Here is a 57,671-nt window from a genome sequence, read left to right as displayed (position 1 = left end):
TGTCGGTGGCGCCGTATGCGCATAGTGGTGACTGGCGGTGCTCGCTTCCACCGTTTCCTGTCTCTTCATTGGAGCCGAAGAGTTCGCCAAGCGATTTGTACAGACTGAGGCGCGGGTCAAATTTTATCACGGCCATATCGTCTAATTGCAGGCGTATGTGACTTTTCATGACGATTGGACCTGTGAGCCACACACCGTGGGGGACTCTGAGTGTGCCTCCGCCTCGTTCAGAGAGGCTGGCTATTGCTTTAGCAAAGGCGTCGGTACATAGTGTAAGTCCGTCGCCTTTGGCTCCGAAGTCTGTTATCGACACGCTGAGTGCCGGTATTTCCGGTTCTTCAACCGTTATGTTCACCGGTCCAGACCGGTATGTTTTAATGTTGCCTGCCATGGCATTCCCGTTAGCTGTAGCGATTGCCGTTGTCATAAGGGCGGCAATGCAGATGTCTCTGATGTTCATTTTCTAATCCGTGTTTTTAAATTGTTTGCTATGATTAGAATACGTTTCAGCCTGGTGCTTTCCCTTATTTTATATACATATTGGCAACTGGCCTGATGTTGTGTCGTTATTATATCCTGCTATAAGTTGATTTCCATGTCGCCGTCAAATCTGATTCGTTCGCGGTACATGCTTGTCACGTCGATAGTGGCATGGCCGTCGTCGGTTACCTCGATGTGATAGTGTATACGGTCATCTTCATTTCTTGTATCGAAGTCGATGCGTGTGATGTTCTTTTTGGTGCGTTCCTGTCTGTAGTTCATTGTCTGACTTTGGAAATCGAGCGGACTGCCTATACCGAATGTTGTGCGGTAGGCACGTCCGAAGTATGGCAGATACGACACGACGTTGTTGCCGTCCACTTTCAGCTCATATATGCCTGTGAGTGAAATCATACGTCCTCGTGCGGTGTAGGCTGTTTGCACGTTGATTGTATAGTTGCGGACGGCTGTGGTGTCAGCCATCCATACGGATTTGCCTGATGTTGTCACTGATACATCCTCTGCCGTCTTTTCCGCAGTTTCGTTATTTTGCCCTGTCGTATATCCTACAGTACTGTCTACGGTGGTGCACGACGCCATTATTATGGCCGCAACTATCATCATTACGGCTGTCATGGCCATCAATATAGTGATAGGCCCCATCATTTTTCTTTTTTCTATTTTTCTTGTCTCGTTCATGTTTACCTCCTTTCAGTTATTGTTTGTCTCCTTTCCGTATGTCGTCTACGTTTTTAATTCTGTTTTATTTTGCATTTTTCCGGAATGCCAAAGTTGTTAAATGGTATTCTTATCCACCATGTTTGATAAAAACGGCATTCTCTTCTGCAAATATAGTTATTACATTCCTCAATATATGTGTCAGGATTGAGTAATTAGTATAAATTCTTATTTTTTGTGTTCTTGAAAACGCTTTTTATGGTTGATAAATGCTTATTTTGAATATGGATATCAAAAACTTTGCAGAAGTTGCCAGTAACACAAGAAAAATCGTAACTTTGTATTTGGTAACCATTGAGTTCTATATAGACTTTTTGTTTACCGCAAAGTAACCGAGAAGTTCGTGATTATCGGAATTCCATAATGCTGTTTTGTCGAACTCACATATGGATGGATTCGCCTTTCCGTAGCTTCTTTTGAGTATGTATATTTATGGCCAGCATTAATGTTAGATATGGCGAATATTTATTTTGAACTGTTGCAAATAGCTATAGGGGAGAGGAAGATGTTGTCACGGTCTTTATCCGACAACGATTGGCAACGGATGTTCATCTTCTGCAAACGGCAGGCGTTGTTGGGAGTCTGCTTTTCCGGTGTAGAGAAATTGTATGGTTTGGGGGAGTCTTGTCCATTGGATTTATGGATGAAATGGTATGGGTATGCCGTTAGGATAGAAACACTGAACCAAAAGTTGAATATGCAATGTCGTGAACTGACTGCACAGATTGAAAACGATGGTTTCGGGTGTTGTGTACTTAAAGGACAAGGCAATCTGCTGAATTATTCTGAGAATATAAGATATAGACGTAATCCCGGTGATATAGACTTGTGGGTGAGTTCTCGTTTTATGAGAGATGCAGGGACGGAGGCTGGCATGTGTTCTGAAAATTCCATTAAAGGTATGGTGGTAGAAAACGATGCAAAATCTGTATCATGCTATGGTTGTAGAGACGTGATTCGATATGTCAGAAACCAGTACCGTCAGTCGGCTGCAGGTAAGAGGGTGAAGATTTGTTACCATCACATAGAGGCCCCATCTGTTGACGGGACGCATATAGAGGTGCACTATAGGCCTGCGTTTATGTATTCTCCGTTAAGAAATATCCGTTTGCAGCGTTGGTTTGCATTCAACATGGATGAATGCGTGAAGAATAGGACATGTATGGGCTTTTCCGTTCCTACAGCATCGGTTAATGTGGTGTATCATATGTGCCATCTGTTTTCGCATTATTTTGAGACAGGATTGGGATTGCGCCAACTGATGGACTATTACTTTGTGTTGATGGCATGGCATAATGACTGCATGGATAGTAATAATACTCAGTTTAATGAACTGTTGGCTGAGGGAATAGGCAAGAACTGCATGTCAAAGGAAGAAGTGATGCATACGCTGAAATCTTTTGGCGTGGCAAAATTTGCGGCTGCTGTGATGTGGGTGCTGCATGAAGTTTTTGCAATGTCTTCTCGCTATTATATATGTGAGCCGAACGAGAAGGAGGGGCGGAGGTTACTGGATGAAATAATGCGAGGTGGCAACTTCGGACAATACGATATGCGTTGTATGGCATTGAAAAATGGCGGCACAATAAAACATGGTATATGGAAACTGAAGCGTATTGCAGGATTGGTGCGCGGCTATCCCGAACATGCTCTATGTGAACCGTTTTTCAGGGTATGGCACTTGGGGTGGAGGATGATTCATTGATCCGCTCTGTTTCTATTGGTTGTATAATGGATGCAAACAGTAAAGTCAAGTATTCGCAGCCCCCCAAAAAAAAGATAGGGCATCCCAAAATCCAATGCCTCTGAATCTCATTTTGCAGTTACAAAAAAGAGGATTGAAAAATCAATCCTCTTTTTCTTTTGGTCGGGATGAGGCGACTCGAACGCCCGACCCCTACGTCCCGAACGTAGTGCGCTACCAACTGCGCTACATCCCGATTTCCTAAAAGCGAGTGCAAAGTTACGGCTTTTTTTTGAAACTAATGCAAATTTTTAGAGAAAAATTTGCAGATTCCATAAAAAACACCTACCTTTGCACTCGCAAATAGCAAAAGTGCAGTTGGTGCCATAGCTCAGTTGGTAGAGCAAAGGACTGAAAATCCTTGTGTCCCCGGTTCGATTCCTGGTGGCACCACATTAAAAAATCGTGAATAATCTAAGAATAGATTATTCGCGATTTTTTCGTTTAGAGTTTTGACTCTTTTTGCAGTTGCCCATTTTATAAAATGATGGATATCCGATTGGACTGTCATATCCATAATGTTCTGTCTTTCTGTTCATTTATGGCTGGGCTTTGTTTATGGATCATGCAAAATAACATTTTGCTGCTTTCCGACGCCAATAGGGCCACTGGAAAGGGATTGGCACCATTGCCATATAGGTAAAAAGATCATGCTGTTATAGATTTACGATTTCCATAACATGGTTTCAAAGCGTCGGGATGGATTTGCTACGTGGTTTCTGTCTCTTCATTACCGGATGTTCTGATGCCCAGCATATTTTCCATTATGGCCAGGTCGCTCTTTACTTCACCCTGCAGCAGATAGGCCTCCTTGCGTTTCACGAGGTTGTCGTATATGTCGCGGGCTTTCGGCTCGTCATGGTCCATGAAGAGTGCTATGGCGCATAGTATCCGTTCTTTTGACGACATCACCTTGCGATAGGCGCTGATGTATTTCTTCAGTTCGTCACTGTATAGTTGTATAGCCTTTTCGGTGTTTCCGGTAATCAGTGACAGGAAGACGAGTTCGCATGCGATTTCGTCGGCATATAGTTTGATAATCTCGCTTTTGTGTGAGTATAGCTCTTCGAAAGCCGACAGGGCCTCGTGCCATTTCATCTCGTCGACCAGCCGCGAGGCATTGGCGATAGGGATGGCCACTTCCATCGGATTGGAATAGTCTGTATCGTTGTCTTCGCCAAACAGCTCCTTTGGCATGTCTTTGGGGCGTACACCTTCTTGTAGCAAGGCGTTCAGCCGCAGTTGCAGGGCCAATGCCCGCTTACCTTTAGTGTTGTTGTGCAGTGCGAGGATATTGTGACCGTCGTTGCCTATTCCGTTGATTTTCATCGGAATGGTATTTGTGAGAATGATGAATATGTCTGTAATGATGAATATCACTGCAAACTCTTTGACGAATGGGTGTGACGGCAGCCACAGTGCGGGCAAGACGGCAAAGAGTGCCAACAAGTTGGCTATGATGCCTCCGGCATTGTATAACATCGTGGGCATCTTGGTTTCGGACATGTCGGGAGGTGTTAGCAGACATTGGCCGCCGGTTCCGGCTACGCTGAAACGCTTTATGCGTATTCTGTTGTTGTGCTTAATGAACGTGATATTGAATATCCGGAATGATACAAATCTGTAGCCTGTAAGCAGTCCGCAGACAAGGTGGCCGGCCTCGTGCAGCAGAATTAGAATCGGGATGGAGACAATAAAACAGAGCACCCCGACCGATGCAGATACAATGGCATCGGTGATGTCGATTCTTGTGAGTTTTCCGATGAATTCCTGAATGGTGGTATCGGTGAATAGAACTATGGCTGCAGTGGATATAGTCATGCCGATAATGCCGCCGAGCAAAAGGCTTGAGAGGATTTTGATTGCTTTTTTCAGTATTGACATATGTTTGTGTTTGGGGCTATACGCAAAATGCACGTATCGGAAAGTGGGAGATGTGTCGGTGGGGTGTGGTATATTGTGTCTGGTGATGACAGTAAGACAAAAGGGTATGCGGTAAGTCAAGTTTACCGCATACCCTTTCTATACAGTCTCTGCAAGAGATTCCATAAGGATAACATTCTTCTGTCGGATTACAGTTTCTGCTGTACTTCGATCTCAGTGAATGTCTCGATGATGTCACCCTCCAGAATATCGTTGAAGTTGACAAGGCTGATACCACACTCGAATCCTGTGGGCACCTCTTTCACATCGTCCTTGTAACGTTTTAGTGCGCTGATGTCGGCTGTGTGTACAACTATTCCGTCGCGCACCACGCGGGCACGGTCGCTGCGGTGTACCTTGCCTTCGGTGACAATCGCACCGGCAACAGTTCCCACTTTGGATATCTTGAATACCTGTCTGACCTCAACCTGACCGGTGACAACCTCTTTCTTTATCTTTTCAAGCATGCCCTCCATGGCAGACTTGATGTCTTCGATGGCGTCGTAGATGATGGAGTAAGTATTGATTTCCACGCCTTCGTTGTCGGCCAGTTTGCGTGCCGATGCCGACGGACGCACCTGGAAGCCCACGATTAGAGCGTCTGAAGCATATGCCAGTTGCACGTCGTTCTCTGAAATCTGTCCCACGGCCTTGTGTATCACGTTCACCTTTATCTTCTCTGTGGAGAGCTTGATGAACGAGTCGCTCAGAGCCTCGACAGAACCGTCGGTGTCTCCCTTGACGATGAGGTTGAGCTCCTTGAATGAGCCGAGGGCTATGCGGTGGCTGATGTCGGCCAGTGTGAGGCGTGTCTGTGTGCGCAGACCTTGCTCGCGTTGCAGACGCTCGCGTTTGCCTGCTATCTCCTTGGCTTCCTGCTCAGTCTCCATTACATGGAATGAGTCACCTGCCGTAGGTGCTCCGTTCAGACCGAGTATTATCGCGGGTTCAGCCGGAGCAGCCTTATCTATGCGCTGGTTACGTTCGTTGAACATGGCTTTGATACGGCCGTAGCTTGTTCCTGCCACAACGTAGTCACCCTGTTTGAGCGTACCGTTGCTCACGAGCACGGTCGACACGTATCCGCGGCCCTTGTCGAGCGAAGACTCGATGATGGAGCCCGAAGCGCGGCGGTTCGGATTGGCTTTCAGTTCAAGCATTTCCGCTTCAAGAAGCACTTTTTCCAACAGTTCGTCCACACCGATACCTTTCTTGGCAGAGATTTCCTGACACTGATACTTGCCGCCCCATTCTTCTACGAGCAGATTCATCTGTGACAGGTCCTCACGTATCTTGTCGGGGTTTGCACCGGGCTTGTCTATCTTGTTGATGGCAAATACCATCGGTACGTTGGCAGCCTGTGCGTGGGCTATGGCCTCACGTGTGGTCGGCATGACACTGTCGTCGGCCGCGATGATGATGATTGCGATGTCGGTAACCTGTGCACCACGGGCACGCATGGCCGTGAATGCCTCGTGGCCTGGAGTGTCGAGGAACGTTATCTGGCGTCCGTCCTGCAGTGTCACATTGTATGCACCGATGTGCTGGGTGATTCCACCTGCCTCTCCGGCAATGACATTTGTATTGCGTATGTGGTCGAGCAGTGATGTCTTGCCATGGTCGACGTGTCCCATCACGGTCACGATGGGGGCGCGTGGCAGCAGGTCGCTTTCGTCGTCGGCCTCCTCGTTGATAGCCTCGCTGACTTCGGCACTTACATATTCTGTCTTGAAACCGAATTCATCGGCTACTATATTTACGGTTTCCGCATCGAGACGCTGATTGATCGATACCATTATGCCGAGGTTCATGCACGTGCCTATGACTTTGTTTACAGGTACGTTCATCATTGTTGCAAGTTCGCTCACGGTTACAAATTCCGTAAGTTTCAGAGTCTTGCTTTCTGCCTGCTCTTCGCGCATCTCTTCGTTCAGGCGTTCCTGGACGGCTTCACGCTTCTCGCGACGATATTTGGCGCCTTTCTTGTTTTGGGTAGCCTTGTTTGTGAGTCTTGCAAGCGTTTCCTTAACCTGGCGTGCCACGTCTTCTTCGTTCACTTCCAGTGGCTTGGCCGGCTGGTTGCGGTTCTTGCGGTTTTTGCGGTTGTTCTGGCGGTCTCCGGCATGATTGTTGTTGCCCTGCGGGCCTGCATTTCCTGTTCCCGGCTTGCCGTTTTTGTTCTTCTTGTTCTGTGTGGCCTGTCCGCTTGTCTGCTTTGCGGCAGCCTCGATGTCCACACGTTCCTTTCCTATGCGTACACGCTTTTTGCGCTCAGCTCCGCCGCGTTGCTGTGCGGCTTTCTCCTCTCGTTCTTTGCGGCGCTCCTCTTTCGATTTCTTCTTCGGACGAGTGCTTTGGTTGAGTGCGTCAAGGTCTATTTTTCCCAACACGTTCACTTTGGGAGCCATCTTTGCCTCACTCTTAAGGGTGAATATCTTCGGCTCGCTGCTTGCCTGTTGTTTCTCTGTACCGCTCTCTTCTGCAGGTTTGGGTTTTGTGGATTCTGCTTTTGTTTCAACAGACGTTTTGGGCTGTTCTGCTGTTTGCTGTTGTTTTGCCTCTGTGGATTTGGGTTGGGATTTTTTCTCGTTCTGTTGCTTGGCCTCAGGCTTTCTCGCTTCTGCAGCTTTAGGCTGAGGCTGTTCTGCTACAGGTTTATCCTCCTTTCGTGATTTTTCTTGTGTTTGCACGGTGGAGTTTGTTGCAGATGCCTCTGCTGTCTTTGCCTTTTGCAGATCTGTGGTTTCGGCTTTTTTTTCTTCTACCTTGATGTCGGCAGACTGTTTCTTAGGTTCTGTAGTTTCCGTATTGGATGATTTTGAGGTCTTCTTTCCCATATTGTCAAGATCAATCTTTCCCAATGGCTTGAACAGCGGACGCTGCTCGAGCAACTCCTCTGCCTTGGTGACCTTCTTGTCGGCTCTCTTGTCTTTGGTCTTTTTGGCGAATATTTTTTCAGCCTCGCTCTTCACGTCCTTGTCACCTTTGAATTTTTGTACGAGCGCACGATACTGCTCGTCGGTGATTTTGGTGTTCATGTTGGCGTCGTCTTTTATTTCGCCAAGATTTTTCTCGTTTTTCAGGAATTCGACTGCCGTCTGAAGTCCTATATTCAATTCTGTTAATACTTTATTTAATCTGATGGCCATACTTTATTATTTTAAAGGTAAAAAAGTAAAAAAGGTAAGACGGCGGCGATTGTCTGTGTGAGTTTTTCGCGTCTGCCTTTTAGCTTTATACTTATTTTACCGTGTTAGTCTGATAGCGTTGTTTTCTTACCTTCTTTACTTTTTTACCTTTTTACCTTTATTCAAACTCGGCTCTGAGCACTCCGAGTACATAGTCGACCGTCTCCTCTTCGAGATCGGCTTTCTCTATGAGCATTTCGCGCGGAGCATTGAGCACGGCCTTGGCCGTATCGAGCCCCATTGCTTTGATGGCGTCTATGATCCATTGGTCGATTTCATCGGAGAACTCGTCCAGATAGATGTCCTCATCGGCTTCGGTGTCGCTAACCACGCGGAATACGTCGATAGTAAACTCGGTGAGCATGGATGCCAGTTTGATGTTCATTCCGCTACGGCCGATGGCAAGCGATACCTGGTCGGGTTGCAGATATACTTCGGCTTTACGGTTCTCCGTATCGAGCGTAATGCTCGAAACCACGGCCGGACTGAGGGCGCGCTGTATGAAGAGCTGGGTGTTGCTTGAATAATTGATGACATCGATGTTCTCGTTGCATAGTTCGCGTACAATACCATGCACTCGGCTTCCTTTCACACCCACACAGGCACCTACCGGGTCTATGCGCTCGTCATAGCTCTCTACTGCCACTTTAGCTCTCTCTCCCGGCATACGTGCCACGCGACGGATGGTGATGAGTCCGTCGTTGATTTCAGGTACCTCGGCCTCAAGCAGGCGTTCCAGGAATTGGGGGCTGGTACGGCTCAGGATGATGCGCGGGTTGTTGTTTTCGTTGTCTACGCGCAACACGATGGCCCTGACCGTTTCGCCCTTGTGGTATGAATCTGACGGTATCTGTTCGCTCTTGGGCAGATGTAGTTCGTTGCCTTCGTCATCGATGAGTAGTACTTCGCGTTTCCACATCTGATATACTTCGCCGCTGACGATGTTTCCAACTTTGTCTTTGTACTTGTTGTACAGTGAATCGTGTTCCAGCTCAAGGATTTTTGATGCCAATGTCTGGCGCAGGTTAAGGATGGCGCGACGACCGAACTTGCTGAAATTGACTTCCTCGCTTACTTCTTCGCCTACCTCATAGTCGGGTTCGATCTTTTGTGCGTCGGTCAGGGAAATCTGTTTGTTTTCATCCTGAACTTCACCGTCGGCCACTACCATGCGGTTGCGGTGTATCTCAAAGTCGCCCTTGTCGGGGTTCACTATCACGTCAAAGTTCTCATCGCTTCCGAACAACTTGGAAATCACGTTACGGAAACTCTCCTCCAGAACGCTCACCAGCGTGGTGCGGTCGATGTTTTTCGTCTCTTTGAACTCCTGGAAGGTCTCAATCATGCTTGGTCCCTTCTCATCTTTCTTTGTTGCCATAGCTCTTTACTTGAAACTTAATAGGTGTTTTGTATATTTTACATTGTTCATATCTAAAGTGTAGTCAACGTCGGCTATCACGGGGCGTTTTTTGCCTTCCACCTTTTGTTTCTCCTTTACCGTCACCACAAAGCTGCTGCCTTCTACCGAGCGGAGTATGCCTTGCATTTTTCTGCCTTCGTCCGTTAGTACTTCAATTTCTTTGCCGATGTGGTTCTCGTACTGCTTGGCCACCTTGAACGGCTGGCCTATTCCGGCCGAACCGACTTCGAGCTCATATTCGCCGATCTCGTCGCCGATACGTTCCTGTATCAGCCGGCTCAGTTCCGCACAGTCTTCTATCCACACTCCGTCGGCATGGTCAATCTCGACGATGATGCGGTTGTCGGGAGTGATGCAGACATCGACAAGGAAATATTCGCCTTTCTGAAGCCATTCCTCAACGATGGTCTTAACTACGTTACTGTCTATCATACGTGTTGTTAGGGATTATTAAAATGAAAATGAGGAGCTTTCGAAAAGCCCCTCATTCCACTGAACGCTGCAAAGATACGAAAAATATTGTTAATGGGCAAATGTTATTCAAAAAATATGCATAAAAATATCCGTATTCATTACTTTATTGCTCCATATTGTCCATTCTGTTACAATAAAATGGACGTAAGACCTCCATGTGAAACTGATGTCAGTAACCTACCCGGTAATGTCAACTGTCAATTATGGAAAAGTCTCCAATCGTCCGTTTCTCACTATCGAAATTGATGGCTACCTTTACAATCGGTAATCCGCATAGTGCGAAGCGCGACGGATAGTCCTTCAGGTCAATTTGATGCATGGCGGCTGTGGACGACCGGTTGAGCTTGAGTTCTATTATATATAAGGTGGTGGCTGTGCGCAGTACCATGTCTACGCGGCCGCGCGGTGTGCGCACCTCCACGTCGACATAATGGCCCAACAGACTGAATATGATATATAGCATCTGCTGGTAGTGGCCCTCGTAGTCGGTGTTGTCGCAGTAAGGCACGGTGAGCAGGAACTCCTGTAGCATGCGCAAAGCCTCGTTCATGTTGTCGCGGCGTATGGCCGCAGACATCTCGGCCATTGTGGTGAGTCCGATTTCTGTATTCTCGTTGAGGTAATTCGGCAGCAAGCTCTGCATCAGCCCCACGCGTATCTCACGGTTGGGAATATCGAGCGTGTACAGGTCGGAATCCTCATCATAGTCTTTTATGGTTATGTATCCACTTTGGTAAAGTAACGGAGTTATGCTCGTCATGTGCTCGGTGGGAGCGTCGAAACTTGATGCAAGCGCCTTGGAATTACCAATGCGCGACGGTGCCACATTGAACTTGCGCAGCATCTCTATTAGGTATGTGGGCGTTCCGCTGCCGAACCAGTAATCTTTGAATTTCATGTCGGCCATGGCGTTCATCAGACTGAAAGGATTGTAGATGTCGGGCGACGGCCATGTGAAATGATAGCCGTCGTAACGTTCTTTCAGTTTTGCCATAACCTCGTCGTGAGTGATGCCGAGCTTTTGGCCGACATTGTCTATATGTCCGCTCATCTGAGTGCGTATCTCGTCTTCCGTTATGCCGCAGATGGCGGCAAACGGCTCGTCCATACTTATATTCTTGATATTGTTCAACTCGCTGAATATGCTGAGCTGCGAGAATTTTGTGATGCCGGTGAGGAAGACGAATCTCAGATATGGGTCGCAAGCCTTTAGCGGCGAGTAGAAGTTGCGCATCACGTTACGCAGAACCGGCAGATCGCCGTCTTCGTGCATCACGTCGAGCAGTGGTGCGTCGTACTCGTCGATAAGCACTACAACCTGACGTCCGGTCTGTTCGTAGGCACGCTCAATCAGTGAAGTCAACCGGTCGTTAGGCGTTACGGCCTCGTTGAAGATGCCATACTTTTCTTCGTATCGGCCGAGCTGGAAGCGCAGCATGGCCTCTAATGTCTCCTTGTCTACATGCTTTGCACGGCTCATGTCGAAGTGCAGCACGGGATATTCGTTCCACTCCGTCTCCAACTGCTCGATGGCGAGGCCTTTGAACAGTTCGCGGCACCCCTCGAAATAGCTGCGGAAGGTGGACATAAGCAGCGACTTGCCGAAACGGCGCGGGCGGCTCAGAAAGTAATATTTGGCTTCCGAGTGTGCTAGATTGTATATATACTCAGTCTTGTCTATATACAACAGATTCCTGTTGATTATCTCAGAAAATGTCTGTATGCCTACCGGGCATCGTTTCAGTTGCTGCTCCATAGTCGTTGTATGTTATGTCGTGAATGCCTTGGGGTTATTTGCTCTTTGCGGGTGTCAGCACTTTGGCGTATTCCTTGGGGTCGTTGAGCAGCCGTTCGGCCTCTTTCAGTTGCTTGTCGTCATTGAGGGCCGCTTCTACTGCTCCGGCCTGATAGTAGTATGCAGAGATGATGTCCTGCTCGAGCATCTGGCGGATTATGTCCTTGTTGCGCTCCAGGTCGCGCGCCACATCGTGTTTGAGCTTTGTCTTGAGCGCTTCAAACTCGGCGCTCGCGTCGTCATAGTATCCTTCGAAGCGTGCCAGTTTGACAAGTTCTTCCAGTTTTTTTCCGCTCATGGGGTCGTAGGTGAAACCGCTCTTTTGCACGCGTTGTTTGAAGTCGTCGAACTCAGCGTCGGTGAGATGGAATTCTGAGGCCGGTGCGATGGTGGGGTGGGCGGCTATATAGTCGATCACGTAGTCCAACATCACCTCGGTGGAGTCTATCCGGTCAAGGTATATGGCAATGTTTGGCAGCGTGTCTGCTGCAATCTCCATGTCAGGTTTGATGCCTCCGCCGTCGCGCACCTCACGTCCGGCGCGTGTATGGAACACGTGTGTCAGGCTGTCGGCAATGCGTTCGCGGTAGCCTCCGTCCGAGTGTTTATAGTTGATGGCCTGTATGCAGCGTCCGCTCGGTATGTAGTATTTGGCGGTGGTCATTTTCAGGTTGGCGTTGTAGGGCAGTTCTATCATGGGTGACTGTACCAGTCCTTTGCCGTAGGTGCGTGTGCCCATCACTACGCCGCGGTCGAGGTCCTGCAACGAGCCGGCCGTGATTTCGCTTGCACTGGCTGTCTCTCCGTTTACCAGCACCACGATTGGCATTACCGTGTCTACCGGTTCCAGACGTGTCTTGTATTTATGGTCAGACTGGCGTAGTTTGCCTCGTGTCTCTACGAGCGTCAGTCCGCGCGGCACCCACATGTTTATTATGTCGACAGCCTCCTGAAGCGAGCCGCCGCCATTGCCGCGCAGATCGAGCACAAGTCCCTTGGCTCCCTGTTTCTTCAAGTCTATGAATGCGCGGCGCATCTCGCGGGCACATCCTTCGGGAAAACCGTTGAGATTGATGTATCCGATGCGGCCCGGTCTCATGCCGTAGTAAGGTATCTCGGGCAGTTTGATGCTTTTGCGCGTTATCTTGATGTCCATGGTCTTGTCTGTCGACGGGCGCTTGATTTTCAGTATGAAACTAGTGCCGGCATCTCCGCGCAGACAGCTGCTTACGTGGCTTACGTTCTTGTCGGTCATTACAGAGTCGTCTATGCTAAGGATGATGTCGCCCTTACGCAGTCCGGCTTCGGCGGCGGGCATGCCCTCATACGGCTCGTCCACTATCACGCGCTTCAGTTTCTGGTTGTATCGTATGAGCGCCCCCATACCGGCATATTTTCCTGTAAGCATCATCTTGAGGTCTTTGGTGTTTTCCTCGGGATAGTATTCGGTGTAGGGGTCGAGGCTGCGTAGCATGGCATTGATGCCGGTGCCTATCACTTCGGCGGCATTGAGAGTATCGACGTACATAAGGTCGAGATTCTTATATATATTGTTGAATATATCCAGATTCTTTGCCACTTCGAAGTTGTGGTCCTTGGATTTCTTTCCGCTCTCCTGAGCTCCCACCGTCAGCATGGTCATGCAGGCGAGCGCTATTGTCATTATTCGTTTTCTCATATAAAAACTGTTTGTTGTGTGAAACTGTTGTCGGTTATGAGTGCAAAGTTACTACAAAAAAGTGAAATGCGGAAAGATATAGTGATAGAATTGAGTTACAAGGGTTTTGGTTGAAGTGGCGATAATCCGTGAAGCCATTACAATCCCTGCCGAAGCCAAATCCTGACGCCGCTACGTTACTTGTTCGTAACCATGCCCGAAAATGCGACAAACGGGTACGAATAGCGAAACAAGGCTCTAAGGAATAGTGAGTTATCCATAACTCATGCGAAAAATCAGGTTACGGAAAAAGATTGCGCCGTTCCTCCCCGTTTTGCGTACCAACACCGGACTCTTCACCAACTAATTTTGAAACCCAAAAATTAAGGACAATGAAGAGTACATTTTCAGTAATCTACTACCTCAAGCGTCAGGTAGTGAAAAAGGACGGGACAGTTCCCGTCATGGGACGCATCACGGTGGACGGCAGCCAGACACAGTTCAGCTGCAAACTGACTGTCGATCCGAAACTGTGGGACACCAAAGGTGGACGTGTCACGGGCAGAAGCACGGCGGCACTCGAAACGAACCGTATGCTTGACAAGATGCGGGTACGCATCAACAGGCATTATCAGGAAATCATGGAGCGTGACAACTTCGTCACGGCGGAGAAGGTGAAGAACGCCTTTCTCGGACTGGAACACCGCTACCACACGCTGATGCAGGTGTTCCGCCAGCACAACGAGGACTACGAGAAGCAGGTGGAGGCAGGCATGAAAGCCAAAGGCACGCTGCTGAAGTACCGCACCGTTTACAAGCACATGCAAGAGTTCCTCGACATCCGCTACCATGTGAAGGACATCGCCCTAAAAGAGCTTACCCCGGCTTTCATCTCCGACTTCGAGATGTTCCTGCGCACGGACAAGCACTGCTGCACCAATACCGTGTGGCTGTACGTCTGCCCGTTACGGACGATGGTATTCATCGCCATCAACAACGAGTGGCTGACGCGCGACCCGTTCCGCGAGTATGAAATCAAGAAGGAGGAAACAACACGCAGTTTCCTGACCAAAGATGAGATCCGCCTGCTGATGGAGGGGAAACTGAAAAACGCCAAACAGGAATTGTACCGCGACCTCTACCTGTTCTGCGCCTTCACGGGGCTGTCGTTCGCGGATATGCGCAACCTTACGGAAGAGAATATCCGCACCTACTTCGACGAACACGAGTGGATAAACATCAACCGCCAGAAAACGGGCGTGGTGTCCAACATCCGCCTGCTCGACATCGCCAACCGCATAATCGGCAAATACCGGGGACTGTGCGGGGACGGCAGGATATTTCCCGTTCCGCATTATAACACGTGCCTTGCCGGTATCCGTGCCGTCGCCAAGCGTTGCGGCATCACCAAGCATATCACGTGGCATCAGAGCCGCCACACGGCAGCCACGACGATATTCCTCTCCAACGGTGTTCCCATCGAAACGGTCAGCTCCATGCTCGGACACAAGAGCATAAAGACGACGCAGATTTACGCAAAGATAACCAAAGAGAAGCTCAATCAGGACATGGAGAACCTTGCCGCAAGATTGAACGGCGTCGAGGAATTTGCAGGTTGCACCATCTAAAAAGAAAAGCCATGAAACGTGACACAATCATCATCGAGGACAAGGCAGTCAGCGTAACCGGTAACGACGTGTGGATGACCGCCACCGAAATAGCCGGATTGTTCCATACGACCGTCCCGGCAGTGAACGCCGCCATCAGAGCCGTCCGCAAGTCGGACGTGCTGAACGACTACGAGGTGTGCCGCTACATGCAGCTTGAAAACGGGCTGCACGCGGACGTGTACGCCCTTGAAATCATCATCCCGGTCGCTTTCAGGGTGAATACCTACAACACCCACCTGTTCCGCACATGGCTGGTGGGAAAGGCACTCTCACAAGAGAAACGGCAGACATACGTGATGTTCATACAGAACGGAAAAGCCGGGTATTGCTGATTGCACATACCCCATAAGACAAGTAAACGGGTAGCACCACAAAAGGTGTCACCCGTTTACTTTTTCATGAAACCGCCTCACTCCAGCGGCTTGCGGTAGTTCGCTTCCAGTACCCCGCGCAGCCCCGTTTCCGGGTAAAGCACCTTCCCTCCCAAAAGTATGAAGGGCAACACGCGGTTGTTGCGGTATTCCTGCAAGGTGCGCCGGCTCACACGGAGCAGTTCCGACACCTCGCCGTCCGTCAGGTAACGTTCCCCGTCCAGCGGAGGACGGTAGCTTTCCAGAAATGCGGACAGCCATTTCGAGCCTTTGCGCATATCCTGCACCACAGAGGCTATCGGCTCGTCTTCCATCGTAAAAACATCGTTGTTCTCGTTCATCATAACTTCGGATTCAGTGGGTGAATAAATCAAATCATCTGCCGTGCGGATAGAGCGTGCCGACAAGCGGTATCAGCCGCTTCACCTCCTCTGGCTTGTAATAGAACCTGCGGTTTATCTGCGAGTAGCCGATAAGCCGCCTGTCACGCAGCGTCTGCAACGTGCGCGGGCTTATTCTCAACTGCCCGCAGACCTCCTCGCCCGTGAGCCATCTTTCCATGCGCCCCGTGTCGCTTTTGCGCCTCAGGGCGGCGACCTTCTCCGAGAGTGCGCCGAATGCCGCCACCATCATCTCGAAAGTCTTTTTCTCGATAGATACTATTTCCATATTCATGTCATTTAGAGTTTGCCGCAAAGGTAACGAAACGGCATACAAGACGTATCGTTTTCCGCTGAAAGGCTGCCTGTTGCGCCGTTTGACCGGGTTACGGAGCCATCTTCCGCAAAAATCTTACGTGAGTCACGTAGTGAGTTGTTAAAGCCCCTTTTGTTTATTGCCGAATTTTGTCGCAGAAACAAAAAGAAAGGACTGAACATGAAAGTGATAACAATGGAAAGTTCCGCCTACAAGGAGATGATGGCGCAGATTGCGAACATCGCAGGGTACATCCGCGAGGCAAGGGACGAGAAGAAACGGAAGCGGGAAACCGAAGACAAGCTGCTTGACACGGCACAGGCGGCGAAGATGCTCAACGTGAGCAAGCGCACCATGCAGCGTATGCGCACCGACCACCGTATCGAGTATGTGGTGGTACGCGGAAGCTGCCGCTACCGCCTTTCCGAGATACTGCGGCTATTGGAGGACAACACAGTAAGGAACGAGGAAGGGACAATAGACACCCTGTTCCACAACCACACGCTGCGCACGGGCGGCAAACCAAAAGGAAGGAGGACATAGGTCATGGAACTGCTCACACGAAACAACTTCGAGGGCTGGATGCAGAAGCTGATGGAACGGCTCGACCGTCAGGACGAACTGCTGCTGGCGATGAAGGCTGAGGGGAAACAGCCCACTATCACGGAAAGCATCCGCCTTTTCGACAATCAGGATTTGTGCATGTTGCTCCAGATAAGCAAACGCACCCTCCAACGCTACCGCAGCGTAGGCGCATTGCCCTACAAGACGCTGGGCAAGAAGACCTATTACAGCGAGGAGGACGTGCTGACATTCCTTTCCAACCATATCAAGGACTTCAAAAAGGAAGATATAGCCTTCTACAAGGCTCGTATCCATAATTTCTTTCATAAATAACCCATTAAAACATTTTTCAGATGGCAAAGAAAAAAGACGAAAAGGACGTGCTGGTAGTCCGTGACGAGAAGACAGGCGAGATCAGCGTGGTAGCCGGGCTGAACGCGGACGGCACACCCAAGCGCACCCCCGCAAAAGCGGAGAACGCGCAGAGTTTCCTGCAATTCGACCGACATGGCGACGTGCTGGACAACTTCTTCAAGAACTTCTTCCGGCAGTGCAAGGAACCCAGCCGCTTCGGTTTCTACCGCATTGCGGCAGACCAAGCTGAAAATCTCTTAGAGGTGATGAAGCAACTGCTGAAAGACCCCGAAGCGAACAAGGAGCTGCTCGCCCCTCACAAGGTGGACACCTCCGACTATGAGAAGAAGGTGCAGGAAGAGATGGCAGCACAACAGACAGAGAAACAAGAACCTCAAAAACAGGAGAACATGGAACAACGGAAAGAACAGCAACAGGACAAATCCGAACAGATGCAGGGCAAACGTGGCTACCAGCCCATCGACGAGAGTAAAATCAACTGGCAGGAGCTGGAGGACAGATGGGGCGTAAAGCGGGACAACCTTGAAAAGTCCGGCGACCTTACGAAGATGCTCAACTATGGCAAGTCCGACTTGGTAAAGGTCAAACCGACCTTCGGCGGCGAATCATTCGAGCTGGACGCCCGCCTCTCCTTCAAGAAGGACGGTGAGGGAAACATCAGCCTCGTGCCGCACTTCATCCGCAAGGAGCAGAAGCTGGATGAGTACAAGGAACACAAATTCTCCGACAATGACCGGAAGAACCTCCGCGAAACGGGCAATCTCGGTAGGGTCGTGGACATTGTGGACAGGGAAACGGGCGAGATCATCCCCTCCTACATCAGCATCGACCGCAAGACGAATGAAATCACGGACATTCCGGCAAGCAGGGTGCGCATCCCGGAGCGCATCGGCAAGACGGAAATCACCACGCAGGAGCGGGACATGCTCCGCGCCGGACTGCCCGTACGCGACAAGCTCATCGAGCGCAACGACGGCAGAAAGTTCGTCACCACCCTGCAAGTGAACGTGGAGCAGCGCGGCGTGGAGTTCGTGCCGGGAACCGGCAAGTCGCCCCGTACCGCACAGACACAGGAAACCAAAGGCGACACATCGAAAAGTCAGGCGCAGGGCGGGGAAAATGCCGCACAGACCAAGAAGGAGCAACGCCGCAACACGTGGACGAACGAGGACGGCAGCATCCGCCCCATCAGCAAATGGAGCGGCGTGAGCTTCACCGACCAGCAGAAAGCCGACTATGTGGCGGGTAAAGCCGTGAAGCTGGAGAACGTGACCGACAAGCAGGGCTTCCATGCCACGATGTATATCAAGTTCAACCCGGAGAAGGGACGCCCGTACCGCTACGACACGAACCCTGACAATGCACAGCAGGTTGCTCCGTCCAACGAGAGCCGCACGCAGGTGGCGGTGAACAACGATGGCAAGACCAACGAGGCTACAAAGAATCTGAGAGAGCCGTTGCAGAAAGGTCAGACCAACCCGAAGGACGCCCGCCAGCAACAGCAGCAGGAGAAGCCGCAGAAGAAAACGGGCAAGGGCATGAAAATGTAATCCCGTGTCCGCCACTGAATCCAAAATAAAATCCAAAGTATCAACAAAAAAGAAGAAGACATGAAGACAATCATTGCAGAAAAGCCCTCCGTGGCACGTGAAATCGCCCGCATCGTGGGCGCGACAAAGAGAGAGGAAGGATATTTCGAGGGAGGCGGTTATGCCGTGACATGGGCATTCGGACACCTCGTTCAGCTTGCCATGCCCGACGGCTACGGCGTGCGCGGATTTGTCCGTGACAACCTCCCGATTATTCCCGACACATTCACGCTCGTCCCCCGTCAGGTCAGGACGGAGAAAGGTTACAAGCCCGACAGCGGCGTGGTGTCGCAGATAAAAGTCATCAAAAGACTGTTCGACACAAGCGAACATATCATCGTGGCGACCGATGCCGGACGCGAGGGAGAGCTTATCTTCCGCTACCTCTACCACTATACGGGTTGCACCACTCCTTTCGTGCGCCTGTGGATCAGCTCTCTCACCGACAAAGCTATCCGCGAGGGACTGCGGAAACTCGAAGACGGCAGCAAATACGACAACCTCTACCTCGCCGCCAAAGCGCGGAGCGAATCCGACTGGCTCGTGGGCATCAACGGCACACAGGCGTTATCCATCGCCGCCGGACACGGCACGTATTCCGTGGGGCGGGTGCAGACACCAACGTTGGCTATGGTATGTGAACGCTACTGGGAGAACCGCCGCTTTACGTCCGAAGCATTCTGGCAGCTCCATATCGCAACGGACGGTTGCGACGGCGAAGTCGTGAAATTCTCATCCTCCGAGAAATGGAAAGAGAAAGAACCGGCGATGGAACTATATAATAAGGTAAAGGCGGCAGGTTGCGCCACTGTCACGAAAGCCGAGCGCAAGGAGAAGACGGAGGAAACTCCCTTGCTCTACGACCTGACCACGCTCCAGAAAGAAGCCAACGCCAAGCACGGCTTCACGGCGGAACAGACGCTTGAAATCGCGCAGAAACTCTACGAAAAGAAGTTGATAACCTATCCGAGAACGGGAAGCCGCTACATCCCCGAAGACGTGTTTGCCGAAATTCCCAAACTGCTCGCTTTCATCGGCACACAGCCCGAATGGAAAGACAAGGTGCGGGCAAAAGCCGCCCCGACACGCCGCAGCGTGGACGACGGCAAGGTGACAGACCACCATGCCCTGCTCGTCACGGGTGAGAAACCGCTCTTCCTCTCCAAAGAGGACAATACCATCTATCAGATGATTGCCGGGCGCATGGTCGAGGCATTCTCTGAGAAATGCGTCAAGGATGTGACCACTGTCACGGCGGAATGTGCCGGAGTGGAGTTTACCGTAAAAGGCAGCGTCGTGAAGCAAACCGGATGGCGTGCCGTCTATGGCGAGGAAAAAGAGGAAATTACCATCCCCGGCTGGCAGGAAGGCGACACGCTGACACCGAAAGGCACGTCCATTACCGAAGGAAAGACCAAACCCAAGCCGCTGCATACCGAAGCCACCCTGCTCTCGGCAATGGAAACGGCGGGCAAGGAAATTGAGGACGACGCACTGCGGCAGGCGATGAAGGACTGTGGCATCGGTACTCCCGCCACACGCGCCTCCATCATCGAAACGCTTTTCAAGCGCGGTTACATGGAACGCTGCAAGAAGTCGCTTGTTCCCACCGAAAAAGGACTTGCCCTCAATTCCGTCGTCAAGACGATGCGCATCGCCGATGTTGCCATGACGGGCGAATGGGAAAAGGAGCTGGCGCGTATCGAGCGCGGGGAACTGTCCGACGACACCTTCCGCAAGGAGATAGAGGCGTACACACGTGAGATAACCTCCGAACTGATCTCGTGCGACAAGCTCTTCGGCAGCCGTGACTCCGGCTGCGCGTGTCCCAAGTGTGGCACGGGCAGGATGCGGTTCTACGGCAAGGTGGTACGCTGCGACAACACGGAGTGCGGACTGCCCGTGTTCCGGCTGAAAGCGGGACGCACCCTGTCCGACGATGAAATCAAAGACCTGCTCACCGAAGGGCATACCAAGCTGCTCAAAGGGTTCAAGAGCAAACAGGGCAAGAGTTTCGATGCTGTTGTCGCCTTTGACGGGGAATATAACACGACTTTTGTGTTCCCGGAGGCTAAAAAGGACAAGAAATTTTCAGGACGGAAGAAATAGTATTAACTTTGCCACTTGTTCAGAGTAATGAATTGTTCTTCGATACCGGATTACACTCATACTTTGGATTTAGTGGTGGCACTCGGAGGGATACCGAGTGCCTTTTTCTTCCTTTTTCCAACCGATTATCCCGTTAATTATCAATCCGCTAAATCCAAAGTAATGAACAACAAGAAGAAAAACGAGGGTCAGACCGACTTTTCCTATTACGGTCTGTACCTGCTGGACTATCTCCGCACGAACAAGTTTGAACAGGCTGACGACACCGCTTTCATACGGGAACGGGCCGACCGTGCCGCCGAAACGTATGAGAGGGCACGGCTTGAAGGCTATCCCGCCGATGGTGCGCAGGAACTGGCGATGGACACGCTGCTGCGCGGGCTGCATTATTCCCGTTACGCCATCCTCCGCGAAGTCGTGGAAAACGAGTTTGCCGATGAAGTGCCGGAAGAGAAGCGTGAAGCCTTTGTCCTGAAACTGCTGCCGCTTGTCGGCAACGTGTTCTCCGTCTATGACCTCTCGGATGACAATTTCGCCCTGTCTTCCGATTACGACCTGCTCTACACGGAGCTGACGGGAGCAACCGTCCTTTACTTAGACGAATATGGCGTTTAACCGCAAACAGAAACTGCGGGACAACATCGAGGCGATACGGACGGCATTCATCCTTGACAGGGAAAATAGGACAGCGACAACCGAAGAGCGTGCCATACTTCAAAGGTACTGCGGTTTCGGCGGTCTGAAATGTATCCTCAACCCTGCAAAGGAACTGACGGATGCCGTCCGGTGGGCGAAATCCGACCTCGAACTGTTCGCCCCGACGGTGGAGCTGCACAGGCTTATCCGTGAGAACAGCAAGGACGAAACAGAGTACAAGCGGTTTGTGGATTCGCTGAAAGCGTCCGTGCTGACCGCTTTCTACACCCCCAAAGAGATAACCGACACCATCGCGGACGTGCTGGCAGATTACAGCGTCCGCCCCGCCCGTATGCTCGAACCGTCGGCAGGTGTCGGCGTGTTCGTGGATTCCATGCTGCGGCACAGCCCCAATGCGGATGTGATGGCTTTCGAGAAGGATCTGCTCACGGGTACAATCTTGAGGCATCTCTATCCCGACCAGAAAATGCGCACCTGCGGTTTTGAGAAAATCGAAAGACCGTTCAACAATTATTTCGACTTGGCGGTGTCCAACATTCCGTTCGGTGACATTGCCGTGTTCGACGCGGAGTTTCAGCGGAGCGACTCTTTCGGCAGACGCTCCGCCCAGAAAACCATCCACAACTATTTCTTTCTCAAAGGACTGGATGCCGTGCGTGACGGCGGTATCGTGGCGTTCATCACCTCGCAAGGGGTATTGAATAGCACCAAGACCTCCGTGCGTAACGAGCTGTTCAGTCAGGCCAATCTGGTATCCGCGATACGCCTGCCCAACAACCTGTTCACGGACAACGCGGGCACGGAGGTGGGCAGTGACCTGATTGTCCTGCAAAAGAACCTCAGCAAGAAGGAAATGTCGCAGGACGAGCGGCTGATGACCGTGATACAGACGGACACGAAAACCGCCCTGACCGACAACGCCTATTTCATCCACCACCCGGAACGCATCGTGCATACGATGGCGAAACTTGACACAGACCCCTACGGGAAGCCCGCTATGGTTTATCTGCACGAGGGCAAGGCAGCAGGCATCGCCGGGGATTTGCGCCGTATGCTCGACGAGGATTTCCATTACAGGCTTGCCATGCGCTTGTATTCGGGTTCAATCCGGCAGGCAGGAACGGAAGAAAAAGTTGCCGTTCAAAATAAAGTAGAGCGTCCTGCCATAAAATTGGAAACAGTATCCTCGGCGCAGACGGTGGAAACTCCGACAGAAAAGCCGCAACCCGCAGATGAAAAGCCGGAGATAGAACCGCGCCCGCAATATTCCGCAGGCGTGCAGCTCACCCTGCTTGACCTCTGGGGGATGACGGAAGAGGTCAGCCAACCGAAAACCTCCAAAAAGAAAAAGACGGTGAAAAAGGCAGTTACGGCAAAGTCCACTCCGCCCAAACCGAAAGTCACGGTTACACCGACAGCTCCAACTGCAAAACCCGCAATGGAGAATAAGGAGGTGAAAGCGGAGAACACCGCCAAGCCTGCCGACCCGGACGACATCTATGCCACACTGGACTGGGATACCAATCCTCCCATCAACGGTTTCTATGAAATGATGATGGGTTTGACGCCGGAGCGTAGGAAAGAACTTCGGGAACTGGCAAGGCAGCATAACGAGAAACAAGTGGCGGAAAAGACGGAAGTGAAAGCCGTGCCGGAAACTTCCCGTGAGCAGCCACGACAGGAGGAAACACAGCCGGAGGCAGTCGCCGCACCTGCCGTTACAGATACCCCATCGGAAGCGGTGGGGACTTTCCTTTTCCCCGACATCGAAGCGGAAAAGCCGAAGGAGGAAGTCGTGGACCTTTCTCCGCGTGCCTACCACCGCACGCCGGAGATGCACCTGCGCGAAGGGTCGCTGGTGGCTGACCGGGGGCGTCATAACATCGGCTACCTGAAAGACATCACGCCATACGGGGCGACATTCCAGCCGCTCGACCTGAAAGGATACCAGAAGGAAAAGGCGTTGTTGTATGTGTCGCTGCGTGACGCCTACGAGCGTCTGTACCGTTATGAATCGCTCCGGCGCGAGGCAAATGTTCCGTGGCGAGAGCATCTGAATACCTGTTACGATGAGTTTGTCATGCGCTACGGCAACCTCAACGCCAAGCAGAACGTGAAGTTAGTGATGATGGATGCGGGCGGGCGCGACATCCTTTCGCTGGAACGGATGGAAAACGGAAAGTTCGTCAAGGCGGACATCTTCGAGCATCCTGTTTCCTTCGCGGTGGAGAGCCATGCCAACGTAGGCTCTCCCGAAGAAGCCCTGTCTGCGTCGCTCAACAAATATGGTACGGTCAATCTCGACTATATGCGGGAGATAACCGACAGCACGGCGGAGGATTTGCTCACTGCCCTGCAAGGGCGCATCTACTACAATCCGCTCGTGACCGGTTACGAAATCAAAGACCGTTTCATCGCCGGAAATGTCATAGAGAAAGCGGAACGCATAGAGGCATGGATGGGTGACAATCCCGAAAATGAGCGTATGCCGGAGGTGAAGCAGGCGTTGGAGGCTCTGAAAGATGCCGAGCCGCAGCGCATCGCCTTCGAGGATCTGGACTTCAATTTCGGGGAACGCTGGATTCCGACGGGTGTCTATGCCGCCTACATGAGCCGGCTGTTCGACACGGAGGTGAAAATCGCCTATTCCGCAAGCATGGACGAGTTTTCGGTGGTGTGCGGCTACCGCACCATGAAAATCACGGACGAGTTTCTGGTGAAGGGGTATTACCGGAACTATGACGGTATGCACCTCCTAAAACACGCCCTGCACAACACCTGCCCTGACATGATGAAGTCCATCGGCAAGGACGAGCATGGCAACGACATCAAGATGCGCGACAGCGAGGGAATACAACTCGCCAACGCCAAGATTGACGAGATACGAAACGGCTTCTCCGAATGGCTCGAAGAGCAGTCGCCGCAGTTCAAGGAGCGGCTTGTGACGATGTATAACCGCAAGTTCAACTGTTTCGTGCGCCCGCGCTACGACGGCTCCCATCAGACCTTTCCCGACCTCAACCTGAAAGGGCTGGCAAGCCGGGGTATCAAGAGCGTCTATCCCTCACAGATGGATTGCGTCTGGATGTTGAAACAGAACGGCGGCGGAATTTGCGACCACGAGGTGGGAACCGGTAAGACGCTGATAATGTGCATCGCCGCGCATGAGATGAAGCGTCTGAATTTGGCACACAAGCCGATGATTATCGGGCTGAAAGCCAACGTTGCGGAGATTGCAGCCACCTATCAGGCGGCATATCCCAACGCACGTATTCTGTACGCTTCGGAGAAGGACTTTTCGACCGCCAACCGTGTGCGCTTCTTCAATAATATAAAGAACAACGACTACGATTGCGTCATCATGTCGCACGACCAGTTCGGCAAGATACCGCAGTCGCCGGAATTGCAGCAGCGCATCCTGCAAGCAGAGCTTGACACGGTGGAGGAAAACCTCGAAGTGCTACGGCAGCAGGGAAAGAACGTGTCGCGGGCGATGCTGAAAGGATTGGAGAAGCGCAAGCACAACCTTGAAGCGAAGCTGGAGAAGGTGGAACACGCCATAAAGTCACGCACGGACGACGTGGTGGATTTCAAGCAGATGGGCATCGACCACATCTTCATAGATGAGAGCCACCAGTTCAAGAATCTGACTTTCAACACGCGCCACGACCGTGTGGCGGGATTGGGAAACAGCGAGGGAAGCCAGAAGGCACTTAACATGCTCTTTGCCATACGCACCATACAGGAGCGCACAGGAAAAGACTTGGGTGCGACCTTCCTCTCCGGCACGACTATCAGCAACTCACTGACTGAATTGTACCTGCTGTTCAAGTACCTGCGCCCGAAGGAGCTGGAACGGCAGGACATAAGGTGTTTCGACGCTTGGGCGGCGATATTTGCCAAGAAGACGACGGATTTTGAATTTAACGTGACGAACAATGTGGTCCAGAAGGAGCGTTTCCGCTACTTCATCAAAGTGCCGGAGCTTGCCGCCTTCTATAATGAAATCACGGACTACCGCACGGCGGAGGATGTGGGCGTTGACCGTCCTGCCAAGAACGAGATACTGCACCATATACCGCCCACGCCGGAACAGGAGGACTTCATACAGAAACTGATGCAGTTCGCCAAGACGGGCGATGCCACCTTGTTGGGCAGGCTGCCGCTTTCGGAAACGGAAGAAAAGGCGAAGATGCTCATCGCCACGGACTATGCCCGGAAAATGGCACTCGACATGCGCATGATAGACCCGAATTACGAAGATCATCCCGACAACAAAGCGAGTCACTGTGCCAAGATGATCGCGGAGTATTATCAAAAATACGACGCCCAGAAAGGCACGCAGTTCGTTTTCTCTGATTTGGGGACATACCAGCCGGGCGACGGGTGGAACGTCTATTCGGAAATCAAGCGCAAACTGACGGAGGACTACGGTATACCGCCAAGCGAGGTGCGCTTCATTCAGGAGTGCAAGACCGACAAGGCGCGGAAGGCGGTGATAGACGCCATGAACGCCGGGACGGTGCGTGTGCTGTTCGGCTCTACCTCTATGCTCGGAACGGGTGTGAACGCCCAGAAACGGTGTGTGGCTATCCATCATCTCGATACGCCGTGGCGACCGTCCGACTTGCAACAGCGTGACGGACGCGGAGTTAGGGCAGGTAATGAGATTGCCAAACATTTCGCCGGGAACAACGTGGATGTAATCATCTACGCGGTGGAGAAGTCACTGGACAGCTACAAGTTCAACCTCCTGCACTGCAAGCAGACTTTCATAAGCCAGCTCAAAAGCGGTGCGATGGGTGCGCGTACCATCGACGAGGGGGCAATGGACGAAAAATCGGGCATGAATTTCTCGGAATACATGGCGTTGCTCTCCGGCAATACCGACCTGTTGGACAAGGCGAAACTGGAAAAGCGGATCGCATCGCTCGAAGGGGAACGCAAGTCGTTCAACAAGGGCAAGCGTGATTCGGAGTTCAAGCTGGAGTCAAAGACCGGCGAGTTGCGCAACAACACGGCTTTCATAGATGCCATGACGGAGGACTGGAACCGCTTCCTGTCGGTGGTGCAGACCGACAAGGAGGGCAACCGCCTTAATATAATAAAGGTGGACGGAGTGGATTCCGCCGATGAGAAGGTCATCGGAAAGCGTTTGCAGGAGATAGCCAAGAATGCCACGACCGGAGGGTTGTACACGCAGGTCGGTGAACTTTACGGTTTTCCGATAAAGGTGGTGAGCGAAAGGATACTCAAAGAGGGATTGGAGTTCACCGACAACCGCTTCGTGGTCGAGGGGAACTACAAGTACACCTACAACAACGGGCATCTGGCGATGGCTGACCCGTTGGCCGCCGCCCGCAACTTCCTCAACGCGATGGAGAGGATACCCTCCATCATCGACCAGTACAAGGCGAAGAACGAGGTGCTGGAGATGGAGATACCGCAGTTACAGGAGATAGCGGGTAAGGTGTGGAAGAAGGAGGACGAGCTGAAGCAGTTGAAGTCCGAACTTGCCGCCCTTGACCGAAAAATTCAGCTGGAGCTTGCGCCACCCACGCCCGAAGTCGCAGAAAAGGAGAATGAAGGGCAACAGCTCAAGCCGGAAGCGGAAGATGTGAGGAACAGGCAGGCGCAATATCCCGAAAATGCACCGCCGCAGATACGCAGTCCGGCGGATAGTATCGTTGCCAACCATGTCATAATCGGGCGTCCGGGACTGTATGCCAAGGAGGAAACCCGGTCCAAAGGATTGAAAATATAACCTAAGGAATTTTATCTGAAGTATTAATAAGGGCTATCCCAAAAGGTCTAAAAGTAAATTTTATCCTTTCTGCAAGTATCTATAGGATGGCAACTGCATTTTTTTCTTTTTGGGCAGCCCTTATTAAAATTTATTCTTATTTTAGGTTATATACATTCATGTCCATTTATGTAAAAAATTCCTGCTGACCTTGTTTATGTCTTGTCAGTCACCATTTGCAAAACCATATTTGACCCTCAAAGAGGCTGAATTTGATAAGTAACTTGCTACATACTCATAATAAGGAGCTAAATAGAACACGAATGGGAAATACACAAATGCTAAACTAAAGAAGATATTGGCCAAAATAAACGCTATACCGAGAGAGAAACTTGATTTTTCAACTTCCTAAAACGGTGTTGTTCAAACATTTCTACTTATTTGTACTTGCCAGTTGAACCTACGCTTCCCTAATAAAATGTCTATGGTAAAAAGTTAAAAAATCCTCCCACTTTTGTTAGATATATTTTTTTGTGTAATTTTGTAATCGTTATGCGGCAGTAATAATATACATATTAATACGAGTTAGTAATCCTGTAGTTCTCATATGCTACGAGGAGGTATTAAAAGGTGCGTTTCGACAATGCATCTACTGTAGTATATTATTGCTTAATCCAAATGAATATTATAAATTTAGGAATTCTTGCTCACATTGATGCAGGAAAAACTTCCGTAACCGAGAATCTGCTGTTTGCCAGTGGAGCAACGGAAAAGTGCGGCCGTGTGGATAATGGTGACACCATAACGGACTCTATGGATATAGAGAAACGTAGAGGAATTACTGTCCGGGCTTCTACGACATCTATTATCTGGAATGGAGTGAAATGCAATATCATTGACACTCCGGGACACATGGATTTTATTGCGGAAGTGGAGCGGACATTCAAAATGCTTGATGGAGCAGTCCTCATCTTATCCGCAAAGGAAGGCATACAAGCGCAGACAAAGTTGCTGTTCAGTACTTTACAAAAGCTGCAAATCCCGACAATTATATTTATCAATAAGATTGACCGTGCCGGTGTGAATTTGGAGCGTTTGTATATGGATATAAAAACAAATCTGTCGCAAGATGTCCTGTTTATGCAAACTGTTGTCGATGGATCGGTTTATCCGGTTTGCTCCCAAACATATATAAAGGAAGAATACAAAGAATTTGTATGCAACCATGACGACGATATATTAGAACGATATTTGGCGGATAGCGAAATTTCACCGGCTGATTATTGGAATACGATAATCGCTCTTGTGGCAAAAGCCAAAGTCTATCCGGTGCTACATGGATCAGCAATGTTCAATATCGGTATCAATGAGTTGTTGGACGCCATTTCTTCTTTTATACTTCCTCCGGCATCAGTCTCAAACAGACTTTCAGCTTATCTCTATAAGATAGAGCATGACCCCAAAGGGCATAAAAGAAGTTTTCTTAAAATAATTGACGGAAGTCTGAGACTTCGAGACGTTGTAAGAATCAACGATTCGGAAAAATTCATCAAGATTAAAAATCTAAAGACTATTTATCAGGGCAGAGAGATAAATGTTGATGAAGTGGGTGCCAATGATATCGCGATTGTAGAAGATATAGAAGATTTTCGAATCGGAGATTATTTAGGTGCTAAACCTTGTTTGATTCAAGGATTATCTCATCAGCATCCCGCTCTCAAATCCTCCGTCCGGCCAAATAAGCCCGAAGAGAGAAGCAAGGTGATATCCGCTCTGAATACATTGTGGATTGAAGACCCGTCTTTGTCCTTTTCCATAAACTCATATAGTGATGAATTGGAAATCTCGTTATATGGTTTGACCCAAAAGGAAATCATACAGACATTGCTGGAAGAACGATTTTCCGTAAAGGTCCATTTTGATGAGATCAAGACTATCTACAAAGAACGACCTATAAAAAAGGTCAATAAGATTATTCAGATCGAAGTACCACCCAACCCTTACTGGGCCACAATAGGGCTGACTCTTGAACCCTTACCGTTAGGGGCAGGGTTGCAAATCGAAAGTGACATCTCCTATGGTTATCTGAACCATTCTTTTCAAAATGCCGTTTTTGAAGGGATTCGTATGTCTTGCCAATCTGGTTTACATGGATGGGAAGTGACAGATCTGAAAGTAACTTTTACTCAAGCCGAGTATTATAGCCCGGTAAGTACACCTGCTGATTTCAGACAGCTGACCCCTTATGTCTTCAGGCTGGCTTTGCAACAGTCAGGTGTGGACATTCTCGAACCGATGCTCTGTTTTGAGTTGCAGATACCCCAAGTAGCGAGTTCCAAAGCTATTACAGATTTGCAAAAACTGATGTCTGAGATTGAAGACATCAGTTGTAATAATGAGTGGTGTCATATTAAAGGGAAAGTTCCATTAAATACAAGTAAAGACTATGCCTCAGAAGTAAGTTCGTACACTAAGGGCTTAGGCATTTTTATGGTTAAGCCATGTGGGTATCAAATAACAAAAGACGGTTATTCTGATAATATCCGCATGAACGAAAAAGATAAACTTTTATTCATGTTCCAAAAATCAATGTCATTAAAATAATGGAGCGGTCAGGAAATTTCTATAAGGCAATACGGTTGGGATATATACTTATCTCCATTCTTATCGGATGTATGGCATATAATAGCCTCTATGAATGGCAGGAGATAGAAGCATTAGAACTTGGCAATAAAAAAATAGACGAGCTCCGAAAAGAAATAAACAATATCAATATTCAAATGATAAAATTTTCTCTATTGGGTGAAACAATACTGGAATGGAACGATAAAGATATCGAGCATTACCATGCACGGCGTATGGCAATGGACAGTATGCTCTGCCGTTTCAAGGCCACCTATCCAGCAGAGCGCATCGATAGTGTGCGCAGTCTTTTAGAGGATAAGGAACGACAGATGTTCCAGATAGTCCGGTTAATGGATGAACAACAATCTATTAACAAGAAGATAGCCAATCAAATTCCGGTTATTGTACAGAAAAGTGTGCAGGAACAGTCCAAAAAGCCAAAACGAAAAGGTTTCTTAGGCATATTCGGCAAAAAAAAGGAAGTAACTCCAGCAGTATCAACCACTATCCTTCATTCGGTCAATAGAAACGTAATCAGCGAACAGAAAGTGCAGGATCGCCAATTGTCGGAACAAGCCGACAGCCTTGCAGCTCGTAATGCAGAACTTAACAGACAACTGCAAGAATTGATTTGCCAAATAGAAGAAAAGGTACAAACCGAACTGCAAAGCCGGGAAAACGAAATAGTTGCCATGCGTGAAAAGTCATTTATGCAAGTAGGCGGTTTAATGGGATTCGTTCTTCTATTGTTGTTAATTTCCTACATCATCATACATCGTGATGCAAAAAGCATTAAACAATACAAGCACAAGACAACTGATTTGATAAGGCAACTGGAACAATCCGTACAACGGAACGAGGCACTGATAACGTCAAGGAAGAAGGCGGTACATACTATCACCCATGAACTGCGCACACCGCTGACAGCAATAACAGGCTATGCCGGACTGATACGGAAAGAACAGTGTGAGGATAAGTCCGGGCAGTATATCCAAAACATACTGCAATCCTCCGACCGTATGCGGGATATGCTTAACACTTTGCTTGACTTCTTCCGCCTGGACAACGGCAAGGAACAGCCCCGTCTGTCACCCTGCCGGATTTCAGCAATCACGCACACACTTGAAACGGAGTTCATGCCTGTTGCCGTGAACAAAGGGCTGTCCTTGTCCGTGAAGACTGGACACGATGCCATTGTATTGACCGACAAAGAGCGAATAATACAAATCGGGAATAACCTGCTGTCAAACGCTGTCAAGTTCACAGAAGAAGGCGGTGTTTCTTTGATTACTGAATATGATAATGGAGTTCTGACACTGGTCGTTGAAGATACAGGTACAGGCATGACAGAAGAGGAACAGAAACAAGCGTTCGGTGCGTTTGAACGTCTATCAAATGCCGCCGCAAAGGAGGGTTTCGGGCTTGGGCTTGCCATAATGCGTAATATTGTGTCGATGCTTGGCGGAACAATCCGTTTAGACAGCAAGAAAGGGAAAGGCAGTCGTTTCACAGTTGAAATTTCTATGCAGGAAGCTGAAGAACAGCTTGGATATACAAGCAATACACCTGTTTATCATAACAATAAATTCCATGATGTTGTCGCCATTGACAATGATGAGGTATTACTTCTGATGCTGAAAGAGATGTATTCCCAAGAAGGAATACACTGCGACACTTGCACCGATGCTGCGGCACTGATGGAAATGATACGCCAGAAAGAATACAGCCTGTTGCTGACAGACTTGAATATGCCCGATATAAACGGTTTCGAATTGCTGGAACTGTTGCGTTCGTCCAACGTGGGCAATTCACCAACAATCCCGGTGGTTGTGGCAACCGCTTCGGGCAGTTGTAACAAAGGGGAACTATTGGCAAAAGGCTTTGCCGGATGCCTGTTCAAACCGTTCTCCATATCGGAACTGATGGAGGTTTCCGACAGGTGTGCCATAAAAGCGACACCGGACGGGAAACCGGACTTTTCCGCCTTATTGTCCTATGGCAATGAAGCCGTCATGCTGGAAAAGTTGATAACTGAAACAGAAAAGGAAATGCAGGCGGTACGGGATGCAGCAAAAGAAAAAGACCTGCAAAAGCTGGATTCCCTGATCCACCACCTGCGCAGTTCGTGGGAGGTGCTCCGTGCCGACCAACCGCTGAATGTACTTTACGGATTGCTTCGTGGCGATGCTCTCCCGGATGGTGAAGCGTTAAGCCATGCCGTGACTGCCGTGCTGGATAAGGGAGTGGAAATAATACGGTTGGCAGAAGAGGAAAGGAGAAAATACGAAGATGAATAAGACAAAAATAATTGTGGTGGAAGACAACATCGTGTATTGCGAATATGTCTGCAATATGCTGTCACGGGAGGGCTACCGCAATATGAAGGCTTACCACCTCTCAACCGCGAAGAAACATCTGCAACAGGCAACAGATAATGATATCGTGGTTGCCGACCTGCGTCTGCCTGACGGCAGTGGCATAGACCTTTTGTGCTGGATGCGAAAGGAGGGAAAGATGCAGCCCTTCATCATTATGACCGACTACGCCGAAGTTAATACCGCCGTGGAAAGCATGAAACTCGGCTCGATAGACTATATTCCCAAACAGCTTGTGGAGGATAAACTTGTCCCCCTGATCCGTTCCATACTGAAAGAACGTCAGGCAGGACAACGCCGTATGCCTATATTCGCCCGTGAAGGTTCCGCCTTTCAGAAAATCATGCACCGCATAAGGCTGGTAGCCGCCACCGATATGAGCGTGATGATATTTGGTGAGAACGGCACGGGCAAGGAGCATATTGCCCACCTGTTGCATGACAAGAGCAAACGTGCAGGCAAGCCATTTGTGGCGGTGGACTGCGGTTCACTCTCCAAAGAGCTTGCACCGTCGGCTTTCTTCGGACACGTCAAAGGTGCATTTACAGGTGCGGACAATGCCAAGAAAGGATATTTCCATGAGGCGGAAGGCGGCACGTTGTTTCTGGACGAGGTAGGAAACCTCGCGTTGGAAACCCAACAGATGTTGCTCCGTGCCATACAGGAGAGGCGGTATCGCCCGGTCGGAGACAAGGCAGACCGGAATTTCAATGTCCGCATCATCGCTGCTACCAATGAAGATTTGGAGGTATCGGTGAATGAAAAGCGTTTTCGGCAGGATCTTCTGTACCGCCTGCACGACTTCGGGATAACCGTTCCTCCGTTGCGTGACTGTCAAGAAGACATTATGCCGCTGGCAGAGTTCTTCCGTGATATGGCAAACAGAGAGCTGGAGTGTAGCGTGAGCGGGTTCAGTTCCGAAGCACGTAAAGCGTTGCTGACACACGCATGGCCGGGCAACGTGCGGGAACTTCGGCAGAAAGTTATGGGTGCTGTATTGCAGGCGCAGGAAGGTGTTGTCATGAAAGAGCATCTGGAACTTGCCGTGACGAAACCGACCTCTACTGTCAGCTTCGCCTTGCGCAATGACGCGGAGGATAAGGAGCGGATATTGCGTGCGTTGAAACAGGCAAACGGCAACCGGAGTGTCGCCGCAGAACTGCTCGGCATAGGCAGGACAACACTATACAGCAAACTTGAAGAGTATGGACTTAAATATAAATTCAAGCAATCATAGCCCGTAATTCACTGAATTTGGCTATCTTTGCATAACATTTGAGAAAAACGGCGATTGGCAGGAGCTTTTCGCCGCCAACATATAGGATAAGACCGCAAGGCGTTTCAAGCGAAAATCTGGTAAATTGGAACTACGGAGACGATTGCGTGATGCTTATGCTATGCTTACGCATAGCGTGCATTCACGTACTCTCCGTAAAGGCTTTACCAGAGCCATCGCTTGAAGGTAGTGTGAATTGCACGCTACTTTTTTACCCTTGCCTAACGAAAGGAAACGATTATGGGTAAAGTTCAGATTCTCGCCGTACTGACGATGGACGGATGTCTTTCTTCAGAGTTATATGATAAAGCACATCAGGATTTGTGCCTTGACCGTTGCGGTCTTGATGAAATCAGGAAGAAAGCCTTTTACCGTGTGACACCGGACTATTCCATTTCAATGCTGCACGAATGGAGAAAAGACTGCACAAACATCCGTTACCTCGCGGAAGCCACACCGGACACGGCAGACTATATAAACGGACTGCTGCGGATGCACGCTGTGGATGAAATCATACTATACACCGTTCCTTTCATATCCGGAAGCGGACGACATTTTTTTAAGTCGGCTCTGCCAGAGCAACACTGGACGCTTTCCTCTTTGAAAAGCTATCCCAACGGTGTATGTCGCATTATCTATATCCTTGATAAAAAAGCAAGATAGCCAAAATGTGCGGCAAGCATACATTTCTATTTTCAGGAATAGAATAAATGTTCCGATTACAAACAATTTAAGTCGGAGATAATTTGTCCTTGTGAAAAAATACTGAATTTTATACCTCTGAAATCCAGCACTTTGTAAAATTGAGTGTTGGATTTTTTATTTTCTGCCGCGTTTTTTGCCAATTATATTCATGTGCGCACGCAGAAAACAAAGTGTAATTTTCAAAATTGACAGAACCATGAATTATTTCTTGCTGGCGGAAACCGACTTTTTCCGCCTGATAAACGAAGCCGGCGACTGCAATATGGAAACGGCATACACGGCTTTCGCCACCCAAGTGATCGAACTGTGCAACGGCGGCATGGACATGAACCTTACCGTCATCGCGCTTGCCTACATCGAAATCGAGTTGCAGCACCATCCCGTACGTAATCTGTCAGAAGAAAAAAGAGAGATTGCCGCCTACGTCAGCAAGGCTCTGTCTTTCGTAAGAAAGATGCAGAAATTCCTTGCCACGCCCCAAGTGCCACCACTAATATCCGCCAACAACGCAACAGAAACCACCGCCAGCCTTCTTCAATGGACGGGCAATGCCATCGACCTCGTGGAACTTATCTACGGCATAGACGTGATGGGCTGCATCAACAACGGCAATATGCCGCTCAAACAGCTCGCCCCACTTCTCTATAAGATATTCGGGGTTGATTCTAAAGACTGCTACCGCTTCTACACTGATATCAAACGCCGGAAGAACGAAAGCCGCACCTATTTCATTGACAGGATGCAGGAAAAACTGAACGAGAGAATGTTGCGTGATGAGGAGTTGGAGCGGATGAGAAAATAAAAAAATATCCATTACATATGAGAAGACAGGAATACTCGTATCCTGTCTTTTTATTTTCATTTAATTATATATTAATTAGCACAATATATGTGAGTTTTTCATTCCTATAAGGACAAATTTCAGAAACGTATGTCTGGTAAATTATTGAGTCATCATAGTATGAACATATATCATTACTAAAAACAATGAAACAACTTCCATAAGATTGTGGTTGTAAAAATCGCCATTTAATAGCCCGTTTTTTTTGTAAAATTCGCCAATTAAAAAAATATGATTATCTTTGCATTATATTTTATAAGGTATGGAAACAGTAAATAGAATACTTCAAGAGAAGATTACAGCACGAATCGCGCCCAATAAAGCAGTACTGATTTTTGGTGCTCGCCGTGTTGGTAAAACGGTAATGATGCGTAAAATTGTGGACAACTATTCAGGTAGGACGATGATGCTCAACGGCGAAGACTACGACACATTAGCACTATTGGAGAATCGCTCAATAGCCAATTATCGGCATTTATTGGATGGTATTGATTTGCTGGCTATTGATGAGGCACAGAACATACCACAAATCGGTAGTATTCTGAAGTTGATAGTTGATGAAATACCGGGAATAAGTGTCTTGGCAAGTGGTTCTTCGTCATTCGATTTGCTGAATAAGACTGGTGAACCGTTGGTCGGCCGCAGTACGCAATTTCTCCTTACACCATTCTCGCAACGGGAAATCGCACAGACGGAAACGGCACTTGAAACCCGCCAGAACCTCGAAGCGCGCTTGATTTACGGTTCCTATCCCGAAGTAGTAATGATGGAGAACTATGAACGTAAAACAGACTACCTACGTGATATTGTCGGTGCATACCTGCTTAAAGATATCTTAGCAATTGACGGCTTAAAAAATTCGAGCAAGATGCGCGATCTACTGCGATTGATAGCTTTTCAGTTGGGCAGCGAAGTTTCTTACGAAGAGTTAGGTAAACAACTCGGCATGAGCAAGACGACCGTTGAAAAATACCTCGACCTATTGGAAAAGGTCTTCGTTATCTATCGTCTGGGGGCTTATTCGCGTAACCTACGCAAGGAGGTTACAAAAGCTGGCAAGTGGTACTTCTACGACAACGGCATTCGCAATGCCATTATCGGGGCTTTCTCACCGCTGGCCATTCGGCAGGATGTCGGTGCGCTGTGGGAGAACTACATCATCGGAGAGCGGCGCAAAGCGAACTTCAATGAGGGACTGCACAGGGAGTTCTATTTCTGGCGCACCTACGACAAACAGGAAATCGACCTGATTGAGGAGAGTGCCGACAGTCTTACCGCCTTGGAGTTCAAGTGGGGAAATAAAATGCCGGCCGCACCGAAAGCCTTCCAAGAAGCCTATCCCTATGCCGAGTTTCATGTGGTAAATCGGGAGAATTATTTGGAGTTCGTATAATCAATAAATTACGTATATGGAAACAAAACTACAATCCAAACAGCAATATCCGCGGTTTATCCAAAATAAACCGTGTGGTATTGACAAATTCGATGGAGGTTCGCAAGAAAGGTTGGCAAAAACTATTGCTCGCCATTTTTGTCAGAATGATTCATTGGATGAGGAATGTACTTTACCTCGAATTATCGGCATCGAAGGTATTTGGGGATCTGGAAAATCCAACGTGGTTAAAATATTACTTTTTTGAGTATGACGCATGGGGACATCAAGAGGACTTGCAACGCCGCTCTATATTGGAATTGCTTACAAGCAAACTTATTGATGATGGTATCCTATCTGGAAATGCAACAATAAAAGTCAAAGGTGGAGGTACGAAAACCGTATCATGGTCTGAAAAGCTGAAATATTTATTAGCCCGTAAAACGGAGACCGTAACCGAAAAATATCCCCTTATCAGTAATGGTATGGTTGCGGCATTTTTGGTTGCAGTTTTAACTCCGATATTTACATTTATTGCGTATGCAGTAAAACCTACACCCACAACATGGTGGTTTTCTTTATTGTCTATTATCATAGCTGCACTGCCAGTTCTTATTGCATTGTGCGTTTGGAAATGGGCATATAGCAAAGATCATAAATATGGATGGAGTTATATGTTAGCTATTTATCAAGATAAAGTCGAAAAGGACGTTTGCTATGAGACTTTGAGCGAAGACGAACCAACGGTTTACGAGTTCAAAACATGGATGCAAGACATTTCTGATTTTATCAAGGAAAAAGGACAACGTAAATTAGTCCTTGTTTTTGACAACATGGATCGTCTCCCCGCTGAAAAAGTAAAAGAATTATGGTCTTCTATCCATACGTTCTTCGCCGATAGCGGTTTTGAAAATGTTTGGGCTGTTATTCCTTTCGATGAAACACATTTAGCTTGTGCATTCGGAGATGAGACCGACGAACAAACGAAACAACTGACCAAGTATTTTATCAATAAAACTTTCCCTATTGTTTATCGTGTTGCTCCTCCTGTTATTACCGACTATCGAAGTATATTCAACAAACTGTTTGTTGAAGCATTTGGAGAAACAGAAAATGAAGCGAAAGAAACTATAAATCGGATATTCAGATTGGTAAATCCTAATGCCAATGTTAGGGAAATTATATCATATATCAATGAGATGGTCGCTCTTAAACAAGAGTGGTGTAACGAAATTTTGATGATAAACATAGCATTGTTCTGTTTGAAGAAGACGGATATTCTGGCAAATCCAGTAGAACAAATATTGTCCGGCGACTATCTGAATGGCATTCAAACAATAATTAACAATGATCTGCAAACACAACGCGAAATTGCAGCTTTGGTATATGGTGTCGATGTTGAAGATGCTCGACAAATTCCATTGAAAAAATATATTGAAGGCTGCATCAACGGAGAAGAAGACCACGACATAAATCAATATGCAGAGACTAATAAACAATTTGACACTGTATTAGAAGAAGTTATACAATGTATGGACAATGCGCTTATCGATAAGATTATACATTGTTTGCATAAATTAACTCGAAAGAGCGATGTTATTCTGCGTGTATGGCAAAGAATAGCACAATTGAAATTAAAAGAATCCATAGAGAAGCAGGTGTTCCCTGTCGAATACCAAGAACTGCTGTTGCATTTAGACACGGAAAGCCAAAACCATGTGATTGCTCAATTATATAAGAAGATAGTTCGGTTCAATGACTTCAATGGCGGCGACTATTTCAAAACGTTAGATGCAATAGACAGGTTTATTGCGCAAAATAAGTTGGCGTGCGATTTTACGTCATTGATTGAAGCAAAAACAGTCAAGCCAAATACATTTATCGATTATATTCAAGCTGCAAATGCAACAGATGCTGCCTATCGGGATAACGCGACAACTAAAGCATATAAATATTATCAAGTAGCAACAAATTCGGAGGCGCTCGATAATTATTTGGCAAACTTACTACCCGATAATTTCGACCATGCAGATATTGTAAAAACGTTAAAAGATAATTCTACCTATACGTTTCCAACGCTTTTGCAAGCGATCACGAATTGCATTGATGAACAGAATGTAAATAAAGATAATATAGGGGCTATATTTACAACCTATCGTTTATTGGCATCTGACGAAGAAAGACCTTTACCTGTAACGTTAGATTCAACCTACATAAATCAGTTGCATTCTGAATTAGAAACTGATGGCCGAAACATTAAAGAGTCTGGATATTACGATTTAGTCGCCATGCAATTGGCACATGGTCATTCCGTTTCCTTAATAGAGGGTGGAGATATAAAATATGTTGCAGAACTCATGGACTATTATGTGGATCATGGAGACTTATTAGTAAATAGTGTGGGATGGAATATACCGCTATTAAATGAAACACTACAATACATGGTAAATCATAAACTTGGCTATAAATTATTGCTCTCAGACATATTGCCCCAATTTGAAGATATTAAGAACAGAATAGGTGTAACGGATGAGGTATTTATCGAGCATTTAGCAGAGTGGAATACCGATTTGGATAAGTATATCACTAAGAACAATATTAAAGATGTAATTCCTGACGCATCTTTTTACGATTTGACCACTAAAATAAGCAATGTCCTGACCGATCATATCAATAAAATAGCGTTCGAAGCGTTGTCTGAAATAAGTGTTGATACATTATACGCCCAAAGAACAGCACATACATCATATTATTGGTTTGTCGCAATAAAACATTTACTGGCTAAAATCAAATCCTTGCCAGATAACTTGACTGAATTTGGCAAAAAGATTCTGATGGATATTGCTTCTGGAACTCAAAGTTTGAATCCTTTCCCTAATTGTTTCAAGAATATAGTTGAAAGATTGGATAAACGAAAAATTAAATCGACAGTTACCGATATAAGAAATGATTTCTGCATCGGTAAAAAGACTATCAATGCAATAAAGTTTCAATTTTTCGAAACATGGCTTAGATCGCATGGTAATTTGAAAAGTCAAGCTGGAGACGTTATTGATAAAATAGTGAAACCTGTAATTTCCGATGGGGCATGCCGTTCATTGATTCTGCAAAACAAAGATTTTTATATGGATTTAATAAATACAGCAGGGGATGATGCTTATGAATTGAAAAAGAGTCTCCGAAACCTCATACAAAAAGATTCAGATCCGCAATTGGTTAAATTTGTCAATTCGATAGATTCAGTACCTGAGGTTGAAACCGCGTAAGTATTTGTCTAACAAGTCCGAATTTTACGATTTTACCCGTCAGAACTGAAGTGCCCCCCCAAAAAAATTGTATCCAACTTTTGGGGGTCACTTCAAACTTCGATAGGGATAATTTTCAATTTTGGGGACTTGTTAGACAGTCTCATTATCTGGTAGCAGTTTACACAGCACCGGATCGTTTTTGATACGCTCCAGTTCCTCCTGCACAATCTGCTTCACCTCTTCCTTGATGCGCCGGTAGTTCGCCTGCACCGTTTCCTTCATGCGGTCGTTGCCGTCCTCGTCCGTGAAGTTTGTAATGACGGGAATTTTCTTGTAGGCACTTTCTTCCCGTTTCACCTTTTCGGCATCCACCACAATCTCGCAATGAAAAATCTTCTGCTCGATACGCTCGTTGAAGTTGTCGGATACAGAACCGACAAACATTCCCTGCGTAAGCCCGGAAATCTTACTCGGTGGAATGAGCGCGTCCATCTGCGTGTTGATGGAGGTGGAAACATCCTGCCGGTTGATGGAGATGGACTGCCGTTTCTGCAACACCTTACCGAACCGCTCGGAGAGCGTCTTGGCTGTTTCCCCCACCACCTGACCGGAGAAAATATTGCCGACAGTGTTCATCACCACTTTCGCCTCTTTGTCCCCGTAGTCACGCACTAACTGGCTGAAATCCTGAAAGCCCAGACACACGGCAACCTTGTTGCTTCGGGCGGTAGCTATAAGATTGTCCAACCCTTTGAAGTATATTGTGGGCAACTCGTCGATGATGACCGATGACTTCAGCATCCCCTTCTTGTTGATGAGCTTCACGATACGGGAATTATACAGACCGAGTGCCGCACCGTAGATATTCTGACGGTCGGGATTGTTACCCACGCAGAGGATTTTCGGCTCTTCGGGATTGTTGATGTCCAGCGTAAACTCGCTGTCTGACATCACCCAGTAGAGCTGCGGTGAAATCATCCTCGAAAGCGGGATTTTTGCCGACGCTATCTGACCCATGAGCTGCTCCGCAGCCCCTCCAAGCCACGCATCCATGAACGGCGAAAGGTAGTTCTCCAGCTCCGGATAAGAGGTCAGTATCGGAAATATATCCTCGTAACGGCGGTTCAGAAACTCGATAGCATGGGGAAACGTGCAAAACTTCCCGTTCTGATAGATTTTGAGATACCAGATAATACTGGCAAACAGAATGATAGGTGACTCCACGAAGAAGTCGCCCTGCTTTTGCACCCACGTTTTATTGAGGTTGAGCATTATTGTGTAGGCACTCTCATAGGCATCCGTAATATCTTCCATAAAATCCGGGTGAATGGGATTGCACCGATGAGAGCGTCGCGGGTCGTCGAAGTTGATCACATAGAACTTCGGCTTTACCTTGTAGCCGTCCGGGTGGTTCAGCAAATGGTTGTAGGCAATAGTAGATAGGTCGGGATACTTGAAATCGTAGATGTATTGACTAAAGCCCTTTTCAATCTGTTGCTTGATAAAATTGTTTACCACGGCATAGGACTTGCCGCTGCCCGGCGTACCCAACACGATGGACGCACGGAAGGGATTAACTACATTGATCCAACCGTTGTTCCAGCGTTTCCTGTAATAGAAACGTGTCGGCAGATTGACCGAATACTCGCTTTCGATAAGCCTCGTTTCCTGCATGAAACTCTCGTTCTCGTTGTTGAAAACATCCTCCATCAAATTGTGTTTCAACAGGCGGCTCATCCACAGACCACCCATCAACAGGCAGACATAGCCCGTTCCAATGGTAAGGACATACAGTCCCGTCACCGCTTCAAGCGGCAGCGGCAGGGGCAGCAACCACCAGTTCAGGAAAAACAGCACGAACCCGACGGCAAATGCTGTCCAGATTCTCCCCCAAGTGATTTTCTCACCCTTGACACCCTTCGTACCCAGACAGGACAAGGCAAGCAAAAGGACGGAAAACAGCTTCGTGTAGAGAATGGAATGGAACAGCCCCGCCGTGCGGTCGAAGTTCAGAAGGATTTTGTCCACCACGCCGATGTTCACGCCCCACAGCCGGATGGCTTCGTAGCAGAACCAGTACACGTTCATGACCACTAAAATGATACTCACGGCACGCAGAAAATCCATGATTTTCGCCAATGCCCTCAAATCGTCTTCTTGTTGTGACATACATTGATTTTTTAATTGTTGATACTCTGATTACATACCCAAGCCCTTGCGTTTTTTCTTCTTTTTGCGCTTCATCGCCCGGATGAAAGCCTCTTCCTCGGCATCTACCGCCGGACCTTCGGGAGTGAGCAAGCCCATACCGCCCGATATATCTTCACTGTCGTAGGCGGTCTGCCCGTGTGCCTTGTCCGCAGCATCCACAGGGATGGATAGCGGTATCGGCGGTTGTCCGGCGTATGGCAGGGTGAAGTGTTCCTGCAAGGCATTCGCCGAAAGCTCCTTACCCATGCGCGAACCGTTCAGCACGCATCCCGTGCGGTGGTCGATGAAGGTAGCCCCATAGATGCGCCCTTCCTCTGTGTAGCGCAGTACGGTGTCGATGCCCTTCTCTTTGAGTTGGGATACAAATTTGTCCTTGTCATAAGTGCCTTGCAGCACGGAAAGGACGGTGCGTTTCGTCATGTCTGCCAGTTTCCTATCCTTGATTTCCGATTTGGAACGGACAAACTTCTTCTGTACGGCTTCATAGCCTGCGGACTTCCCGAAAAGCGAGGATTTGAACGGGTTGCCCACCTTGTTACCCTTGTCGTCCGTGACGGAATAGACCAGCCCGTGATACTCCCGTCCGCGCACGTTGCCCCTCGCTTCCTCCACCGTCATATTATATAAGGAAAGGAGCGCACGGTATTCGCCCATCGTCTGGAAACGGTACTGCCCATTCAGAGCCTTCACGGTGTTGCCTACCTGCTTCTTCACATCACCTGCCGATGCGGCCACCTTGCGCAACGGATTATCCAATCTCTGATTTTTACGTTCTGCCGGATGCAATCCGTACTTCTGTTCCAGTTCCCTGCGGATACGGTCGCTGCGGCGGTAGAGAAAATCCCGGTTGAGCCTTTTCCCGTTCTCGTCCACGTTGACCGTCACGATGTGCAGGTGGTGGCGGTCGATGTCCTCGTGCTTGAATACAAGATAAGGCTGGTTTCCGAAACCGAGTTTTTCCAGATACTCGCGGGCGATATTCTGCAACTCAATATCGGTCAGCACATCCTCCGGGTGCGGGTTGAGAGAGATATGCACCACCGGCTTCTCGATCTTCATCTGCGGTGGCAGGAAGGTGAGAAAACCCTCCATCGCCTTGCCTATGTCCACCGTTCCCGAACCGTCATTGTAGATGCGGTTGGTGGTGAGAAGCCGCCCCTGCGCCTCGTTAATCTTCTCCCCGTTGTAGGCAATCGCGCCGTACAACGAACTTCCTACACTGATTTTTGCGACCATTTTGCCTCCATTTCCCTTGAAAGTTCCACAATCCGGCGGCTCAGTTTCACGAGTTCGACGGTGTGTTGCTCTAATTTGTAGAGCAACGCCATCGCCTTTTTCTCTGAAAAATGCAGCCTCAGTTCCTTCACGACTTGGTTGTAATTCGTACCCACGGCACGGAATTGTGCATGAAAATCCGACAGTTTGGTGTAATAGTCCACCAACGTCTTGTCCACCTTCAGCACCTTGAACGGTTGCCCGAAGAAGTGCGCTTTGAGGAAAACAGACCGTGCATAGACACCCGATTTTCCGAACATGGCGAGGAAACGGTTGTGTTCCTCCTCGTTGAAACGGACGGTGTACCGGTACACCGCCGGATCAAGTTTGGGATTTCTCCCTGATTTGCTTTTCCTTTTCTCTTTCATATTACTTTGGATTTAGCGGATTGACGGCATAAGCCGCCGCTTCGGATTACAGCACCGCAGTTCTGAAAGGCTTCCCGACTTCGGAGGGAAAGCCCGCCCCCTGCAAGGGCAAGTGCTTTTCGTGGCTGCTCAAAATATTTTGAGCGGCTGAAAAGACATCTTGCTATGTTCAGGTGAACATAAAAATCCGTCAGGGGACGGATTGGGAAAATACCTTTCAGGACTCCGGGCCGCGCGTCATCGGCGAACCCTGCTGTCCGGGTGCAAAGTTACGCCCTTAAAGCGGTATCGGACAGATGCTTGACCCGGTCAATGACTGCCAACCGGCGCAACGTGCCGCCACTTGCCGGAGAAGTGATACAGGTTCCAAAATATACTTGTTTATTTGCAGCATGATTCAAGAAACGAACGATTTGAAGATATGATAAACGGAACATTCAAATACCCGGAAATCCGCTTCTTCGGATACTTGCCGAAACGGATACCCGAACCGTCGGAAACCCGGTTCTCCGACAATTCGGTGACGTATGGATTCAATGACTTCATGACGCAATGTCGTCAATCACCATTTGTCCGACGCACCGCTTCACCACAGAACCGGATACGCGACGACCCGCCTGCGTGTGTAGTCACGGAAGCGGATGGTGCGACAGCCAAATCCGTATGGAAACAGAAAAACAAATCATCAACAATTAAAATAAATGGAACTATGAGTAAGGAAATCTTCGTTGCATTCGCAACACAGAAAGGTGGCATCGGCAAATCCACTGTCACGGCACTTGCCGCCAGCTACCTGCACAACGTGAAAGGCTACAATGTCGCCGTCGTGGACTGCGACGACCCGCAGCACAGCATCCACGGGCTGCGCGAACACGAAATGGGGCTTATCGACAGCAGCACCTACTTCAAGGCTCTCGCTTGCGACCATTTCCGCCGGATCAAAAAGAACGCCTACACCATCGTCAAAAGCAATGCGGTGAACGCCCTCGACGATGCCGAGAGGATGATTGCCACTGAGGACGTGAAACCCGACGTGGTGTTCTTCGACATGCCCGGCACACTCCGAAGCAACGGCGTGATAAAGACGCTCTCGCAGATGGACTACATTTTCACTCCGCTGAGTGCCGACCGCTTTGTCGTGGAGAGTACCCTGAAATTCGTCACGATGTTCCGCGACAGGCTGATGACTACCGGACAGGCGAAAACAAAGGGGCTGCATCTGTTCTGGACGATGGTGGACGGCAGGGAGAGGAACGACTTGTACGGCATCTACGAGGAAGTGATAGCCGAAATGGGCTTTCCGGTACTTTCCACCCGCTTGCCCGACAGCAAGAAGTTCCGCCGTGACCTTTCGGAAGAGCGCAAGAGCGTTTTCCGCTCCACCATCTTCCCGATGGACACGGCACTGCTGAAAGGGAGTGGCATCCGGGAGTTTTCCGAAGAGATAAGCGACATCATCAGACCGCAGTGAGCATGGGCAGCAGGAAAGTGAACACGGAAGGCATCGACGAGGAACTGCTGTTAGCCTCCATCGGGCGGCGCACACAGGACGGGACACTGCGCCCCGCACAGGAAGTACCCGCAGCTGCACCGACCGAAGAGGACACCGCCGCACCGGAACCATCTCCTGTGCAACCCGTAACACGGGAAAAAGCGCAGAGGGAAAGTGGACGCCGGAAAAGGCAGGACGAGGACTACAACGAGCTATTCCTGCGCCGCAACGAGATAAAGACCCGCCAATGTGTCTATATCAGCCGTGACGTCCACGGCAAGATCCTCAGAATCGTGAACGACATCGCCGGAGGGGAAATCTCAGTAGGCGGATATGTGGATACCGTGCTGCGCCAGCATCTGGAACAGCACAAGGAGAGAATCAACGAACTGTACAAGAAACAACGTGAAGATCTGATTTGAAAATGGAAAAAGAAATGACACCGAATGAAAAAAGACCACAGCAAGACTGCGGAGGTATGTTTACCCAAGTGCAGGCGAGTGTGGAAATACTGTCGCCTGTCCCGGTAAGCGGCAAATGCAGTGAGAAGGACTATGAACGCCTGTTCATCCGCGACCCGGAAGTAAAGGCACGTGAGGGGAAGATGGCGTATGTGCGCCCGGAGTACCACGAGCGTATCATGCGTATCACCCGTGTAATCGGGCATGACCGGCTTACGCTGTCCGCTTACATCGACCATGTGCTGACGCACCACTTCAACCAGTGCGAAGATGCGATAAAGAGCCTTTATGCCCGAAATTACAATTCAGTATTCTAACCAAAAACGGAAGGATATGAATTACACAATCAGCATGACAGACATTCTGCTGGCGGTATCGGTCGGCTGCAACCTCTGGTTCCTGTTCCTGCTCCTTTACGAGCGCATCATGGACACGCGGATTGTCCGCTTCTTCAAGGGCATTGTCGGATTATGGCGGTCACTGGACGGGAATGAGGCTAAACGCATAGCGGCACACGAGGAAGTCCCTGCGGAAAAGGCGGACATCATCGGCAAGAGCCGTTTCAGGATGGCATCCACCCGGACAACCGCTGCCATACCGACGCAAGAAGCCGCCACTATTGAAAAAGGCATTGAGCTGTCGGAGGAAGAGGCTACTTTTGACGACGGAAAAACGGGAAACGCATCCCGCCCGGCACAAGTCCCGGAGGAAAAACTCGATGAGACCTTCACGAGCATACCGCCGGAGGAACTGGGATACGGGGACGACGAACCGGAAGAGGACGCCTCGGACACGCCACGGGCTTCGGGCAGCAGCTTTGACGAGATTGACGACGCCTGCAAGACCGCCAAAAACCCGGACGCGACACAGGCGGAACGTGAAAAGGCGGCTAAGGTGTTCACCGACATGGAGGGCACGGAGTTGTACGAGAAAATGATGGAAGGCTTTTCGGAGATAGGCATCCGCATCAAGGGGCTTATCGAGATTCGGCTGAAGAAATCTGAAAAGGAGTTCGTCGTGCCGGACAACATCGAGGAGTTCGACATTCGCAACTATGTATGACAACAATAAAAGAAATGAACATGAAAGAATGACATCAACCCACGCGGCGAGGAAACGCAAGGCGCATCCCCATCCGCAACGGACACGCCCACGTCCGTGGAAACAAACGGGCATCCACTAAAACCAAAGTAAAGAAACAAAGTATCAACCGCCCGACAAAGGACCATCCACCCTTTTGACGGCAAAAAACAAGAACAGTTTATGAACAAGAACATCTTGAAAAACAGAAAAGCAATCCTCTCCGCGGCACTTGTCATCGCCGCAACCGCCTCCGCTTTCGCGCAGGGAAACGGCATCGCGGGCATCAACGAAGCCACCTCTATGGTGAGTTCTTATTTCGACCCCGGAACTAAACTGATATACGCCATCGGTGCAGTCGTCGGGCTTATCGGGGGCGTAAAAGTGTACGGCAAGTTTTCATCGGGCGACCCCGACACCAGCAAGACAGCCGCCTCGTGGTTCGGCGCGTGCATCTTCCTGATTGTTGCCGCCACCATCCTGCGCTCATTCTTCCTTTAATAAATAATGTATGGCTGAATACCCAATCAACAAGGGTATCGGCCGTCCGGTAGAGTTCAAGGGCTTGAAGGCACAGTACCTCTTCATCTTCTGCGGAGGTCTGCTGGCTCTCTTCGTCCTGTTCGTCATCCTCTACATGGTCGGTATCGACCAGTGGATATGTATCGGCTTCGGCGCGGCATCGTCCTCCCTCCTTGTATGGCAGACCTTCGCGCTGAACGCCCGGTACGGTGAACACGGGCTGATGAAATTAGGAGCGGCACGGAGCCATCCCCGATACCTTATCAACCGGCGGCGGATAACCCGTCTGTTCAAACGACAACGAAAGGAAGAAAGACAATGAGGAATACATCGAAAATGACAACACTGGAAAACAGGTTCCCACTTTTAGCGGTGGAGCATGGCTGCATCATCTCAAAGGACGCCGACATCACGGTGGCTTTCGAGGTGGAACTACCGGAACTTTACACCGTGACGGGTGCGGAGTACGAGGCGATACACAGTTGCTGGTGCAAGGCTATCAAGGTGCTGCCGGACTACTCCGTCGTCCACAAACAGGACTGGTTCATCAAGGAACGCTACAAACCGGAGCTTCAGAAGGACGACATGAGCTTTTTAAGCCGCTCTTTCGAGCGTCACTTCAACGAGCGTCCGTACCTGAAACACACCTGCTACCTCTACCTGACCAAGACAACAAAGGAGCGTAACCGGATGCAGAGCAATTTCAGCACGCTGTGCCGGGGACATATCATCCCGAAGGAGCTGGACAGGGAAACCACGACCAAGTTCTTGGAAGCCTGCGAACAGTTCGAGCGCATCATGAACGACAGCGGGCTTGTCAGGCTGCGCCGCCTCTCCACCGATGAGATTGTGGGTACTGAGGGAAAGACGGGACTTATTGAACGCTACTTCTCGCTCATGCCGGAAGGTGACACCACCTTGCAGGACATCGAGCTTTCGGCAAGGGAGATGCGCATCGGCGACAACCGCCTGTGTCTGCACACCCTCTCCGACGCGGAAGACCTGCCGGGCAAGGTGGCTACCGACACCCGTTACGAGAAGCTCTCCACCGACCGGAGTGACTGCCGACTGTCATTCGCCTCCCCGGTGGGGCTTCTGCTCTCCTGCAACCATATCTACAACCAGTATGTGCTGATAGACAACAGTGAGGAAACCTTGCAGAAGTTCGAGAAGTCCGCCCGTAACATGCAGTCGCTATCTCGCTATTCAAGGAGCAACAGCATCAACCGCGAGTGGATAGACCAATACCTGAACGAAGCCCATTCCTACGGACTGACCTCGGTACGGGCACACTTCAACGTCATGGCGTGGAGCGACGATGCGGAGGAACTGAAGCATATCAAGAACGACGTGGGCAGCCAGTTGGCAAGCATGGAATGCGTGCCGCGCCACAACACCATCGACTGCCCGACACTCTACTGGGCGGCGATACCCGGCAATGCGGCGGACTTCCCGGCGGAAGAGAGTTTCCACACCTTCATCGAACAGGCGGTGTGCCTGTTCACAGAGGAAACCAACTACCGCAGCTCGCTCTCGCCCTTCGGCATCAAGATGGTGGACAGGCTCACGGGAAAACCGCTGCACCTTGACATCTCCGACCTGCCCATGAAGCGAGGTATCACGACCAACCGCAACAAGTTCGTGCTGGGTCCTTCGGGCAGCGGCAAGTCTTTCTTCATGAACCACCTCGTGCGCCAATATTATGAGCAAGGCGCACATGTGGTATTGGTGGACACGGGAAACTCCTATCAGGGCTTGTGCGGCATGATCCGACGCAAGACAGGCGGAGCGGACGGTGTGTATTTCACCTACACGGAAGATAAGCCCATCAGCTTCAACCCGTTCTACACCGACGATTACATCTTCGACGTGGAGAAGAAGGACAGCATCAAGACCCTGTTGCTGACGCTCTGGAAGTCGGAGGACGACAAGGTGACAAAGACGGAGAGCGGCGAGCTGGGCAGTGCCGTGAGTGCCTATATTGAGCGCATCCAATCCGACCGTAGCATCGTGCCGTCGTTCAACACCTTCTACGAGTATATGCGTGACGACTACCGCAAGGAACTGGCACAGCGTGACATCAAGGTGGAGAAGTCCGACTTCAACATCGACAACATGCTCACCACCATGCGGCAGTATTACCGGGGCGGGCGTTACGATTTCCTGCTCAACTCCACGGAGAACATCGACCTGCTCGGCAAGCGGTTCATCGTCTTCGAGATAGATTCGATTAAAGAAAACCGCGAACTGTTCCCCGTCGTGACCATCATCATCATGGAAGCCTTCATCAACAAGATGCGGCGGCTGAAAGGCGTGCGGAAACAGCTTATCGTGGAAGAGGCTTGGAAGGCCCTCTCATCGGCGAACATGGCTGAATATCTGCGCTATATGTATAAGACGGTCAGAAAATATTACGGCGAGGCAATCGTGGTGACGCAGGAGGTGGACGACATTATCAGTTCTCCGGTGGTCAAAGAGAGCATTATCAACAACTCGGATTGTAAAATCCTGCTTGACCAAAGGAAATATATGAACAAGTTCGACCAGATACAGGCGTTGCTCGGACTGACGGAAAAGGAGAAGTCGCAGATACTCTCCATCAACATGGCGAACAACCCTTCACGGCTCTACAAGGAGGTGTGGATAGGCTTGGGCGGCACGCAGTCGGCGGTCTATGCCACGGAGGTCAGCGCGGAAGAGTATCTGGCGTACACCACCGAGGAAACGGAAAAAGTGGAGGTTTACCGTCTGGCGGAGAAGCTGGGCGACGACATCGAAGCCGCCATCCGGCAGCTTGCCGAAAGGCGGAGAAACAAGGAATAACTAAAAAACAGAATGTATCAACCAAAAAAGAAAAACGCGTATGAATTTACCAAAAGTGAAAATGCTGCAAGTCAGCAAGTGCCTTATCGGATTGGCGGTCATGATGCTGCAATCCTGCGACGTGGCCGACAACCGCCGCGACATGCTGTGCGGGAACTGGGAGAGCGTGGAGGGAAAACCTGACGTGCTTATCTACAAGGAGGGCGAAGCCTACAAAGTGACGGTGTTCCGTCGTAGCGGTCTGCGCCGCAAGCTCAAGCCGGAAACCTATCTCTTGCAGGAGGAGAACGGCAACCTGTTCATGAACACCGGCTTCCGCATCGACGTGTCCTACAACGAGGCCACGGATGTGCTGACTTTCTCGCCAAACGGGGACTATGTGCGGGTGAAGCCGCAGCCGGGACATCCGACCGAAGAATAACAACCACTAAAATCCAAAGTAACATGAGAACAAGAATAACAATGATTATCTGCCTGTGCCTGCTTTTCGCGGGCAGGGCAAGCGCACAGTGGGTCGTAAGCGATCCGGGCAATCTAGCGCAGGGCATCATCAATGCCTCCAAAAACATCATCCATACCTCCAAGACCGCCACGAACATGGTGAGCAACTTTCAGGAGACGGTGAAAATCTATCAGCAGGGCAAGAAGTATTACGATGCCCTCAAATCGGTGAACAATCTGGTCAAGGACGCCCGCAAGGTGCAGCAGACCATCCTGATGGTGGGCGACATCACAGACATCTATGTGAACAGTTTCCAACGGATGCTCCGTGACGGGAATTTCAGACCCGAAGAGCTTTCCGCAATCGCTTTCGGCTACACGAAACTGCTGGAGGAAAGCAACGAAGTGTTGACGGAACTCAGGAACGTGGTGAACATCACCACGCTCTCCATGACCGACAAGGAGCGCATGGACGTGGTGGAACGCTGCCACTCGAAGATGAAGCGTTACCGCAACCTCGTGAGCTACTACACGAACAAGAACATCTCCGTGAGTTACCTGCGTGCGAAAAAGAAGAACGACCTCGACCGCATCATGGGGCTGTACGGGAACATGAACGAAAGATACTGGTAGCCTATGAAGTTCGACAACCTTCATCAGATTTTACGTTCACTTTATGAGCAGATGATGCCGCTGTGTGGGGACATGGCTGGTGTGGCGAAAGGCATCGCCGGGCTGGGTGCGCTGTTCTACGTCGCCTACCGGGTATGGCAGTCGCTGGCGAGAGCTGAACCGATAGACGTATTCCCGATGCTCCGTCCTTTTGCCATCGGTCTGTGCATCATGTTCTTCCCGACTGTGGTGCTGGGCACGATAAACAGCATCCTCTCACCCGTCGTACAGGGCACGGCAAAGATGCTGGAGGCGGAAACGCTGGACATGAACCGATACCGGGAGCAGAAGGACAAACTGGAATACGAGGCGATGGTACGCAACCCCGAAACCGCCTACCTCGTGTCCAACGAGGAATTTGACAAGCAACTGGAGGAACTCGGCTGGTCGCCCTCCGACATGGTGACGATGGCGGGAATGTATATCGACCGGGGAATGTACAACATGAAGAAGAGCATCCGCGACTTCTTCCGCGAGATACTCGAACTGCTGTTCCAAGCCGCCGCCCTCGTGATAGACACCGTCCGCACCTTCTTTCTCGTGGTGCTGGCGATTCTCGGTCCGATAGCCTTCGCCCTGTCGGTATGGGACGGTTTCCAAAACACGCTCACGCAGTGGATATGCCGCTATATACAGGTCTATCTGTGGCTACCGGTATCGGACATGTTCAGCACCATACTGGCGAAGATACAGGTTCTGATGCTGCAAAACGACATCGAGCGGATGCAGGCAGACCCGAACTTCTCGCTGGATTCGAGCGACGGGGTGTATATCGTATTCCTCTGCATCGGCATCATCGGCTACTTTACCATTCCCACCGTTGCGGGCTGGATTATCCAAGCCGGAGGCATGGGCGGTTACGGTCGCAACGTGAACCAGATGGCGGGACGAGCCGGAAGCATGGCGGGCAGCGTGGCGGGTGCAGCCGCAGGAAACGCAGTCGGACGTGTCGGCAAATTGCTGAAATAATCAATGTGCAATCATAAATTGGAAAATATAAATGGAATTCAAATCACTTAGAAACATCGAATCGTCGTTCAGGCAGATACGCCTGTTCGGTATCGTCTTCCTCTCGCTGTGCGCCGTGGTGACGGTGTGGAGCGTGTGGAACTCCTACCGTTTCGCAGAGAAGCAACGGGAGAAAATCTATGTGCTGGACAACGGCAAGAGCCTGATGCTCGCCTTGTCTCAGGATTTGTCGCAGAACCGCCCGGCGGAGGCACGGGAACATGTGCGCCGTTTCCACGAGATGTTCTTCACGCTATCACCTGAAAAAAGCGCGATTGAACACAACGTGAAACGTGCCTTGCTGCTGGCGGACAAGAGCGTGTACCACTATTATTCGGACTTCGCGGAGAAGGGGTACTACAACCGCATCATCGCCGGGAACATCAACCAAGTGCTGAAGGTGGACAGCGTGGTGTGCGACTTCAACGCCTATCCCTACCGTGCCGTGACCTACGCCACACAGAAAATCATCCGGCAGAGCAACGTCACCGAGCGCAGCCTCGTGACCACCTGCCGCCTGCTGAACGCATCGCGGTCGGATGACAACCCGAACGGTTTTACCATCGAGGGTTTCACCATCATTGAGAACAAGGATTTACAGACTATCAAACGGTAACAGGACATGAAAAGTATCAGAAAATCAATGTGGGGCATGTATTGGAAACTCCACGACAAACGGAAACGCTTGGCGGCAAGTCTCAAAGGGTATCTGGACGGCTTGCCGCCGGAAACACGCCGCCGCATCGTGCTGGGGATGTTCGCCGCCTTCGCGGTGCTTGCCCTTTACACCTTCGGCAGAGCCGTCTATGACATCGGCAGGAACGACGGCTCACATATGGAAACGGGACACGCCGGACGGGTGGAACTGCCGACCCCGGCGGAAACAGGCAATCACTTAACACCTTATTTATATGGAACAGACAAAGAATGAACCGACGAAAGAGAACAAAGCTGCTCCCGAAACGGGGAAACCGAAAAAGGAGCGCGAACCGCTGACAGAGGCGCAACGGCTGAAACGGCAGAAGATGATCGTGCTGCCCGCTATGGTGTTGGTGTTCATCGGGGCGATGTGGCTGATATTCGCCCCGTCCTCCGGCAAGGAGCAACCGCCGGGAACGGACGGATACAACACCGAGATGCCCGACGCTGACAAGGCGAACCGGCAGATTATCGGCGACAAGCTGAAAGCCTACGAGCATGGGGAGATGGAAGAGCGTCAGGAGAGCCGCAACCGTGCCATCGGGCAGCTGGGCGACATGTTCGACCGCGAGATAGCGGGAACGGAGAACGGAGTGGACTTCGACCTCGCCAATCCGGGCGGCAAGGAAGAAAGGGCAAAGCCAGCCACGCCGCAGACCATCCAGTCCTCCGCAGCCGCCTACCGTGACCTGAACGCCACGCTCGGAAACTTCTACGACCAGCCGAAAAACGACAATGCGGAGATGGACGAATTGTTGGAGCGCATCGCATCGCTGGAGTCGGAACTGGAAAGCGAGAGGGGCAAGGCTTCCTCTATGGACGAGCAGGTGGCTCTTATGGAGAAGTCCTACGAGCTGGCGGCAAAGTACATGGGCGGTCAGAACGGAGGACAGCCATCGGCGGAACAGAGGGCAGAGCCAACTACCGTGCAGAAAGGGAAGAAGAACAAGGCAATGCCTATCAGACAGGTGGAGCATCAAGTAGTTTCTTCACTCTCACAGCCTATGAGTAACGCGGAGTTTGTCGCCGCCTTATCGCAGGAACGCAACCGGGGTTTCAACACGGCTGTCGGCACGGCGGAGGTATTGGACAGGAACACCATACCGGCGTGCGTGCATGGGGCGCAGAGCGTGACGGACGGGCAGACGGTAAGGCTGCGCCTGCTGGAGCCTATGGCGGTGGCAGGCAGGACAATACCCCGGGGTGCGGTGGTGGTCGGCACGGGCAAGATACAGGGTGAGCGGCTCGACATCGAGATTACCTCGCTGGAATACGACGGCACGATTATCCCCGTGGAGCTTGCGGTCTATGACACGGACGGACAGCCCGGCATCTTCATCCCGAACTCGATGGAGATGAACGCCGTCCGGGAGGTCGCCGCCAACATGGGCGGCTCGCTGGGAAGCAGCATCAACATCTCCACCAATGCCGGGGCGCAGCTCGCCTCCGACTTGGGCAAGGGGCTGATACAAGGCACGAGCCAGTACATCGCCAAAAAGATGCGAACCGTCAAGGTGCATCTGAAAGCCGGGTACAGGGTCATGCTTTACCAAGAAAAATATTGAAAACAATAAAAATTACCACTAAAATCCAAAAGTAATGAGAAAAGTAATCATCATGTTTGCCCTCGCTATGGGCATCATAACTGCCAACGCGCAGGAGAATGTAACCGTTGAAACGACCAACGGAAGTGAACAACCGACCTTGACGAAGGAGGTCTATCCGCAGAAGGAGGCGGACGGCGACCTATATCACGGGCTGTCACGCAAGCTGACCTTCGACCGCATGATACCGCCGCACGGTCTGGAAGTGACCTACGACAAGACCGTCCACGTCATTTTTCCGGCGGAGGTGCGCTATGTCGATTTAGGCTCGCCCGACCTGATTGCCGGGAAAGCCGACGGAGCGGAGAACATCATCCGTGTGAAGGCTACCGTAAGGAATTTTCCCAACGAAACGAATATGTCCGTCATCACGGAGGACGGCAGTTTCTACACCTTCAACGTGAAGTACGCCGCCGAACCGCTGTTGCTCAACGTGGAGATGTGCGACTTCATCCATGACGGCAGCACGGTGAACCGCCCGAACAACGCGCAGGAAATCTATCTGAAAGAGCTGGGCAGCGAAAGCCCGATGCTGGTGCGCCTTATCATGAAGTCCATCCACAAACAGAACAAGCGCGAGGTGAAGCATATCGGCTGCAAGCGTTTCGGCATCCAATACCTGTTGAAAGGCATCTACACGCACAACGGCTTGCTTTATTTCCACACGGAGATAAAGAACCAGAGCAACGTGCCTTTCGATGTGGACTACATCACTTGGAAAATCGTGGACAAGAAGGTTGCGAAGCGTACTGCCGTGCAGGAGCAGATTATTCTGCCGCTCCGCGCGCAGAACTACGCCACCCTCGTGCCGGGCAAAAAGAGCGAGCGCACGGTCTTCACGATGGCGAAGTTCACCATCCCCGATGACAAGTGCCTCGTGGTGGAATTGAACGAGAAGAACGGCGGCCGTCACCAGTCCTTCGTGATTGAGAACGAGGATTTGGTACGCGCGGGTACCATCAACGAACTTCAAGTACGCTGACCATGAGAAAGTACATCGCAATAATCATCGCGTCGCTTGCCCTTTTTACAGGGCAGGCGCACGCCCAGCGGTGTCTGCCGAAGATGCAGGGCATCGAGGTGAGGGCGGACATGGCGGACGGCTTCAATCTCGGCGGCAAGGACGGCGGGTACAGCTTCGGGGCGGCTCTCTCCACCTACACGAAGAAGGGGAACAAGTGGGTGTTCGGTGGCGAATACCTGTTGAAGAACAATCCCTACAAGGACACCAAGATACCCGTGGCGCAGTTCACGGCGGAGGGCGGCTATTACTTCAAGATACTGTCGGACGCCCGAAAGATTGTTTTCGTCTATGCCGGGGCTTCGGCTCTCGCCGGATATGAGGCGGTAAATTGGGGGAAGAAGGTGCTGCATGACGGCTCCACGCTGCACGACCGGGACGCCTTCATCTACGGCGGTGCGCTGACGCTCGATGTGGAGTGTTACGTGGCAGACCGTATCGCCCTGCTTGCCAACCTGCGGGAGCGTTGCCTTTGGGGTGGCGACACACGGAAGTTCCACACGCAGTTCGGGGTCGGTATCAAGTTCATCATCAACTGACACGGGCATGGAAAGGACGGAAATAGATGCTGTCAGAAGGATGCCGCTTGCGGATTTTCTCGCACGGCTGGGGCATGAGCCTGTCAGAAGGAGCGGTAACGAGCTGTGGTATCTTGCCCCGTACAGGGGCGAGCGCACATCCTCTTTCCGTGTGAACGTGGCGAAACAGCTCTGGTACGACTTCGGTTTGGGCAAGGGCGGCGACATCTTCACGCTTGCCGGGGAGTTTCTGCAAAGCGATGACTTCATGAAGCAAGCGAAGTTCATAGCGGAAGCCGCCAATATGACGGTTGCCGGATGGGAAAAGCCCGTCTATCTCTCGAAGCCGACCGAATCCGTTTTTGAGGATGTGGAGGTCGCTCCGCTGCTCCGCTCACTGCTGACGGAGTATTTAGAGGAACGGGGCATCCCTTACGCCATCGCATCCCGTCACTGCTGCCGCTTGAACTACGGTGTGCGTGGGAAACGGTATTTTGCCGTTGGCTTTCCGAACATGGCAGGTGGCTATGAAGTCAGAAGCCGATATTTCAAGGGTTGCATACCTCCGAAGTCTGTATCACTGGTAAAGGCGAATGACATCCCGGCTGACGAGTGCCTCGTGTTCGAGGGCTTCATGGACTTTCTCTCTGCCGTGACGCTTGGTGTAACCGGTAACGCTGACTGTCTTGTGCTGAACTCAGTCGCCAACGTGGAGAAGGCGGCGGGATTGCTGGACGGATACGGGCGCATCGGCTGCTTCCTCGACCGTGACGAAGCCGGACGGCGGACGCTTGCCGCACTTACCATGCGATACGGGGAACGTGTCACCGACCGTTCCTCCCTCTATGACGGTTGCAAGGACTTGAACGAGTACCTGCAACTGACAACGAAAAAACAGAAAAACAACCATCTAAAAATCGAAGAACAATGAACATACTGAACAACAGAAACAAGAGAACATCAATATTCAAGGCAGTGGCGTTATGCCTGATAGCCGCCATGTCATTCACCCTCGTGTCATGTGACGATGACATGGACATCCAGCAGTCCTATCCCTTCACGGTGGAGGTCATGCCCGTGCCGAACAAGGTAGTAAAGGGGCAGACAGTGGAAATCCGCTGTGAACTGAAAAAGGAGGGCGACTTTTCGGGTACGCTCTATACCATCCGCTATTTCCAGTTCGAGGGGGAAGGCTCGCTCAAAATGGATAACGGCATCACCTTCCTGCCTAACGACCGCTACCTGCTGGAGAACGAAAAATTCCGCCTGTACTACACGGCGGCGGGTGATGAGGCGCATAATTTCATCGTGGTGGTGGAGGATAACTTTAGCAACTCCTACGAACTGGAATTTGACTTCAACAACAGGAATGTAAAGGACGACGATCTTACCATCGTTCCCATCGGCAACTTCAGCCCCTTGTTGAAATGATGCGTGTATTCATGACAATGCTCTGTTCACTTCTGACGGTCTGTTCTGTGTCCGCGCAGATCAGCCGCCAAGAGGGAACGGACGGGCAGGCGGCAATCTACCGACTGCCGCTTATGGAACGTGCTTTTTTATGCTGCCGCTACTTTGAAGGCTGGCACTCAGAAAAACACTACCCATACGTCGGTTGGGGTCACAAACTTTTGCCAAACGAGAAGTATTCGGCACGAACCATGACAAAACGGGATGCGGATGAACTTTTGCGGAAAGACCTGCGCAAATTTGTCGCCATGTTCCGTAAATTCGGGGTTGATTCGGTTCTTTTATCCTAACTTTCGGATAATAGCAGTTATCCCAACTTCATTATTATCCCAACCAAAGAGGTATATATCCTGTAAAACAGATTATTATAT

Annotated in this window: 45 protein-coding genes, 2 tRNA genes and 2 pseudogenes (1 of these 49 running past the window's edge); 35 read left to right on the top strand and 14 right to left on the bottom strand. The window is 50.0% G+C overall.

Features of this window, described 5'->3' with window-relative positions; translation table 11 throughout:
• Positions 1–460: the beginning of a glycoside hydrolase family 28 protein gene (locus tag HPS55_RS11330; protein ID WP_172174876.1), read on the bottom strand. It extends 1,121 nt beyond the left edge of the window; the window shows 460 of its 1,581 coding nt (coding positions 1–460); it begins with the start codon at positions 458–460; its stop codon lies off the left edge, out of view.
• A 119-nt stretch (positions 461–579) separates the two neighbouring features.
• Complete coding sequence (locus HPS55_RS11325; protein ID WP_172174879.1) at positions 580–1,179, bottom strand: DUF4251 domain-containing protein; 600 nt, start codon at positions 1,177–1,179, stop codon at positions 580–582.
• A gap of 493 nt (positions 1,180–1,672) precedes the next feature.
• Here HPS55_RS11325 and HPS55_RS11320 point away from each other — a divergent pair, with 493 nt between their 5' ends.
• Positions 1,673–2,923, top strand: coding sequence for a nucleotidyltransferase family protein (locus HPS55_RS11320; RefSeq protein WP_172174882.1), 1,251 nt, complete (start codon positions 1,673–1,675; stop codon positions 2,921–2,923).
• A 159-nt stretch (positions 2,924–3,082) separates the two neighbouring features.
• Here HPS55_RS11320 and HPS55_RS11315 read toward each other — a convergent pair.
• Positions 3,083–3,158 (bottom strand) — tRNA-Pro (locus tag HPS55_RS11315).
• Between the two features lie 124 nt (positions 3,159–3,282).
• On the opposite strand from HPS55_RS11315, the gene HPS55_RS11310 reads away from it, so the two are divergent.
• Positions 3,283–3,355, top strand: a tRNA-Phe gene (locus HPS55_RS11310).
• 315 nt (positions 3,356–3,670) lie between these two features.
• Here the strand turns inward: HPS55_RS11310 and HPS55_RS11305 are convergent.
• The 6 genes from HPS55_RS11305 to HPS55_RS11280 form a co-directional block, all read right to left on the bottom strand.
• Complete coding sequence (locus tag HPS55_RS11305) at positions 3,671–4,846, bottom strand: site-2 protease family protein (RefSeq protein ID WP_172174885.1); 1,176 nt, start codon at positions 4,844–4,846, stop codon at positions 3,671–3,673.
• A gap of 188 nt (positions 4,847–5,034) precedes the next feature.
• Positions 5,035–8,034: a translation initiation factor IF-2 gene (gene infB, locus HPS55_RS11300; RefSeq protein WP_172174888.1), complete on the bottom strand. Its 3,000-nt coding sequence runs from the start codon at positions 8,032–8,034 to the stop codon at positions 5,035–5,037.
• Positions 8,035–8,191: 157 nt separating this feature from the next.
• The gene (gene nusA, locus HPS55_RS11295) at positions 8,192–9,451 is read right to left on the bottom strand and encodes a transcription termination factor NusA (protein WP_172174891.1); all 1,260 of its coding nucleotides are present in this window, start codon (positions 9,449–9,451) and stop codon (positions 8,192–8,194) included.
• Between the two features lie 6 nt (positions 9,452–9,457).
• Entirely contained in the window at positions 9,458–9,925 is a 468-nt protein-coding gene (gene rimP, locus HPS55_RS11290) for a ribosome assembly cofactor RimP (protein ID WP_172174894.1), read from the bottom strand.
• 232 nt (positions 9,926–10,157) lie between these two features.
• Entirely contained in the window at positions 10,158–11,723 is a 1,566-nt protein-coding gene (locus tag HPS55_RS11285) for an ATP-binding protein (RefSeq protein ID WP_172174897.1), read from the bottom strand.
• 34 nt (positions 11,724–11,757) lie between these two features.
• Entirely contained in the window at positions 11,758–13,440 is a 1,683-nt protein-coding gene (locus HPS55_RS11280) for a S41 family peptidase (RefSeq protein WP_172174900.1), read from the bottom strand.
• 371 nt (positions 13,441–13,811) lie between these two features.
• Here HPS55_RS11280 and HPS55_RS11275 point away from each other — a divergent pair, with 371 nt between their 5' ends.
• Positions 13,812–15,047 carry a site-specific integrase gene (locus HPS55_RS11275; protein ID WP_004291422.1) on the top strand — a complete coding sequence of 412 codons (1,236 nt, stop codon included), beginning with the start codon at positions 13,812–13,814 and terminating at the stop codon, positions 15,045–15,047.
• An 11-nt stretch (positions 15,048–15,058) separates the two neighbouring features.
• Positions 15,059–15,421 (top strand): hypothetical protein, encoded by a 363-nt coding sequence (locus tag HPS55_RS11270; protein WP_004291423.1) that lies wholly within the window; start codon positions 15,059–15,061, stop codon positions 15,419–15,421.
• Positions 15,422–15,498: 77 nt separating this feature from the next.
• Here HPS55_RS11270 and HPS55_RS11265 read toward each other — a convergent pair whose 3' ends face one another.
• Together HPS55_RS11265 and HPS55_RS11260 are read right to left on the bottom strand one after the other, a co-directional pair.
• A complete protein-coding gene (locus HPS55_RS11265; RefSeq protein WP_004291424.1) occupies positions 15,499–15,804 on the bottom strand; it encodes a helix-turn-helix domain-containing protein in 306 nt (101 codons plus the stop codon).
• A 31-nt stretch (positions 15,805–15,835) separates the two neighbouring features.
• Positions 15,836–16,135 (bottom strand): helix-turn-helix domain-containing protein, encoded by a 300-nt coding sequence (locus HPS55_RS11260; protein ID WP_004291426.1) that lies wholly within the window; start codon positions 16,133–16,135, stop codon positions 15,836–15,838.
• A 138-nt stretch (positions 16,136–16,273) separates the two neighbouring features.
• On the opposite strand from HPS55_RS11260, the gene HPS55_RS11255 reads away from it, so the two are divergent.
• The 13 genes and pseudogenes from HPS55_RS11255 to HPS55_RS11195 all read left to right on the top strand — a co-directional run bounded on the left by HPS55_RS11255 (position 16,274) and on the right by HPS55_RS11195 (position 39,653).
• Positions 16,274–16,699, top strand: a complete 426-nt coding sequence (locus HPS55_RS11255; RefSeq protein ID WP_004291432.1) for a helix-turn-helix domain-containing protein — start codon at positions 16,274–16,276, stop codon at positions 16,697–16,699.
• 3 nt (positions 16,700–16,702) lie between these two features.
• The gene (locus tag HPS55_RS11250) at positions 16,703–17,053 is read left to right on the top strand and encodes a helix-turn-helix domain-containing protein (protein WP_004291454.1); all 351 of its coding nucleotides are present in this window, start codon (positions 16,703–16,705) and stop codon (positions 17,051–17,053) included.
• A 20-nt stretch (positions 17,054–17,073) separates the two neighbouring features.
• Positions 17,074–18,645, top strand: a complete 1,572-nt coding sequence (locus tag HPS55_RS11245; protein WP_004291455.1) for a DUF3945 domain-containing protein — start codon at positions 17,074–17,076, stop codon at positions 18,643–18,645.
• A gap of 60 nt (positions 18,646–18,705) precedes the next feature.
• Positions 18,706–20,793 carry a type IA DNA topoisomerase gene (locus tag HPS55_RS11240; RefSeq protein ID WP_172174903.1) on the top strand — a complete coding sequence of 696 codons (2,088 nt, stop codon included), beginning with the start codon at positions 18,706–18,708 and terminating at the stop codon, positions 20,791–20,793.
• A gap of 162 nt (positions 20,794–20,955) precedes the next feature.
• Positions 20,956–21,408, top strand: coding sequence for a DUF1896 domain-containing protein (locus HPS55_RS11235; protein WP_004304266.1), 453 nt, complete (start codon positions 20,956–20,958; stop codon positions 21,406–21,408).
• Complete coding sequence (locus HPS55_RS11230) at positions 21,398–27,214, top strand: N-6 DNA methylase (RefSeq protein ID WP_004291462.1); 5,817 nt, start codon at positions 21,398–21,400, stop codon at positions 27,212–27,214. The genes HPS55_RS11235 and HPS55_RS11230 overlap by 11 nt, the downstream gene beginning before the upstream one ends.
• A 657-nt stretch (positions 27,215–27,871) precedes the next feature.
• Entirely contained in the window at positions 27,872–29,797 is a 1,926-nt protein-coding gene (gene tet(Q) / locus HPS55_RS11225; RefSeq protein ID WP_004291466.1) for a tetracycline resistance ribosomal protection protein Tet(Q), read from the top strand.
• Complete coding sequence (locus HPS55_RS11220; RefSeq protein WP_004291467.1) at positions 29,797–32,115, top strand: hybrid sensor histidine kinase/response regulator; 2,319 nt, start codon at positions 29,797–29,799, stop codon at positions 32,113–32,115. The genes tet(Q) and HPS55_RS11220 overlap by 1 nt, the downstream gene beginning before the upstream one ends.
• Positions 32,108–33,430, top strand: coding sequence for a sigma-54-dependent transcriptional regulator (locus HPS55_RS11215; protein WP_004291471.1), 1,323 nt, complete (start codon positions 32,108–32,110; stop codon positions 33,428–33,430). The genes HPS55_RS11220 and HPS55_RS11215 overlap by 8 nt, the downstream gene beginning before the upstream one ends.
• 279 nt (positions 33,431–33,709) lie before the next feature.
• Positions 33,710–34,132 (top strand): dihydrofolate reductase family protein, encoded by a 423-nt coding sequence (locus tag HPS55_RS11210; protein ID WP_004291474.1) that lies wholly within the window; start codon positions 33,710–33,712, stop codon positions 34,130–34,132.
• A 238-nt stretch (positions 34,133–34,370) separates the two neighbouring features.
• Positions 34,371–34,976, top strand: a complete 606-nt coding sequence (locus HPS55_RS11205; RefSeq protein WP_004304269.1) for an RteC domain-containing protein — start codon at positions 34,371–34,373, stop codon at positions 34,974–34,976.
• A gap of 301 nt (positions 34,977–35,277) precedes the next feature.
• Complete coding sequence (locus HPS55_RS11200) at positions 35,278–36,408, top strand: ATP-binding protein (protein WP_004291480.1); 1,131 nt, start codon at positions 35,278–35,280, stop codon at positions 36,406–36,408.
• 16 nt (positions 36,409–36,424) lie between these two features.
• A pseudogene (locus tag HPS55_RS11195) lies at positions 36,425–39,653 on the top strand (P-loop NTPase fold protein).
• Positions 39,654–39,785: 132 nt separating this feature from the next.
• Here HPS55_RS11195 and mobC read toward each other — a convergent pair.
• Genes mobC through mobA form a run of 3 tightly spaced genes read right to left on the bottom strand, consistent with a single transcriptional unit; the run spans position 39,786 to position 43,489 of the window.
• Positions 39,786–41,804, bottom strand: a complete 2,019-nt coding sequence (gene mobC / locus HPS55_RS11190) for a conjugal transfer protein MobC (protein WP_004291482.1) — start codon at positions 41,802–41,804, stop codon at positions 39,786–39,788.
• Positions 41,805–41,834: 30 nt separating this feature from the next.
• Complete coding sequence (gene mobB / locus HPS55_RS11185) at positions 41,835–43,082, bottom strand: conjugal transfer protein MobB (RefSeq protein WP_004291483.1); 1,248 nt, start codon at positions 43,080–43,082, stop codon at positions 41,835–41,837.
• On the bottom strand, positions 43,061–43,489 hold the full coding sequence (mobA, locus tag HPS55_RS11180) for a conjugal transfer protein MobA (protein WP_004291488.1): 429 nt from the start codon (positions 43,487–43,489) through the stop codon (positions 43,061–43,063). The genes mobB and mobA overlap by 22 nt, the downstream gene beginning before the upstream one ends.
• A gap of 421 nt (positions 43,490–43,910) precedes the next feature.
• Here mobA and HPS55_RS11175 point away from each other — a divergent pair, with 421 nt between their 5' ends.
• The 18 genes and pseudogenes from HPS55_RS11175 to HPS55_RS11090 all read left to right on the top strand — a co-directional run.
• Entirely contained in the window at positions 43,911–44,960 is a 1,050-nt protein-coding gene (locus tag HPS55_RS11175; protein ID WP_004291492.1) for a ParA family protein, read from the top strand.
• A 2-nt stretch (positions 44,961–44,962) separates the two neighbouring features.
• Positions 44,963–45,403 (top strand): DUF3408 domain-containing protein, encoded by a 441-nt coding sequence (locus HPS55_RS11170; RefSeq protein ID WP_004291503.1) that lies wholly within the window; start codon positions 44,963–44,965, stop codon positions 45,401–45,403.
• 2 nt (positions 45,404–45,405) lie between these two features.
• A complete protein-coding gene (locus HPS55_RS11165; protein ID WP_004291505.1) occupies positions 45,406–45,759 on the top strand; it encodes a DUF3408 domain-containing protein in 354 nt (117 codons plus the stop codon).
• Between the two features lie 16 nt (positions 45,760–45,775).
• Complete coding sequence (locus HPS55_RS11160; protein WP_172175130.1) at positions 45,776–46,504, top strand: conjugal transfer protein TraD; 729 nt, start codon at positions 45,776–45,778, stop codon at positions 46,502–46,504.
• 201 nt (positions 46,505–46,705) lie between these two features.
• The gene (locus HPS55_RS11155; RefSeq protein ID WP_002560983.1) at positions 46,706–47,023 is read left to right on the top strand and encodes a DUF4134 domain-containing protein; all 318 of its coding nucleotides are present in this window, start codon (positions 46,706–46,708) and stop codon (positions 47,021–47,023) included.
• A gap of 10 nt (positions 47,024–47,033) precedes the next feature.
• Positions 47,034–47,366 carry a DUF4133 domain-containing protein gene (locus HPS55_RS11150; protein ID WP_004291514.1) on the top strand — a complete coding sequence of 111 codons (333 nt, stop codon included), beginning with the start codon at positions 47,034–47,036 and terminating at the stop codon, positions 47,364–47,366.
• The gene (locus tag HPS55_RS11145) at positions 47,363–49,867 is read left to right on the top strand and encodes a TraG family conjugative transposon ATPase (protein ID WP_004291515.1); all 2,505 of its coding nucleotides are present in this window, start codon (positions 47,363–47,365) and stop codon (positions 49,865–49,867) included. Before HPS55_RS11150 ends, HPS55_RS11145 begins: the two co-directional genes overlap by 4 nt.
• A 40-nt stretch (positions 49,868–49,907) precedes the next feature.
• Positions 49,908–50,288, top strand: coding sequence for a DUF3876 domain-containing protein (locus HPS55_RS11140; protein WP_004291516.1), 381 nt, complete (start codon positions 49,908–49,910; stop codon positions 50,286–50,288).
• Positions 50,289–50,311: 23 nt separating this feature from the next.
• Positions 50,312–50,941, top strand: a complete 630-nt coding sequence (locus HPS55_RS11135) for a DUF4141 domain-containing protein (protein WP_004304283.1) — start codon at positions 50,312–50,314, stop codon at positions 50,939–50,941.
• Positions 50,942–50,944: 3 nt separating this feature from the next.
• Positions 50,945–51,949, top strand: coding sequence for a conjugative transposon protein TraJ (gene traJ / locus HPS55_RS11130; RefSeq protein WP_004291518.1), 1,005 nt, complete (start codon positions 50,945–50,947; stop codon positions 51,947–51,949).
• Between the two features lie 31 nt (positions 51,950–51,980).
• Positions 51,981–52,604 (top strand): conjugative transposon protein TraK, encoded by a 624-nt coding sequence (gene traK, locus HPS55_RS11125; protein WP_004291519.1) that lies wholly within the window; start codon positions 51,981–51,983, stop codon positions 52,602–52,604.
• A 27-nt stretch (positions 52,605–52,631) separates the two neighbouring features.
• Positions 52,632–52,919: a TraL conjugative transposon family protein gene (locus HPS55_RS11120; RefSeq protein ID WP_018697145.1), complete on the top strand. Its 288-nt coding sequence runs from the start codon at positions 52,632–52,634 to the stop codon at positions 52,917–52,919.
• Positions 52,900–54,252: a conjugative transposon protein TraM gene (gene traM, locus HPS55_RS11115; RefSeq protein WP_004291521.1), complete on the top strand. Its 1,353-nt coding sequence runs from the start codon at positions 52,900–52,902 to the stop codon at positions 54,250–54,252. Before HPS55_RS11120 ends, traM begins: the two co-directional genes overlap by 20 nt.
• A 34-nt stretch (positions 54,253–54,286) precedes the next feature.
• Positions 54,287–55,273 carry a conjugative transposon protein TraN gene (gene traN, locus HPS55_RS11110; RefSeq protein ID WP_004291522.1) on the top strand — a complete coding sequence of 329 codons (987 nt, stop codon included), beginning with the start codon at positions 54,287–54,289 and terminating at the stop codon, positions 55,271–55,273.
• 2 nt (positions 55,274–55,275) lie between these two features.
• Entirely contained in the window at positions 55,276–55,851 is a 576-nt protein-coding gene (locus tag HPS55_RS11105; protein ID WP_004291523.1) for a conjugal transfer protein TraO, read from the top strand.
• A 7-nt stretch (positions 55,852–55,858) separates the two neighbouring features.
• A complete protein-coding gene (locus HPS55_RS11100) occupies positions 55,859–56,761 on the top strand; it encodes a toprim domain-containing protein (protein ID WP_004291524.1) in 903 nt (300 codons plus the stop codon).
• On the top strand, positions 56,758–57,261 hold the full coding sequence (locus HPS55_RS11095; protein WP_004291525.1) for a DUF3872 domain-containing protein: 504 nt from the start codon (positions 56,758–56,760) through the stop codon (positions 57,259–57,261). Before HPS55_RS11100 ends, HPS55_RS11095 begins: the two co-directional genes overlap by 4 nt.
• Positions 57,258–57,584 (top strand): annotated as a pseudogene (locus HPS55_RS11090) (lysozyme); the annotation flags it as partial. The gene HPS55_RS11095 and the pseudogene HPS55_RS11090, both read left to right, overlap by 4 nt.
• Between the last annotated feature and the right edge of the window lie 87 nt (positions 57,585–57,671).

Origin of the sequence: Xylanibacter rodentium, from assembly GCF_013166575.1 — a bacterium.
Classification (GTDB): Bacteria; Bacteroidota; Bacteroidia; order Bacteroidales; family Bacteroidaceae; genus Prevotella; species Prevotella rodentium.
This window is presented reverse-complemented; position numbering and strand designations above follow the sequence as displayed.

Coding starts and splice junctions, on each gene's coding strand:
- HPS55_RS11325 (WP_172174879.1), bottom strand. CDS start 1,179: ATGAACGAGACAAGAAAAATAGAAAAAAGAAAAATGATGGGGCCTATC.
- HPS55_RS11320 (WP_172174882.1), top strand. CDS start 1,673: ATGGCGAATATTTATTTTGAACTGTTGCAAATAGCTATAGGGGAGAGG.
- HPS55_RS11305 (WP_172174885.1), bottom strand. CDS start 4,846: ATGTCAATACTGAAAAAAGCAATCAAAATCCTCTCAAGCCTTTTGCTC.
- infB (WP_172174888.1), bottom strand. CDS start 8,034: ATGGCCATCAGATTAAATAAAGTATTAACAGAATTGAATATAGGACTT.
- nusA (WP_172174891.1), bottom strand. CDS start 9,451: ATGGCAACAAAGAAAGATGAGAAGGGACCAAGCATGATTGAGACCTTC.
- rimP (WP_172174894.1), bottom strand. CDS start 9,925: ATGATAGACAGTAACGTAGTTAAGACCATCGTTGAGGAATGGCTTCAG.
- HPS55_RS11285 (WP_172174897.1), bottom strand. CDS start 11,723: ATGGAGCAGCAACTGAAACGATGCCCGGTAGGCATACAGACATTTTCT.
- HPS55_RS11280 (WP_172174900.1), bottom strand. CDS start 13,440: ATGAGAAAACGAATAATGACAATAGCGCTCGCCTGCATGACCATGCTG.
- HPS55_RS11275 (WP_004291422.1), top strand. CDS start 13,812: ATGAAGAGTACATTTTCAGTAATCTACTACCTCAAGCGTCAGGTAGTG.
- HPS55_RS11270 (WP_004291423.1), top strand. CDS start 15,059: ATGAAACGTGACACAATCATCATCGAGGACAAGGCAGTCAGCGTAACC.
- HPS55_RS11265 (WP_004291424.1), bottom strand. CDS start 15,804: ATGATGAACGAGAACAACGATGTTTTTACGATGGAAGACGAGCCGATA.
- HPS55_RS11260 (WP_004291426.1), bottom strand. CDS start 16,135: ATGAATATGGAAATAGTATCTATCGAGAAAAAGACTTTCGAGATGATG.
- HPS55_RS11250 (WP_004291454.1), top strand. CDS start 16,703: ATGGAACTGCTCACACGAAACAACTTCGAGGGCTGGATGCAGAAGCTG.
- HPS55_RS11245 (WP_004291455.1), top strand. CDS start 17,074: ATGGCAAAGAAAAAAGACGAAAAGGACGTGCTGGTAGTCCGTGACGAG.
- HPS55_RS11240 (WP_172174903.1), top strand. CDS start 18,706: ATGAAGACAATCATTGCAGAAAAGCCCTCCGTGGCACGTGAAATCGCC.
- HPS55_RS11235 (WP_004304266.1), top strand. CDS start 20,956: ATGAACAACAAGAAGAAAAACGAGGGTCAGACCGACTTTTCCTATTAC.
- HPS55_RS11230 (WP_004291462.1), top strand. CDS start 21,398: ATGGCGTTTAACCGCAAACAGAAACTGCGGGACAACATCGAGGCGATA.
- HPS55_RS11220 (WP_004291467.1), top strand. CDS start 29,797: ATGGAGCGGTCAGGAAATTTCTATAAGGCAATACGGTTGGGATATATA.
- HPS55_RS11215 (WP_004291471.1), top strand. CDS start 32,108: ATGAATAAGACAAAAATAATTGTGGTGGAAGACAACATCGTGTATTGC.
- HPS55_RS11210 (WP_004291474.1), top strand. CDS start 33,710: ATGGGTAAAGTTCAGATTCTCGCCGTACTGACGATGGACGGATGTCTT.
- HPS55_RS11205 (WP_004304269.1), top strand. CDS start 34,371: ATGAATTATTTCTTGCTGGCGGAAACCGACTTTTTCCGCCTGATAAAC.
- HPS55_RS11200 (WP_004291480.1), top strand. CDS start 35,278: ATGGAAACAGTAAATAGAATACTTCAAGAGAAGATTACAGCACGAATC.
- mobC (WP_004291482.1), bottom strand. CDS start 41,804: ATGTCACAACAAGAAGACGATTTGAGGGCATTGGCGAAAATCATGGAT.
- mobB (WP_004291483.1), bottom strand. CDS start 43,082: ATGGTCGCAAAAATCAGTGTAGGAAGTTCGTTGTACGGCGCGATTGCC.
- mobA (WP_004291488.1), bottom strand. CDS start 43,489: ATGAAAGAGAAAAGGAAAAGCAAATCAGGGAGAAATCCCAAACTTGAT.
- HPS55_RS11175 (WP_004291492.1), top strand. CDS start 43,911: ATGATAAACGGAACATTCAAATACCCGGAAATCCGCTTCTTCGGATAC.
- HPS55_RS11170 (WP_004291503.1), top strand. CDS start 44,963: ATGGGCAGCAGGAAAGTGAACACGGAAGGCATCGACGAGGAACTGCTG.
- HPS55_RS11165 (WP_004291505.1), top strand. CDS start 45,406: ATGGAAAAAGAAATGACACCGAATGAAAAAAGACCACAGCAAGACTGC.
- HPS55_RS11160 (WP_172175130.1), top strand. CDS start 45,776: ATGAATTACACAATCAGCATGACAGACATTCTGCTGGCGGTATCGGTC.
- HPS55_RS11155 (WP_002560983.1), top strand. CDS start 46,706: ATGAACAAGAACATCTTGAAAAACAGAAAAGCAATCCTCTCCGCGGCA.
- HPS55_RS11150 (WP_004291514.1), top strand. CDS start 47,034: ATGGCTGAATACCCAATCAACAAGGGTATCGGCCGTCCGGTAGAGTTC.
- HPS55_RS11145 (WP_004291515.1), top strand. CDS start 47,363: ATGAGGAATACATCGAAAATGACAACACTGGAAAACAGGTTCCCACTT.
- HPS55_RS11140 (WP_004291516.1), top strand. CDS start 49,908: ATGAATTTACCAAAAGTGAAAATGCTGCAAGTCAGCAAGTGCCTTATC.
- HPS55_RS11135 (WP_004304283.1), top strand. CDS start 50,312: ATGAGAACAAGAATAACAATGATTATCTGCCTGTGCCTGCTTTTCGCG.
- traJ (WP_004291518.1), top strand. CDS start 50,945: ATGAAGTTCGACAACCTTCATCAGATTTTACGTTCACTTTATGAGCAG.
- traK (WP_004291519.1), top strand. CDS start 51,981: ATGGAATTCAAATCACTTAGAAACATCGAATCGTCGTTCAGGCAGATA.
- HPS55_RS11120 (WP_018697145.1), top strand. CDS start 52,632: ATGTGGGGCATGTATTGGAAACTCCACGACAAACGGAAACGCTTGGCG.
- traM (WP_004291521.1), top strand. CDS start 52,900: ATGGAACAGACAAAGAATGAACCGACGAAAGAGAACAAAGCTGCTCCC.
- traN (WP_004291522.1), top strand. CDS start 54,287: ATGAGAAAAGTAATCATCATGTTTGCCCTCGCTATGGGCATCATAACT.
- HPS55_RS11105 (WP_004291523.1), top strand. CDS start 55,276: ATGAGAAAGTACATCGCAATAATCATCGCGTCGCTTGCCCTTTTTACA.
- HPS55_RS11100 (WP_004291524.1), top strand. CDS start 55,859: ATGGAAAGGACGGAAATAGATGCTGTCAGAAGGATGCCGCTTGCGGAT.
- HPS55_RS11095 (WP_004291525.1), top strand. CDS start 56,758: ATGAACATACTGAACAACAGAAACAAGAGAACATCAATATTCAAGGCA.